Consider the following 57671-nt stretch of genomic DNA (forward strand, 5'->3'; position numbering starts at 1 on the left):
TTTATACCCAAGCCAACCAATACCGCGTGGTGCTAGAACATGACGTGCAGGCCACGCCGGGCTTGGCGGCGTTTAACGATATCCGCCTGACCGGCAGCGATGGTAAAGGGGTGCCGCTGAGCAGTATTGCCACCATTGAGGAGCGCTTCGGGCCATTATCGATTAACCATTTGAATCAATTCCCGTCAGCCACTATCTCCTTCAATCTGGCACCGGGATATTCCTTGGGTGAGGGGGTAAACGCGGTGACACAAGCTGAGCAGGCAATTCAGCTACCGGCGGATATCACCACCCGCTTCCAAGGCTCTACGCTGGCATTTCAGGCCGCACTCGGTAGCACTCTGTGGCTGATTATCGCCGCGATTGTGGCGATGTATATCGTGCTCGGCGTGTTATATGAAAGTTTTATTCATCCGGTCACTATCTTGTCAACTCTGCCCACCGCCGGTGTCGGTGCCTTGCTGGCGCTGATGCTGACCGGCAATGAGCTGGATGTGATTGCCATTATCGGCATTATTCTGCTGATCGGAATTGTAAAGAAGAATGCCATCATGATGATCGACTTTGCACTGGCCGCAGAGCGGGATCAGGGGATGACCCCGTATGATGCTATCTATCAGGCGTGCTTGTTACGTTTCCGCCCGATTCTGATGACCACATTGGCAGCGCTGTTTGGTGCATTGCCATTAATGCTCAGTACCGGGGCCGGGGCCGAGCTACGCCAACCGCTGGGTGTGTGTATGGTCGGCGGGCTGATTGTCAGTCAGGTACTAACCCTGTTTACCACTCCGGTTATCTATCTGTTGTTCGATAAACTGGCACGCAACTCCCATGGCAAAAATCGCTATCGCCATCAGGATACTGACACACCTGAATTACCCCATGGACAGGAGCAGCCGTGAAATTCTTCGCTCTGTTCATCCATCGCCCGGTGGCTACCACCCTGCTGACACTGGCTATCACCCTCAGCGGAATTATCGGTTTTAGCTTATTGCCGGTATCACCGCTGCCGCAGGTGGATTATCCGGTGATTTCGGTGAGTGCATCGATGCCAGGGGCCGATCCTGAAACCATGGCGTCCTCAATTGCCACACCGCTGGAACGCGCACTGGGCAGAATTGCGGGCGTCAATGAAATGACCTCTACCAGTTCATTGGGCAGCACGCGGATCATTCTGCAATTCTCCCTCGATCGAGATATCAACGGTGCAGCCCGTGATGTGCAGGCAGCGCTTAATGCCGCGCAAAGCTTGCTACCCACCGGCATGCCAAACCGCCCGACCTATCGTAAGATGAACCCGTCGGATGCGCCCATCATGATAATGACGCTGACCTCGGATACCTTTACCCAAGGTCAGTTGTATGATTTTGCCTCTACCAAATTGGCGCAGAAAATTGCTCAAACCGAGGGGGTCAGTGATGTCTCGGTGGGAGGCAGTTCCCTGCCTGCGGTGCGGGTTGAATTGAATCCTGGGGCGCTGTTTAACCAAGGCGTTTCGCTGGATGCGGTGCGACAAGCAATCAGCGCCGCCAACGTTCGCCGCCCACAAGGTGCTATCGATTCCAGCCAACAGCACTGGCAGGTGCAGGCCAATGATGAGATCAAAACCGCAGAGGGTTATCGCCCACTGGTGATTCATTACAACAATGGTTCAGCGGTACGGCTACAGGATGTCGCCACGGTGGTGGACTCAGTGCAAGATGTTCGTAACGCCGGGATGTCCGATGGTAAACCGGCGGTACTGTTAGTAATCAGCCGCGAGCCGGGGGCAAATATTATCGCCACCGTCGACCGGATTCGAGCAGAACTTCCGGCCCTGCGTGCCTCGATCCCCGCCTCAATTCAGTTGACTATTGCACAAGATCGCTCGCCGACCATTCGTGCTTCGTTAGATGAAGTGGAGCGCTCATTGATGATAGCCGTAGCTTTGGTGATTCTGGTGGTATTCCTGTTTCTGCGCTCCGGCCGTGCCACGCTTATTCCTGCGGTTGCCGTGCCGGTTTCGTTGATCGGAACATTTACCGCTATGTATCTGTGCGGTTTTAGCCTGAATAACTTGTCATTGATGGCATTGACCATCGCCACCGGCTTCGTAGTTGATGATGCCATTGTGGTGCTGGAGAATATTTCCCGCCATCTGGAAGCGGGGGTAAAACCAATAGCCGCCGCCCTGCGCGGGGTGCGCGAAGTGGGCTTTACCGTGTTGTCGATGAGTATTTCGCTGGTGGCCGTATTTATTCCACTGCTGCTGATGGAAGGGTTACCGGGCCGTTTATTCCGCGAATTTGCCATAACACTGTCGGTGGCTATCGGCATCTCACTGGTCATTTCCCTCACCTTGACGCCAATGATGTGCGCCCATTTGCTACGATCACACCCGGTTGGTCAGCAACCCCGGATTCGCGGGTTTGGTAAAATGCTGCTGTCTATTCAGCAAGGTTATGGTCGCTCACTCAATTGGGTACTGGGTCATACACGTTGGGTGATGGTGGTGCTGCTTTCCACTATCGCGCTCAATGTTTGGCTCTATATCAGTATCCCGAAAACCTTTTTCCCCGAGCAGGATACTGGCCGGATGATGGGTTTTATTCAAGCTGATCAAAGTATTTCGTTTCAGTCGATGCAGCAGAAGCTGAAGGATTTCATGAAGATAGTCAACGATGATCCGGCGGTCGACAATGTCACCGGCTTCACCGGTGGCTCACGCACGAATAGCGGGTCGATGTTTATCTCGCTCAAACCCTTGAGTGAGCGCAGTGAGAGCGCTCAGCAAATTATCACTCGTCTGCGTGCCAAACTAGCCAAAGAACCGGGGGCGAGCCTGTTCCTTGCACCGGTGCAGGACATTCGCGTCGGTGGCCGTCAAGCCAACGCCAGTTATCAATTTACGCTGTTAGCAGACGATTTAGCCGCACTACGTGAATGGGAACCCAAAGTCCGCGCCGCGCTGGCTAAATTGCCGGAGCTGGCAGATGTTAACTCTGACCAGCAGGATAAAGGCTCGGAGATGGCACTGACTTACGATCGCGAGACCATGGCGCGCTTGGGGATTGATGTGTCCACAGCCAATGCCCTGTTAAACAACGCCTTTGGTCAACGGCAGATCTCCACCATTTATCAACCGTTGAACCAATACAAAGTGGTGATGGAAGTTGCCCCCCAATACACTCAGGATGTCAGTTCGCTCGATAAGATGTTTGTGATTAATAGCAGCGGTCAGTCAATTCCATTGTCTTATTTCGCCAAGTGGCAACCGGCCAATGCACCACTGTCGGTTAATCATCAAGGCTTATCCGCCGCCTCGACCATCTCATTTAACTTACCGGAAGGCGGAAGTTTATCTGAAGCAACCGCCGCCGTTGAGCGGGTAATGACGGAACTTGGGGTGCCTGCCACCGTGCGCGGCACCTTTACTGGTACCGCGCAGGTATTCCAGGAAACACTGAAATCGCAGTTGTGGCTGATTATGGCCGCTATCGCTACGGTGTATATCGTGCTCGGGATGTTGTATGAGAGCTATATTCATCCACTGACCATTCTGTCCACACTGCCCTCTGCTGGGGTGGGCGCGCTACTGGCGCTAGAACTGTTCGACGCCCCCTTTAGCCTGATCGCACTTATTGGCATTATGCTATTGATTGGTATCGTGAAAAAGAACGCCATTATGATGGTGGACTTTGCCCTCGACGCGCAACGTAATGGCAATCTCAGCGCCCGCGATGCTATTTTTCAGGCCAGTTTATTGCGCTTTCGGCCGATTCTAATGACCACATTGGCCGCCTTGTTCGGGGCGCTGCCACTGGTGCTAAGCAGTGGTGATGGGGCAGAGTTACGTCAACCACTGGGGATAACCATTGTCGGTGGGCTGGTAATGAGCCAACTGCTAACGCTGTATACCACACCGGTGGTTTACCTCTATTTTGACCGATTACGCAGCCGCTTTAGTAAGCAGCCGCTAATGAAGCTGGAATAGCCTATGGCGATATACCCAGGCGGCAAGCGAGAGAGTCCCGATGAGCTGACTTATATTTTAAGGTCAAAACCCGTAAGTGATTCGGGTAAGCGAATGCAGTCAACACAGCAGCAGGTTGAAAGATGACGGGTATACGCTGGCAACTGTGGATCGTTGCCTTCGGTTTCTTTATGCAGACGCTGGATACCACCATCGTCAATACCGCCCTGCCCTCGATTGCGGCCAGTTTGGGTGAAAACCCATTGCGTATGCAATCGGTCATTGTGTCGTATGTGTTGACGGTGGCTGTGATGCTGCCCGCTAGCGGGTGGTTGGCTGATCGTGTCGGGGTTAAGTGGGTATTTTTCTCAGCAATCATTCTGTTTACCCTTGGTTCACTGATGTGCGCGCAATCTGAAACCCTGAATGAGCTTATCGCCTCTCGCGTGATTCAAGGGGTCGGTGGCGCAATGATGGTACCCGTGGGCCGCCTGACGGTGATGAAGATCGTGCCACGCGAACAATATATGTCGGCGATGGCCTTTGTCACCCTACCCGGCCAGATTGGGCCATTGGTTGGCCCGGCGCTGGGGGGATTTCTGGTGGAATACGCCAGTTGGCACTGGATCTTCTTGATCAACCTTCCAGTGGGGGTGATTGGCGCGTTAGCTACTCTGATGCTGATGCCTAACTACACCATGCGTACCCGTCGCTTTGATATCAGCGGCTTTATCATGCTGGCTATCGGCATGGCAACCCTAACACTGGCGTTAGATGGCCATAAAGGGCTGGGTTTGTCACCGCTGGCAATTGCGGGTTTAGTCTTGTCTGGGATGTTGGCTCTGGCCGGATATTGGTGGCATGCCCGAGGTAATAACGCTGCGCTATTTTCACTGCGATTGTTCAAAAACAAATCCTATGCCCTTGGCCTGACTGCAAGTATGACTGCGCGCATTGGCAGTGGCATGCTGCCCTTTATGACCCCGGTTTTCCTGCAAATCGGGCTGGGATTCACGCCGTTCCATGCAGGTTTAATGATGATCCCGATGATTATCGGCAGTATGGGCATGAAGCGAATTATCGTGCAGGTGGTTAACCGCTTCGGCTACCGGCAAGTGTTGGTCAGCGCGACATTGCTGCTGGCGGTGGTTAGTCTGAGCTTCCCACTGGTGGCACTGATGGGCTGGCTATGGCTACTGCCGGTGGTGCTATTTTTCCAGGGAATGGTTAACGCACTGCGCTTCTCCACCATGAATACCTTAACCCTGAAAGATTTACCAAACCGCCTTGCCAGTAGCGGCAATAGCTTGCTGTCGATGGTGATGCAACTCTCCATGAGTCTGGGGGTCAGCACCGCCGGGATATTATTGGGCGTGTTTGCGCATAATCAGGTGGTAACCAATACCTCGGCCACCCACAGCGCGTTCTTGTACAGCTATATGTGCATGGCCATTATCATTGCTCTGCCCGCCCTGATATTTAATCGCGTGCCACCGGATACCGGCACCAATCGTAATCTGGCCCGCCAACCCATTAAACCAGCCAACCGATAGAACAGGTGAAAACATAATGAGAATCGGCATTACCGGAAAACTGTTTATGGCGATATTTGCTACCTGCATGCTGGTGTTGATCACGATGCACTGGGGGGTTAGAGCCAGTTTCGAGCGCGGTTTCATTGACTACATCAAACAGAGCAATGAGCAGCGCATCGCCATGTTGGGAGATGCGCTTGAGGTACAATATCAACGTTACGGTAACTGGGATTTCCTGCGTAATAATGATCAGGTGATTTATCAGATCATGCGATCTTTCGAGCAAAGCAGTGATAACAGCCGCAATCTGCCGCCACGAGGCTGGCGCGCTCAGTTCTGGGTGGTCGATAATCACAATAATCTACTGGTCGGACACACCGGTCAGGTGCCGAAAGAAGCTAGCCGTCGCGCCATCAAGGTGAATAAAAACGTGGTGGGCTGGGTGATGTCGACTCCCCCCGAAAAACTGACGCGTAATGCAGATATTAACTTTGACCAGCAACAGCGCCGCACCAGTTGGATTATTGTCGGCTTATCAACCCTGCTGGCGGCAGCGGTGACCTGGGTTTTATCGCGCGGGATGTTAGCACCGGTAAAACGGTTAGTGGAAGGCACTCACCGCTTAGCTGCCGGTGATTTCAGCACTCGAGTGGCGGTCAGTAGCCGTGACGAACTGGGCCGTTTGGCACAAGACTTTAACCAACTTGCCAGTTCGTTGGAGAAAAACGAGCAAATGCGGCGCGACTTTATGGCCGATGTCTCGCATGAATTACGCACGCCACTGGCGGTACTGCGCGGCGAGTTGGAGGCGCTACAGGATGGTGTGCGGCAACCAACACCTGAATCCTTGATCTCACTGCAAGCCGAGGTAGGAATTCTGACCAAACTGGTCAACGACCTGCATCAGTTATCGCTCTCAGATCGTGGTGCACTGGCCTACCGTAAAACCCAACTGGATGCCGTGCGTCTGTTACAAATCGCTATCGCCAGCTTCCATGGCCGTTTCCAAAGTAAAAATATCACCATTACTGCCCATCTGCCTGAACAGGCAATAATGTTCGGCGACCCCGACCGATTGAATCAGCTATTTCATAATTTACTGGAAAACAGTCTGCGTTATACCAATGAAGGCGGGCAGCTTGAGATTATCGCACTGCCAGAAGAAGAAACATTAACCCTACACTGGCAGGACAGTAAACCGGGCCTTAGTGATGAACAGCTGCAACGTATTTTTGAGCGTTTTTATCGCACCGAAAGCTCACGTAACCGCGCAAGCGGCGGCTCAGGACTAGGGCTGGCGATATGCCACAATATTGTCGAGGCCCACGGTGGCAAAATCAGCGCCGAACATTCACCTTTGGGTGGCCTGCGGATTACGGTAGTATTTCCGCTATTCCATTCCATAGGGTAATTCATTGTAATGCACGAGCCGCTTCAGTCTGCCAGCCAATCTGGCTCCGTATTGATTGTTGAAGATGAACCGAAGCTCGGCCAGTTATTGGTCGATTACCTACAGGCTGCGGGTTATCAGACCCAATGGCTCACCAGGGGTGACGAGGTAGTGGCGGCAGTCCGTCAGTCGCCACCGGCCATTATTTTGCTGGATTTAATGTTACCCGGTAGCGATGGCATTACCATTTGCCGAGAAATTCGCCGTTTCTCTGATGTGCCGATTATGATGGTGACGGCAAAAACCGAAGAGATTGATCGATTACTGGGGCTGGAGATCGGTGCTGACGACTATATCTGCAAACCCTATAGCCCGAGGGAAGTGGTGGCGCGGGTCAAAACCATTCTGCGCCGCTGCCGACCGCTACCGCAGCAGCCAAGTGATACGGTGCCACTGCTGATTGATGAATCCCGCTTTCAGGCCAGTTATCTGGGCCATCAGTTGGAATTGACCCCGGCAGAATTTCGTCTGCTGAAAATACTGGCAACTCAACCAGGCCATGTGTTTAGCCGTGAGCAACTGCTGAATAATCTGTATGACGATTACCGCGTAGTGACGGATCGCACTATCGATAGCCATATCAAAAATCTCCGGCGCAAGCTGGAATCACTCGATGGCAAGAAGCCATTTATCCGTGCAGTGTACGGTATGGGGTATCGCTGGGAAGCAGAGATCTGTCGTTTACTGTAATGCCGTCTTTGCCAAAGGTGCGTTATGTTGGTGGTGCATAGCGCATTGACCTGACATCCGGTCAACGTTGACTACACTCATTAGAGGTATCACAACCAACAGGAGAACCACTATGACCATGGGTCACTATGAGCTTAATAAGGCAAAGAATGGGCAGCACTATTTCAATCTAAAAGCCAGCAATGGCGAAACTATTCTCTCCAGTGAGATGTACGCCAGTAAGGCTTCGGCTGAAAACGGCATATCATCAGTGCAGAGTAACTCGCCACTGGAAAGCCAATATGAGCTGAAGCACAACGTCAAAAATGAACCTTATTTCGTTTTGAAAGCGAAAAACCATCAGGTTATTGGCGTCAGTGAATCCTACAGTTCTGACGCTGCTGCCAAAAAAGGCATTGCCTCCGTAATAAAAAATGGCCCGACCACCATAATTAAAGATCTGACGCTGTAATTTTTATTTATCTGATAGTGCTATTTTACCTACATTCGTTGCTTAAAGGTACCCGCGCGGGGCGAGTGACCGCGCATCTCATTTCAAACGCTCCTGATCTTCGGTTACCGCTGCAAACTCTTTCGCCAGCATTTTTTTCAATACTTGCTGGTTACGTGGCAATAAACCTATTTTCAAACCAAAAGGCCGAAAAACACGCCCAAGCACAGATAACGTCTGGCCCCCTTTATCAGTTTCAATATCAGACAGAGTACGTCGGCTGATATTAACCAAAGATGAAAACTCGTCCTGAGACATGGTTAGCATCTCTTTTCTAAGTTTGCGCAGTAATTCCCCTGTAGATATCTGTTCACTAAATAGCTGGCTTAGTAACATCAGTAACAAGTTCTCACGCTCTTGCGGTGAAAGTTTCACTTTCATAAATGTGCCCAGCGTTGTAATTTTTCATCCAAATAATCAAAAGCCATTCCCGGCATATTAAGAATGCTGTCCGGTACTCCTCGCATTTTAAGACGAACCTTCAAACCTATTAGATTTTCAGCCACTTGCTGGAATGCCAAAAAGACACTGTCAGGGTCAGCAAGATCAGATAACTCAGTAATAATACCCTTCCAGTCGAAATTCCCTCCCTCTTCATAAGGCGACCCCCATTGAGTCACTCTGGGAATACCTTCAGGATCTGCTTTCATCGGGGCAAAATCATAGATAGGCGAGAGCCAGATCCCCTCAGGCCGTTTAATTAATGCAGTATTGCGGCCATGATTGTCAGAATTACCAAAAGCGACGTTTAATAAATCTCGCTTAATCATTTCAATAACGAGAGCTTCAACATTTAAAGGCCGACCTAATTCATTAACTTGATACTGAGAAGTCAGTTTTTTTACTAAAGTTCGGATTACCTCAAAATGATTTAAATAGCTACCCGAAGCAACATCCATAACTGAATAAAGTGACTCCAGACCATATTGAACTCGCTTATTCTCAATTGAATCAATATCAAAGCGAGGTAACCATAAAGAAGGATAATTATCTCCCTCTATCAGCCTCATCTTTTCAGTCTTTATCGTATCGATGCCAATGCTTGCCAGTTCCTGATAAAAGTGATACTCAGCACGTAAAATATCGCAATCAATAGTGCTACGCTTCCCTCTTGGGAATTTAATTAAATAATGAGTATCTTGGTTACTGATGCCATCCTGGAAAGTATCAATCCAGATTTCATCATTATCTGAACAACATAATAGTAGCTTCGGCGCTTCGCCACCGGCCCCTGTCGCCCCCCCTGCCGAGGCCCCTCTTTGCTGCGCATATTCCAAAAAAGATGAGTCACGCTCAACTACGTCCTGCAATGTAAAGCGGATATGGTTTAACTGGCTATCAGGATGTAACTCAGGTATTGCATCTTTTATTCGCATATTGCCAACAGGGGCGATAGTGCCCGTTTTCAGCAAAATATAATCCTGCTCGCTCGCTGACATTGATTGCAGACCAAGTTGGTTAACCCAATAGCGGCGGCTTGCGCCTGCGGGCATTATATCGTCAATAAAAGCAAACCAATGCTTAGACGAATAGGTGTGAGCTAATTCAACCGGTAAATTTATGCTACAACTGAATTCATCATCACGATACATCCACTCAATAGCATAATCGCCGTCATAGCCTAGCACTGCCGCGCCTTGCCTTCCACGAGCCGGCTCTGTAAAAGTCAGTTCAGCAGCATCATGCCAAAGGCCGTGATTGAAGATCTGTATCGTTAGTTTAGCCACAAACACCTCTTGAGCAAAAAACTGCTCATATAAAGAATAAATCAGTATTTATGTGCAAAATATTACTCAAAGAAAATCATTTAGTCAAAAAATGAGCAAAAAATCGCTCAATTAACGAATTTTTCCTTTATGCTCCAAGACATTAAAATCCGCTTAAACTGATCCAGATCATTTAAACCTTACAAAAATTGTGCGATGGCTGATTTTCCTGATTGGCAAGGTTACAATCCCCGGCTTTTAACCACCCCTTCGGGCGTGGTTCTGACTTGAACTCAGACTGAGAGCCACTTATATGTCTTCATCTATTCCTTTTACCCCGGAATTATTATCGCCTGCCGGTACCCTTAAAAACATGCGTTATGCCTTTGCTTATGGGGCAGATGCGGTTTACGCCGGCCAACCACGTTATAGCCTACGGGTGCGTAATAATGAATTTAATCACGAGAACCTGGCATTAGGTATTCAGGAAGCGCATGTCCTCGGTAAGCGCTTCTATGTGGTCGTAAATATTGCCCCCCACAACTCCAAACTGAAAACCTTTCTGCGTGATTTAAAACCGGTGATCGATATGGGGCCGGATGCACTGATTATGTCGGATCCCGGCTTGATCATGATGGTACGTGAGGCATTCCCGCAGGTGGATATTCATCTGTCAGTACAAGCTAACGCCGTCAACTGGGCTACCGTCAAATTTTGGCAACAGATGGGTTTGACCCGCGTTATTCTCTCCCGCGAGTTATCACTGGAAGAAATTGCAGAAATACGCGCACAAGTTCCTGATATGGAACTGGAGATTTTTGTCCACGGCGCACTGTGCATGGCCTATTCCGGCCGTTGCCTACTATCTGGTTATATCAATAAACGCGACCCGAACCAGGGAACCTGCACCAATGCCTGCCGCTGGGAATATAATGTTCAGGAAGGCAAAGAAGATGAAATCGGCAACATCGTGCATATTCACCAACCGATTGCGGTAAAGAATATCGAGCCAACACTGGGTATCGGTGCACCAACCGATAAAGTGTTTATGATTGAGGAAGCACAGCGCCCTGGTGAGTACATGACCGCCACCGAAGATGAGCACGGCACTTACATCATGAACTCAAAAGACCTACGCGCTATTCAACATGTGGAACGCCTGACGCAATTAGGTGTGCATTCACTGAAAATTGAGGGTCGGACTAAATCCTTCTACTATTGCGCGCGTACCGCGCAGGTTTACCGCCGTGCTATCGATGATGCCGTTGCGGGTAAACCTTTTGATCCAACCTTGTTGACCACACTGGAAGGCTTGGCTCACCGGGGTTATACCGAAGGCTTCCTGCGCCGTCATGTGCATGAAGAGCAACAAACTTACGATTACGGCTATTCAGTTTCTGAACGCCAGCAATTTGTCGGTGAGTTTACCGGAGTGCGTCGTGACGGCTTGGCTGAAGTGGTGGTCAAAAACAAATTCTCGGTTGGTGATAGTGTTGAGCTGATGACGCCAAACGGCAATATCCAGTTTATTCTCGACAGCATGCAAGATAAAAAAGGTCAGCCGGCAGATATTGCACCGGGTAATGGTCATATCATGTATTTGCCCATCCCCGCGGACATTAACGTGGAATATGGCTTACTGGTACGTAATCTAAATGGGACAAATAGCCGAAATCCCCATGAAAAAGCGTAACGTAAAGCGATAAAAAAATAATGCCATCGCCAAGATGGCATTTTTAGCAAATATTAGAAATGGATCACATCAATTATAATTACGCTGGGGTAGCATAGCTCGAGTACAATCAAGAACTAAAAAAGTTTTACAGCAAGACTAGGAACCACCTCCTTGGCTAGCCCAATCTCCCTTGGGCTGGCCTTTTCTTTTTTATGGCCCTATCCATCTGATTACTATTAATTTTTCCTAAATTTTATTATTAATGATTCTTGTTAAGCTATTAACTAATAATAAGAAAGCCTGTTTTATGAATAACATCACCATCAAATAATAATTATCTCCGTTAAATAAATATCCCAACAAAAATAAAACCTCTTTTTATTAAACTTAAAGATAATTGATATTTGCAATATTGTCGGAATAATCTCATATAGCTAAAGAAGCCAAACCCACTACCAGCAAGTGATTCGAGCTGCATTTATGCTAGCCCCTCACTAATCCTGATGAGCTTACGCAGTCAGGTGATTCGGGTGACAAATCTGTCAGGAGCAGATTTGAACGCCGCTAACCCCGCTGCAAGTTCAAGTAAGAAGGGGATAGGTAAATTAAACAGCTATGGGTTACTGTTACTCCTATCGCAGAAACGATTGGAGCACGTTATGACCTCAATGCCACGTACCCTTCTCATCTTGAACGGTAAGGAATCGGGTAATCTTGAAGTTCGCAATGCCGTCAAGAACTTGCGTGATGAAGGCATTATGCTTCATGTTCGAGTCACTTGGGAACACGGGGATGCGAAGCGTTATGTTGGCGAAGCTGCCGGTCTGGGGGTCGATACGGTAATTGCAGGCGGGGGAGATGGCACTATTAATGAAGTCGCCAGTGCGCTGATGGCCCTGCCCTCCTACAATCGCCCCAATTTAGGTATTGTGCCCTTAGGTACAGCCAACGATTTTGCCACCAGTTGTAACATTCCCCTGCACATAGAAAATGCATTTCAATTGGCAGTCAAAGGCCGGGCGGTCACCATTGATATCGCGCGAGTAAATAGCGAGCACTACTTTATCAATATGGCGACCGGTGGCTTTGGCACTCGCATTACCACTGAGACACCGGAAAAACTCAAAGCCGTACTGGGTGGGGCTTCATACTTTATTCATGGCCTGATGCGCATGGATGCGATTAAAGCAGACAGTTGTGAAATACATGGGCCGGATTTCGAATGGGCGGGTGATGCACTGGTAATAGGTATCGGCAACGGTCGGCAAGCCGGTGGTGGACAGCCTCTCTGCCCCGATGCACTGATTAATGATGGCTTGCTGCAATTGCGGTTGCTGACCGCAGAAGAATTACTTCCTGCCCTACTGACCAGCGTGTTCAGTGGTGAGAAAAATAAAAATGTAGTGGAGGCTACCTTGCCTTGGCTGGAAATCACAGCCCCCCATGACATCACTTTTAATCTGGATGGCGAACCACTGGCAGGCAAGCATTTCCGTATCGAAATAATCCCCAATGCGATTGGCTGCCGTCTGCCGCCAAATTGTGAACTGCTGGGCTAAATATCAATCTGTGGGCTATCTTCGGTTAGCCCATGATTCTTCTAGATTTTATTACCCTTATCGCTCTGCCTAACTCAACGTTGACCTGGCTTTAGCTCGAGTTAACGCATTTTCTTACGCAAAAACCTTTCATTTCAAACCTCTTTTCTTTTACATTTAATTTTCACTTTGAAAGGTTTTACTTTCAAAGTGTGATCCATATGCAATAAATAGATCTAAAAAATGATTATGGTAGTTCACATGGCGACAGACAAGATGCTGAAGTCCATTCTGGAACCTCAGTATTTTGAATACCGCTTTATCACGCGGTTCCTGAAGTTTCTTTTCAAAACAAAAGTTTATAAAAACAGCCATAACCTCGATTACAGGAGAAAAAAATGATTGAACTCATAACCCATGGAGCCGAGTGGTTTATCGGACTCTTCCAAAAAGGGGGCGAAGTTTTTGTTGGCATGGTCACCGGGATCTTACCTTTATTAATCAGTTTGTTAGTAATCATGAATGCACTGATCAAGTTTGTTGGTCAGGATAGGATTGAACGATTGGCTCAACGCTGTGCCGGTAACCCTGTTTCCCGTTACCTGTTGCTGCCGCTGATCGGTACCTTTGTATTTTGTAACCCGATGACCTTAAGTCTCGGGCGTTTTATGCCAGAAAAATATAAACCAAGTTATTACGCGGCCGCCTCTTACAGTTGCCACTCAATGAATGGTTTGTTCCCACACATTAACCCAGGTGAGTTGTTCGTGTTCTTAGGTATTGCCAGTGGTTTAACCACACTGGGCTTACCCCTCGGCCCGCTGGCTGTTAGCTACTTCCTGGTTGGGTTGTTCACCAACTTCTTCCGTGGCTGGGTTACCGATCTGACGACCTCCATCTTTGAACGCAAAATGGGCATCCGTCTGGACCGTAACGTACAACTTTAATATGTAAATTAAATACATACTGTGTGGAGCAGAGCATGAGTGAATTCATCAGGATTGAAAAAGGCGAAGGCGGCTGGGGTGGCCCATTAGTGTTGCCAATCGTACCGGGTAAGAAAATTGTCTATATCACCGCGGGTACCCGCCCGGCCATTATTGACCGTATCAGTGAACTGACTGGCTGGGAAGCGGTGGATGGGTTCAAAGAAGGTGAACCACCAGCCGAAGAGATCGCCGTGGCGATTATTGACTGTGGTGGCACCCTGCGCTGTGGCCTGTATCCGAAACGCCGTATTCCAACCGTTAATATCCATTCAACCGGTCAATCCGGGCCGATGGCGCAATACATACTGGAAGATATTTATGTTTCCGGTGTGCGTGAAAAAAATATCCATAAAGTCAGTGGAACCGATCACGCCACCGCAACGGCTGCACCAGCAGAACCGGCAACAGCAACCGCAAGCAAAGCTGGCCGTGATTACGATACCAGCAAGAAAATTACCGAACAAAGTGACGGGTTACTGGCGAAAGTCGGGATGGGGATGGGGTCTGTTGTGGCGGTATTCTTCCAGTCAGGCCGCGACACCATCGATACCGTACTGAAAACTATCCTACCGTTTATGGCCTTCGTTTCGGCGTTAATCGGCATCATTATGGCATCCGGTTTGGGCGACTTTATCGCTCACGGCTTAACACCGCTGGCCAGCAGCCCGATAGGCTTAGTGCTCTTGGCACTGATCTGCTCCTTCCCGCTGTTGTCACCGTTCTTAGGCCCAGGGGCCGTTATCGCACAAGTTATCGGCGTATTGGTTGGGGTACAAATTGGTTTGGGGAATATTCCACCGCAATTAGCCCTGCCAGCGTTATTTGCAATTAATGCCCAAGCAGCATGTGACTTTATCCCAGTAGGTCTGTCTCTGGCCGAAGCGAAACAAGATACCGTTCGTGTCGGTGTCCCTTCGGTTCTGGTTGGCCGTTTCCTTACCGGAGCGCCAACAGTATTGATTGCCTGGGCAGCATCAGCCTTTATCTATCAGTAAGCACTAAATACAAAATTATCTGTAATACATTCAACGGTTAAGGATGTACGTATGAATACTATTTATCAGACAACTATTACCAATATCGGCGACAGCGCCCGCGAGGCGCTGCTTGATGACATGCTTATCACCTTCCGCGAAGGGGCACCCAAAGATATTGAAGAGTTCTGTTTTATCCATCAGCACAGCGACACCGATGGAGAGCTACAGGCTGGCAACATTATGGAACTGGCTGATCTGCGCTATGTCATCACCGCAGTTGGCGAGGTGGCAACTCAGAACCTGCGTGAATTGGGTCATGTCACCATTCGTTTTAATGGTGATAAGCAACCTGAGTTCCCCGGTTCTATCCATGTAATAGGGCCAACACCCGATGATATTCCTATCGGTAGCTCACTGAAATTTATTCGTTAATTTATTCATTTATACCCGATGTCATTAGCATCGCAGTTAACCCTGTGACAGCTTCAAGTACTAAGGGTATTAGCCGAAGTAATTGGAATTGCAAAGGAAGTAGACGAACGAATCCCGATGAGCTGACACTCGTCAGTGATTCGGGTGAGTGAGTTCGACTAACACCGCTGCAGCTTCAAGTACTAAGGATAATTTTGGAGGTAGTTATGTCACAAGTAGCAGTAGTTATTGGCGGTGGACAAACATTGGGCGCATTCTTGTGTCATGGTCTTGCCGAAGCAGGGTATAAAGTTGCAGTTGCTGATTTAAATTCAGATAACGCACAGTTAGTCGCTGATCAGATTAATGCCGAATACGGCGCAGATAGCGCCCGTGGTTTTCAGGTTGATGCCACCAATGAAAGCAGCGTGCAGATGCTGGCAAAAGCAGTAGATCAAAGTTTCCATCAAACTAACCTGCTCGTTTACAGCGCAGGCATTGCCAAGGCCGCACCGATTACTGATTTCCCACTGGATGATTTTGACCGCTCACTACAGGTCAATCTGGTCGGTTACTTCTTATGTGCTCGTGAATTCTCTCGCCTGATGATCCGTGATGGCGTTGCCGGGCGAATTATCCAGATCAACTCCAAATCAGGTAAAGTGGGCAGTAAACACAACTCGGGTTACAGTGCTGCCAAGTTTGGTGGCGTTGGTTTGACCCAATCATTGGCTCTGGACTTGGCTGACTACGGTATCACGGTGCATTCCTTGATGTTAGGCAATCTGTTGAAATCACCGATGTTCCAATCTCTTTTACCGCAGTACGCTGCAAAGTTGGGTATTCAACCGGAAGAAGTTGAAAAATATTACACCGATAAAGTGCCACTAAAACGGGGTTGTGATTATCAGGATGTGCTTAACATGCTGTTGTTCTACGCTAGCGATAAAGCCGCCTATTGCACCGGACAATCAATTAATATTACCGGTGGTCAGGTGATGTTTTAAGTTTGATGTTGTCTGAAAAAACAGTTTGTCATCCCAGCAAGCTAAGGGGACTGTTTCTAGCGGTCTCACAGAGGCGAGGCCCAAGGATGGGCCAAGCAACGAACGCAGCTAACACTGCTGCAACGTCAAGTAAGAAGGATAAAAATATGTCTCCAACATCAGCACTGATCACTATTGTTATCATCGCCTGGGTGCTGCAAATCATGCTTGGCTGGTGGCAAATCAATCGGTTTAACCGTGCTTTTGATCGCCTGTGTCAGCACAGTAAATCAGTTGGTGTTGGCCGATCTGGTGGGCGCTTTAAGCCCCGCGTGGTAATGGCGCTGGCTTTCGATGAGAATATGCGGGTCAGTGACAGCATGATCATGCGTGGCATTAGCGTTTTCGCCCGCCCACGCCCATTACCTCAGCTTCATGGCTTACATCAGCAGGATTTAATCCCGGATGTGATCTTCCCTACGGATAAAGCATGTCAAACTGCACTATTATTAGCGATTAAACCGAAATCATGATATTTTCACAATGAAAGCTATTCTTTTTCATGTGAAAGTTATGCCTGAAAAAGAGGCAATGGAAATACTTGAGCGGGGATCGTTATGAAGCCAAAGCAGCGACAGGTTGCAATACTGGAATATCTCCAACAACACGGAAAGACGGCCGTCGATCAACTCGCCGCACATTTTTCAACCACCGGTACCACAATTCGTAAGGATTTAACCAGTCTTGAAAATGAAGGGGCGGTTATCCGTACCTACGGTGGGGTTGTATTAAATCGTGATGATATAGAACAACCCATTGACCGTAAAACTCACATTAATACCGATAAGAAAAAGCAAATTGCTCAAGCTGCCAGCAAACTGATTAAAGACGGTGATAGCCTGGTTTTTGATGCCGGTAGTACCGTGTTGCAAATGGTTCCCCACCTGACAAAGTTCAACAATATCACGGTGATGACCAACAGCCTGCATATCGTCAATGAACTGGTTGAGCTGGATAACGATCAAACTATCTTGATGCCGGGTGGCACTTACCGTAAAGGTTCAGCCTCTTTTCATGGTAGTCTGGCAGAATCTGCATTTGATAATTTTAGTTTCGATCAACTGTTTATCGGTGCAGATGGTGTCGATCTGAAAGCAGGTGTCACCACGTTTAACGAAGTTTATCATGTTAGTACGGCGATGTGCCGTGCCGCTAGCCGCATTATTTTGCTGGTCGATTCCTCCAAATTTGGCCGTAAAAGCCCAAATGTAGTGTGCCCGTTAAGTGCCGTTGATATCCTGATTACAGATAAAGGTATTAGCCCAGAATATTTGCAAGCGCTACAGGACATGGGCATTAACATCATTCTGGTTGATAAAAATGACTAATCCATTGATTACCTATGCCCGTGAAACACTGGAAATTGAACTGACAGAAGCGCATAAGCTGCTGTCACGTTTAGATGATAATTTTATCCGCGCCTGTGAGTTATTATTAGCCTGCACCGGTAAGGCTGTAGTTTCAGGGATTGGCAAATCTGGCCATATTGGTAAAAAGATTGCCGCATCACTGGCCAGCACTGGCACCCCCTCCTTCTTTGTACATCCGGCGGAAGCATTGCACGGCGATTTGGGCATGATTGGCCCTCAGGATGTGGTGATTTTTATCTCCTACTCAGGGCGCGCCAAAGAACTGGACCTGATTCTGCCCTTGTTGGCGGATAGCCAGATCCCCGTGATTGCCATCACTGGCGGCAAAGAGTCCCCGCTGGCGCTGGGTGCTGCCTGTGTATTGGATATCAGTGTCGAACACGAAGCTTGCCCGATGGGATTGGCTCCTACCTCCAGCGCGGTTAATACCCTGATGATGGGGGACGCTCTGGCAATGGCATTAATGCGCCATCGCGGTTTCGGTGCAGAAGATTTTGCCCGCTCACATCCTGGCGGCAGCTTGGGCGCAAGGCTACTTAATCGAGTCCATCACTTAATGAGAACCGGTGATCGCCTGCCGATGGTGAATGAATCCGACAGCGTAATGGAAGCCATGTTAGAACTGAGCCGTACAGGACTAGGGCTGGTGGCTGTATGTGATCCGGAGCAACGGGTTGTGGGGGTATTCACTGACGGTGATTTACGCCGCTGGCTGGTAAAAGGTGGCACCTTACAGCAACCCTTAGAAAATGCCATCACACGGCCAGGCTACCGATTACCTGAGCAATGGCGCGCAGGAGAAGCGCTGGAGGCACTGCATCAGCACCATCTCAGTGCCGCACCGGTGGTGAATCTGGATGGAAAACTGGTCGGAGCCATTAATCTGCACGACCTGCATCAAGCTGGCGTTGGTTGATATCCCCGTCATCGTTCAAGTTGTAGCTGTGTTGGTTGCATTCACGATTCAGGCCTCGCTGCTGCGAGGCCGCTGCAACCAGCATTCAAATCCGCCAGTGACATCTTCATCAATATAATCAATTAATCTAGATAAATTTACTTATTAGCGGCCTGCCTGCAATCAGTGCCAATTAGGATCTTGCTGTAACTGCTTTTTGAGCATGGCCTGGATACTGTCATTGGGACGACCGAGCCATTGATAGGTCGCGAACTCACTCGGTTTATCAAGTGCTTGTGGCTTGTCTGCCACGGAAATACGCATTCCCCATGCCTGCCATACTTGTTTTTTATCCTGACTAAACGCCACCCACATAAAGTTATTACTGCAATCATGAGGTTTACAAATTCGCCCCACCTTATATTGCTGCCCTTGCCAATTTATCACCTCATAAGGTGCTGACGTCCCCACCCCTTTGCGTGCCCAGGCGGGGAGATTCTTTTGGCTTTTCACCATTTTTTGCCAGCTATTTTTATAAACCGGCTGTTGCAGCAGATCCGCCGTGGTCGGGCGGCTTTTGACAGGAGAAGTCTGGGCAACTGACGTGGCTGTGACAGTTGTGGTGGCTGGCTGCGCGAAAGCCCAGGAGCTGACACTGAGCATCACCGCAGCCACAAGACAATGGCGGGTTTTGTTACCTTTCATTATCGAAATCCTTATTATCTGATTAATCTACTCGCCGGACAGTGAGCCAGGCTCTGTGCAACGGCTTAGCGGGCGTGGTATTAGCTTGCCTGTCTATGACCATCAACCGGCGAAAAAGTTGATCCATAGCACGAATTTTCATCCTAATTCCAGTTATATCACAATCTGTATGACAGCTTGAGTTAAGCTATGAACCAGATAGCTATCAGCCGAGCCCTCCCGATAAAAGGCCATGCCATGTTAACCGTTGAGTTACCCGAAGAACCCGAGAAGCTGTATTACTCTGCCGGGGATGCCCACCCGCTGGCTAAGCTTGAAACGGATAAAATTATCCAGATGGTTATCGATCTGGATGTTGCCAATTCCGACAGCGAGCATTATGTCACTGGCTGGATGGGGCTAAATAGCGTGGTGGTGGTACGTAATTACCAAAATAAGCGCGGTACAGCCAATGGTTTTGTGGTGAATAAAGGCGATCGCTATCGTCTGAGCATTCAATCCATTGAATTTCGCATCCCGAAGGCCGTGTTGTGGATGAGCTTTCGCCGTAAACCCCGCACCATGGAGTTAATCACCTACGAAACATTGGGCGAACAACCCAGCGGTATGCAGCAGTACCGTAATATCCTCGATGAAGAGTTGCTACAGCAACTCGATGCCGATTGGCGCGAATTGAATGATTATCTTGGTGCAGCCTGCTGGCAACTTGAAAATGACACCCCGCTGTGGCAACAAACCCGACAACAGATAACGCCCGAGACTATCCGTCAGTTAGTCGATGCGCCTATTTTTCGCACCAAACATCTACAGGCTGATGGGGATTACGCCGGGTTCTGGGCCGGAGAGTACTTTTTTGCCGTTCGCCAACCTAGCGCAGGCAACCCATTACCTGCGGTACAAATCTCCTGGCGTGAAGATGAAAAAGATATCGGCAGTTATCAATTTGATCTGATTAACGATGAAACAGGCGAGCCAAAACTCTCACTGTGTATCCGCCCACGCAAAGGCGCGGACAGCTATCTGCTTAACCGTTTTGATGCCCATCACTTGCAACGTGCTATCGCGATGTTTGCGATGACTCAGCGCTATTTATTGGCATAAAAATCTCTGCCATTTCAATAAATAAGGCATGCACTTCGTCATTGGAGCTACAGGTAGGCGGCAAGTGAACACATCCCGATGAGCTGACTCAAGTCAGTGATTCGGGGGGGTGAGCGCAGCTAACACCCCGGCGACTTCAAGGACGAAGGGGATTACCACCACCGGTGAAAATGATGCACCGGCCCGACCCCCTGTCCGACTTCAAGGGTATCGGCTTGTTCTAATGCACCTTGCAGATAGTGTTTGGCGGCATTCACTGTATCTGCCCAATCGTGGAGCCGTGGCCGTAAGGCCGCCAATGCGGCCGATAAGGTGCAGCCGGTGCCGTGGGTATGGCGAGTATTTACTCTGCGGGTAACAAAACGCTGTTCGCCTTGTGCCGTAAACAGCCAATCGGGGCTATCTTTACCGCTCAAATGCCCTCCTTTCATCAATACTCCCTGACACCCCAGAGCCAACAGTGCTCGCCCCTGTTCACACATTTGTTGCTCATCGCGCGCAGGCTGGCAATTGAGTAGCGCGGCTGCTTCTGGCAGATTCGGGGTAATCAAAGCCACTCGCGGTAACAGCAGTTGACGTACTGCGTCTACGGCCTCTGGTGCCAATAATGGATCACCGCTTTTGGCGACCATAACGGTATCTAGCACCACAAATGGGATGGGGTAACGTTGCAGTTGTGTGGCAACAATCTCGACAATGTCAGCATTAGCCAACATACCGATTTTCGCGCTATCGATGCGCACATCACTGAGAACAGAATCGAGTTGAGCTGCAACAAACGCCGGTTCGATGGGATAAACTGACTGCACACCACAGGTATTTTGTGCCACCAAGGCGGTGATCACACTGGTGCCGTAAGCTTGCAAAGCAGAGAAAGTTTTCAAATCAGCCTGAATACCGGCCCCACCGCTAGGGTCAGTTCCGGCAATCGTGAGTGCATTAATTCGCTTCATGAATATCTCTCCACACTCATATCAATGGGAGATCGAATGGCAGCAACAGCGAGAATAGCTAAAGAGAAAACGGCAGGTTGAACGAACATATTCCTCCTAACCGGCGGTCAAGAAGGCGGAACCCTAAGGTGCCGAGACTTCCCTACGCTGGCATAATCCAGATCAGGTAATACGGGTAATATCTCAGCCATGCCACTGTTTGTGGCAGGCACCCCGAGTCAGAATTGTTATTATCATGGGCAGGTGGTAGAAGATCAATCATGTATTGGCTCAACCAATGATCAATTTCGCGAAAGCACCCTGTTTTGGAGGTATAACCATAGGATGAGTATCAAGATTCGTCAGTATCAGGAAAGTGACCGGCCATTCCTGCGCACCTTGTATCTGGCATCACGTAAAGCAGCCTTTACCTGGCTGGACGTTGAACACTTTAGGCTGGAAGATTTTGATCGCTCAACCATTGGTGAAACTGTGCTGGTCGCCGTTGATGGCGATCAACACTTAGGTTTTGCCTCAATTTTTATGGAAGAGAGTTTCCTGCATCATCTGTTTATTGCCCCTGAACTACAACAGTCCGGTACGGGAAAAGCCTTATTGCAGGCAGCACAACAGCTATTTACCAGCCACGGCTCACTCAAATGTCTGGCAAAAAACCAGCAGGCGCTGGCGTTTTATCAAAAACAGGGGTGGGTAGCTATTGCCACCGGCATCAGTAATGATGGCGAATATAGATTAATGCATTGGCATAATGAGAAGGTTAAATAAGAACAATATTGATAATATTAGTTAAAAAATAAAATTTAATATCTAACTTACTATCAAACATCGCTGCATCGTTATATGGGTTATTTTCCCCTCACAGATAAATCAGAAATAAGCACAAGGGAACTGGGTTTCCTTGTGCTTATTTTCTATTCCCCGCGCAGCGCCTTCACATCATCGGCTTTTATATTCAGTGCCGGTTGTCCGAATTGCTGTAGCAGATAATGACTCAAACTAACAACCTGCTCATCGGTTAAGGTGTTAGCAAATCCGGGCATAAAGACTTCACCGTCATTGGTTTTGCGTGACACACCGTGGAGAATCACATTAATCAGGTTATTGGGCTCGGATGCCCCGACCACCGAGTTTTTCATCAATGAAGGGTAATAACCGTCTTTCACGCCCTCACCGGTGAAACTGTGGCAACTGGCACAGTTCCCCAAATACAGGCGCGCGCCGTCACTGTTGTTATCTGCCGTGAAAGGCATACCGCGTAAGGAATTAACACTACTCGCCGCTTGCCCCCAATCCGAACGACTCTTGGTTTCGTCATCTGGATTTAATGGCTCCAGGGTACGCAGATACACCGCCATGGCATTGAGATCACTCTCGCTCAGGTGGCGAGTACTGTTCTCAATAACTTCAGCCATCGGCCCGGCAGCTTGTGCTTTACCGTCAACATGGCCGGTGCGCAGATATTGCACCACCTGCTGCTGACTCCAGCCGCCAATACCGGCATGTGGATCAGAGGTAATATTAAACGCCGTCCAACCATTAATCTCTGCCCCCCCATAGGCTTTGCTCTCTTTCATCCCCATGGTGATATTACGCGGGGTATGGCACTCAGCGCAGTGCCCCAATGCTTCAACAAAGTAAGCACCCTGATTCCATTGTGCATCTTTAGTGTTGTCCGGCTGAAAGCGCTCCCCCTCGAAATTGACCAAATTCCAGAACCACAATCCCCAACGCTGGTTGAATGGGAAAGGCATGTCATTTTCGCGGTTAGCTTGATGCACTGCTGGCAGACTAAACAGATAGGCTTTAATGGCTTTGACGTCAGCATCCGTCAACAAGGTATATGAGGTGTAAGGGAATGCTGGGTAGAGATTCTCACCATTTTTCCCTTTCCCTTCATGTAATGCGCGCAAGAACTCTTCATCCGTCCAATTGCCAATTCCGGTCTCTTTATCGGGCGTGATGTTGGGCGAATATAGCGTGCCCATCGGCGTCTTGAAGGCAAGTCCACCGGCAAAAGGCTTACCGTCTTTGGTGGTATGGCAGGCCACACAGTCAGCGGCCTTAGTCAGGTACTCACCACGTGCAATTAGGTCAGCATCAGCACTGGCATACCCAGTTACGGCTAAACCTAATGCGATAAGCAGGAGATTCACTGAACAGCCCAAGGTTTGTTTTCTCATCTTACACCTCGGCCTTTAATGTTTCAGCGATACGCAGCGAGAGTGCGGCAATCGTCAAAGTACAATTAACTGAACCGACAGTTGGCATCACACTACTACTGGCGATAAACAGGTTTTTATGGTCATGGGTGCGACAATCGCTGTCCACTACCGAGTCTTTCGGGTCACTGCCCATAATGGTGGTACCCGTAATATGATTGTTATTGGCGAAGTTATTGTTGAATTTAACCTCGGTTCCCCCCATCAACTTTGCCGCCTCGGCATAGACCTGCTGAGTGTGTACCGCACTTTTTCGCACATAATCATCCATTGCATAGTAAAACTCGGGTTTCGCAATGCCGATGGCGTCTTTCTCGCTAGCGCTGGGGATAATGCGATTTTCGACATGAGGCAAAATCTCGTGGAAGCTGTCGAATTGTACAAAACGCGCGGCCCTGTCACGGATTTTGGCCTCAAGCTGTGGCCCGAGTTGCAAATCCCCCTGTTTGAGTAATTCAATCGTGACTTGATCGGTACGTGACAAATTGGATAAATGAATTTTTTTCGCTGCAAAATCAGCACGAAATGCACCATCACGGAAGCCGATCATCGACGTCATTTCCTGCGGCCCACGCCCTGGCCACAAGGGTTCACTGGCCATAAAAGTCACCCCGGTTCCGGGGTGATCCATTAGATTGCGCCCCACCATATCGGAACTATTACCCACTCCCCGTGGATTTTTCTCATCGGTGGACATCAGCATCAGTTTCGGAATTTCAATCCCATTAGCGGCCAGTACGAAGTATTTACCCTCAGCCCGATGCTCATTGCCTTGTTCATCTTTAAACAGTGCCGCAGTAATCTGTTGTTTATCATTAACTTCTAACTTATAAACCACAGCTTTGGGGCGCACGACTGCCCCCGCCTGCTCGGCTTTTTCGACATGAGTGATACCGTTATACATGGCGCCAATCGGGCAAATAGGCATGCAGTTGTTATTACCACAACAGGTTGGCCGGCCATCATAAGGTCGACTGTTACGGGCGACCGGTTCAGTGACCACATTGAAACTTCCGCCGTTAAAGCTGCCACCGTTAAAAACATGGCTATTTAACACCGTCTTGATGCGCTGTTCATTCCACGATAATGGCAATGGTGCCATCGGATAGGGTTCACTGCGGGGTGATCCTAGATCTTCATCACTTGGCCCCCAAACACCTAATTCCTGTTCAGCGCGCAGATACCACTTTTCCAACACGGCATACTCAATTGGCCAATCTCGCCCGACGCCATACACGGTTTTCAGTTTGAAATCGTTAGGCAAAAAGCGCCACGCAGAAGCCGCCCAGTGCCAGGTTGTGCCACCCACTGCGCGGATATATTGCACATCATACGGATGTTCACCCTTTTGAATCAGATAGTTATTATTTGGGTTAGATTCAGGATGAGGCGCATACGCGGTGGAAGGATATGGCGCCATGTTGTCTGATTTATCCGGCTGATTACGGAAGTTTTCTACAATTTCCCAGCGAGAGAGGCGCGGACCTGCCTCTAAAACCAGTACTGACTTGCCAGCCATGGCCAGTTGATGGGCAACCAGCCCTCCTGCAACACCCGAGCCAATAACGACGATATCCGCCTTTAGTGTGTCAGCCATAAATGTATTCTCCAAAATTATAAGGCGACATCAGGCTTTACAGCCCAGTATCCGGGTTTATTCGGGCAATAAGAGCGAATAACCAACACATCGGATACCGCATCGAACATCAACGCATTCTCATAGCTGATTACCGCCGCATCGGTTCCCTCACCGATCACGCCGATATACCAGCCTTGCAATATTTGCCGGGCGATTTGTTGTTGCAGGGGTAGCCATTGCTGAGGTTCACCCGAAGGCAACGGTTGTAACAAGGAGAGTTTTTGGTCAAAACCGCCTATTTTCCCGAGCAGAACCTGATAGATTCGTTGACCAATCTGCGCATTAAGCTGGCGCTTACCGGTCAATGCGCGTGATACCAACATGAATCTTTCTAAATTCTGCGGCGAGGTTTGGGTCGATGCCGCGAAAGCATCTAGTGAAAGGGGACTCATCAGGCTACTGACTAGCCCGACGCCGATATATCCCAGCAGACGGCGGCGTGAAATACCCCGCACCTGAGGTATCGGAGAGAGATTTACCGACATGTTTTTTCTCCACAAAACAGCACGCACGCAGTATTCATCCGTTGTATTTAGGAACATGCTGCTAATCGGCATGTGCTAACAGATGCGGGCTACTGCGAGCTAAACTACCCTGCGTTTTACACAGCGGCAGTGGCAATCTTGACTAATAATGAATGGACTTCTCGTCTTATTGACGATGTAAGTTATGAGATGCGGATGTTAAATATTTAGTTGAGTTGTAAAGATTCGTCAAGATTATACCTCATCAGTGAAGGGGTAAAGCAAAACGTGATTCATATCACATTTTGTAACTATAGAGCCGGATCATGCCTTCACCTCAATCATTACTTCAATACGATTAAGGACATATGCCACTTGATGCCAAACTTGCTGATATTCGGTTGAGTTATAGGTACGTAAAAACTCCACCAGCAGTGTTTTGGTTTGTTGCCATATTGCATCATCGACCGGATGCTCTTTATTTGTCTCAAAGAAGGTTTCCAGTGTTTCAACTTTTTGCAGGTAAGCATCCAACGCAGCAGTCCATTCACTTGTATGCAACTTGTGAGAAATTTGCGCCAGCAGCCAGGGCATATAGTCGCGACTGAGGCTAACATCCCAACTATCAGCATCTGTTACAGACCATGTGGCACTTAGATCACCACAATGTGTGCCTTGATCATCGGTAAATCCGTGCAATGCACAAATAGCCTTTTCTACATCAAGCACATAGCCTAAGGCCGGATTATTAATGAATACAGCATCATGAGGGGTTCGCTCATTAAAATTCACTACAGCACCTATATATTCACCTAATTTTGGCCCCGTCAGCACACCTTTGAAGTTAATATATGATGTTTTTTCATTCATATAAAAATGCAAAAGTTTATTTTTATATCCATTAACCAGATAATGATATTCCCAGTCAGCCATAAAGTACCATTTTTTGCTGTATATATTATAAGCTACTCCATTATCACAACGGTACTCTAAACTATTATCACTGTAGTTACTGCGATGGTAGGTAAAGCTAATCGCCGAAGGTTGGTCAGTGCCATCATTCAATAATGAAAGGCACGAGGACTCTATTAACGCTTTACCCTCACTTAATTTATTATAAGCCATCAGTAATTGAGTTTCTGCATTATAATAAATATGATTCCTACCTTTTTTACTCCCCAAATAAATATAGGTATCATCTGGTTGGTCCAAACGATGGGTTATTACCTCACGTTGGTCATTTACACCCCTTGATTCAAGCGTTTCCTTATATTGTAAAAAGGGTCTTACTGCCTTTTCCTGCCACGTTTCAATAGTAGACGCATCAAACCATAGAGTGTATTTATTCACGGTCCCCTGCTGAGAATGTTGTTCCCTGCCATGTAGAATATTAATCGGGCTAGTATGTAAGCTCACATAGAAACCGATTTGATCTAATGATAACGCGGTACCCGTCCCTTGATTGACTAATCTTATTTCATTTTCTACCACCTGAGGGAACCAATACTGGCCAGAATTATTAAAATCACAATAGGTAAATGCCACATCAGCATCAAGCTGGGAACTACGCCGAACCACCGGTGACAAACAGTAAAGGTTGCGATCAAACCCTTGCCCGATAAAGGCCGTCATTATCTGCCCTGCATGACTATAAAAGAAGTAAGAACTTTGTCCATCAGCACCAATAGGCTGACTTTGCTTGGTTAAAAAGATGCTATGACCATTGTTAACATAATAATCATAGCTGAAATATTTTTCAGCTAAAATGTCTGAATGGTAATTGAATGTCACCCTCTTATTCTCAGGATATAAACTCTTTGGTAATACACGATAAGAACTGATATCTGCTGTTAATCCATACTGAGCCAACTCAGCCGCATTGGTGTTTTTATAAAGCGAAGCAGACTTCCCCAAAAATGAATAATCACTAAAAACCTCAACCCGTAAATTTAGCGGAATTTTTATTGATGCAATATTATTATTCCATTGGCTAAATAGCCATTCATCCTCGGTATAATAAGGCACGCAAAATTTTGTGCCGTCCTCCTTTTCAGAGTAATTATCTTTTGAATAAAAACAGACATTATCTTCATTATTATGCTCTGCTATTGTGGATGTTGATATAAAGATCCAAGGAACAATCAAAATACTAATTTTAGCATTCATATTTCACCTGTTAATTATAAAGAAACCAAATATAATCTTTCACATCAAATGGGAAGGTAAGCGTTACAATTTTTATATTCACATATAGTAATCTTACCTAAAAGCGATACTCACAAAAGCATCGTTCATTTTTTATTTATCCGTGAAGGTAAAATATAAATTTTTATTTCATCGCAGCCAAAATAAAAAGCCCCCGAAAGTTCGGAGGCTTAATTAATGTCAGAACACTATCTTATCGACGAGTGATAGTATTTATTCCCACTCAATGGTAGCTGGTGGCTTGCCACTGATATCGTAAACTACACGGGAAATACCATTCACTTCATTGATAATGCGGTTTGAAACGCGGCCCAAGAAGTCGTATGGAAGATGCGCCCAATGTGCGGTCATAAAATCGATGGTTTCTACTGCGCGCAGTGAAACCACCCAATCGTATTTACGCCCATCGCCCATCACACCAACAGAACGCACTGGCAGGAATACGGTAAAGGCTTGGCTCACTTTATTGTACAGATCAGCTTTATGCAGCTCTTCGATAAAGATGGCATCAGCGCGGCGCAGCAAGTCACAATACTCTTTTTTTACTTCGCCCAGAACACGTACACCCAAACCTGGACCTGGGAATGGATGGCGATATAGCATGTCGTACGGCAGACCTAATTCCAGACCAATTTTGCGTACTTCATCTTTAAACAGCTCTTTCAGTGGCTCAACCAGCCCCAGTTTCATCTCTTTCGGCAAACCGCCCACATTGTGGTGAGATTTAATTACGTGTGCTTTACCAGTAGCAGACGCTGCTGATTCAATCACATCAGGGTAGATGGTGCCTTGTGCCAACCACTTCACTTGATCTTGCTTACACGCTTCTTCATCAAACAGTTCGACAAACACGCGACCAATGATTTTACGCTTCGCTTCAGGTTCATCGACACCAGCCAGCGCTGCAAGGAAACGATTTTCGGCGGCAACATGAACAATATTCAGGCCGAATTTATCACCGAACATTTCCAGCACTTGGTCGGCTTCATTCAACCGTAGCAGCCCGTTATCGACAAACACACAAGTCAGGCGGTCACCAATAGCGCGATGCAGCAGCATTGCCGTCACAGAGGAGTCAACACCACCGGACAGGCCAAGAATCACATGGTCTTCACCAATTTGCTCACGCAGACGAACAATGGCGTCTTCGATAATGGTGGCCGGGGTCCATAAGGCTTCGCAGCCGCAGATATCCAACACAAAGCGCTCTAACAGGCGTTGGCCTTGTTTGGTATGTGTGACTTCTGGATGGAACTGCACGCCATAAAAACGCTTCTCTTCGTTGGCCATAATGGCAAACGGGCAGGTATCGGTGCTGGCAACCGTCACAAAATCAGCAGGGATGGCAGTGACTTTGTCACCATGGCTCATCCATACATCCAATATTGCTTCGTTGGCTGGATTGATAGCATCTTTGATATCGCGGATCAGTGCGCTGTCAGTTTTGATTTCCACCTGCGCATAACCGAACTCGCGCTGATTTGAACCTTCAACTTTGCCCCCCAGTTGCATCGCCATAGTCTGCATGCCGTAGCACACACCTAATACCGGGACACCCGCAGTGAACACGTAATCAGGCGCGCGTGGGCTGTCGTGCTCAGTAGTGCTTTCAGGACCGCCAGAAAGAATGATGCCGCTTGGATTAAATTCGCGGATCTGAGCTTCGGTTACGTCCCACGCCCATAGTTCACAATAGACACCGATTTCACGAACGCGTCGCGCCACCAGTTGGGTGTATTGCGAGCCGAAATCAAGAATAAGGATGCGATGCTTATGGATATTTTTTGTCATGTGCGGCGTATTCCACAGAGAAATAATAAAATTAAATAGTTACCATAATTATTTATGAATCATTCCAGTCGGCGAAGCCAAAAAGTTAGTTACCGCCCGCAGCACAGCATACGCAGTTGACACTAAGTCAATGAGCAATGCGAGCCGCGAACGATGACCAAATTCGCCGGTTTAAGCCCCTGGAATTAGCCCATGCGATAGTTAGGGGATTCTTTAGTGATAGTCACATCATGCACATGGCTTTCTTGAATCCCTGCACCACTGATGCGCACAAACTCAGCTTTGGTACGCAATTCATTGATAGTGGCACAACCGGTAAGCCCCATGCAGGAGCGCAAGCCCCCCATTTGCTGATGTACAATCTCTTTCAACAAACCTTTGTATGCGACACGACCTTCAATACCTTCCGGTACCAGTTTATCGGCAGCATTGTCAGTTTGGAAGTAACGGTCAGAAGAGCCTTTGGACATCGCGCCCAGTGAGCCCATACCACGGTAAGATTTGAATGAACGGCCCTGATAGAGTTCGATTTCGCCCGGAGACTCTTCAGTCCCTGCCAGCATAGACCCCACCATGACACAGGAAGCACCCGCGGCAATGGCTTTAGAAATATCGCCAGAGAAACGGATACCGCCATCGGCAATCACCGGAATACCGGTACCTTCCAGTGCTTCGACTGCATCAGCAATCGCCGTGATCTGTGGCACACCTACACCAGTCACAATACGGGTGGTGCAGATTGAACCTGGACCAATCCCTACTTTTACGGCACTTACACCGGCATCAGCCAAGGCTTTTGCACCCGCGCCCGTCGCAACGTTACCGCCAACGATTTGCAGGTTAGGATATTTGGCACGGGTTTCACGGATTCGTTGCAGAACACCTTCAGAGTGACCATGGGATGAGTCAATCAGTAAAACATCAACACCCGCGGTGACCAGCGCGTCGATACGCTCTTCATTGCCAGCACCGGCACCCACAGCAGCCCCAACACGCAGACGGCCATGCTCGTCCTTACAGGCGTTAGGCTTGCGCTCTGCCTTCTGGAAGTCTTTTACAGTAATCATGCCGCGCAGATGGAAGCTATCATCAACAACCAATGCTTTCTCGACACGTTTTTCATGCATTTTTTGCAAGACAATTTCACGAGCTTCGCCTTCCTTAACGGTAACCAGACGCTCTTTCGGTGTCATCACCGCCGTCACGGGTTGGTCTAAGTCAGTCACAAAACGCACATCACGGCCAGTGATAATGCCAACCAGCTCATAATCTTCGGTTACCACCGGGTAACCTGCAAAACCGTTACGGGCAGTCAATTCTTTCACTTGGCGCAGGGTGGTGGTTGGGGTAACAGTCTGCGGCTCGGTAACAACGCCACTTTCGTGTTTTTTCACGCGGCTGACTTCTTCAGCCTGGCGCTCAATGGACATATTTTTGTGAATGAAACCTAAACCGCCCTCTTGTGCCAGCGCAATGGCCAGACGAGCTTCGGTAACGGTATCCATGGCTGCGGACAGCATAGGGATATTTAGGCGGATAGTTGCGGTCAGTTGAGTGCCAAGTTCGGCCGTATTAGGCAAAACTGTGGAGTGGGCTGGAACCAGGAGAACGTCGTCAAATGTCAGAGCTTCTTTCTTGATACGTAGCATGGGCAATATCTCACCAAGGTGGATGTGAAAAGATAAAATATTGCCGTGGCATTATACAGAGCGTAATCGGTTGCCTCCAGCACTTTCTCATAATTTTTCTTGCCAACCGGTCTGAGGTAGGTAATATCGATCAATTAAGTGCTTGTTTTAAAATTTGATCCAGGTCACATGTCACAATCTTCCGCATCAACAATTTTTACTGTTAGCCGTCTTAATCAGACGGTGCGACAACTGCTGGAAATGGAAATGGGCCAGATTTGGCTCACGGCCGAGATATCCAATTTCTCCCAACCGTCATCCGGTCACTGGTATTTCACCCTAAAAGACGCCCAAGCGCAGGTGCGTTGCGCGATGTTTCGCAACACTAACCGCCGTACTACGTTTCGCCCACAAAATGGTCAACAAGTGTTGGTTAGGGCATCGATTACCCTGTACGAGCCGCGTGGCGATTATCAGTTAATTGCGGAAAGCATGCAGCCTGCCGGTGACGGATTGCTGCAACAACAGTTTGATCAACTCAAGCAACAACTGGCGGCAGAAGGGCTATTTGATCAGCATCATAAACAACCGTTGCCAAGTCCTGCCAGGCAAGTTGGCGTCATCACCTCTGCCAGTGGTGCGGCGCTGCATGATGTTCTACAGGTTTTGCAACGCCGTGACCCATCATTGCCAGTAATTATTTACCCAACAGCAGTGCAAGGCGTTGATGCTCCATTGCAGATAGTCCGTGCCATTCAGTTAGCTAACCTACGTGCCGAGTGCGATATATTAATCGTCGGGCGCGGCGGCGGGTCGCTGGAAGACCTGTGGAGTTTTAACGACGAACGGGTCGCCCGCGCTATTTTCAATAGCCACATCCCAATAGTCAGTGCAGTCGGCCATGAAACCGACATCACTATTGCTGATTTTGTTGCTGACTTGCGGGCGCCAACACCGTCTGCTGCCGCAGAATTAGTGAGTCGTAACCAGATTGAGCTGGTCAGGCAAATTCAAGGGCAGCAGCAGCGGATGGAAATGGCGATGGATTATTATCTGGCGCAGCGCGGCCAGCAATTCACCCGCCTTGAACACCGTTTACAGCAACAACACCCACATTTGCGACTGGCACGTCAGCAGACCCTGTTATTAAAGCTGCAACGCCGTCTGGAAGAGAGCGCGCAAAACCAAATCCGCTGGTTAAGCCGGCGCACCGAAAGGCTCCAGCAGCGCCTCGCGCAAGTGCAACCGCAAGGGCAAATTCACCGTTACAGCCAACAAGTACAGCAGCAGGAATACCGTTTGCGCCAGGCATTAGAGCGCCAGCTTAATGGTTACCGGCAGCGTTTTGGTATCGCTTGCTCGCAGTTAGAGGCCGTCAGCCCATTAGCAACCTTGGCCCGTGGCTACAGTGTCACGCAGACTCCGGCTGGGGTAGTGCTGAAAACCACTAAGCAGGTGCAGGCTGGTGATAAGCTGACCACCCGATTGCAGGACGGTTGGGTAGAAAGTGAAATCACCCAAATCAATGTGGCGAAGAAGGCTCGTCAACGGAAAGCGGCAAAAGAGTAACGCCGCCTGGCTCAATTGCTGCCAGTCAAATCGTCGGCAAGTAACTAAAGTGAACGCGGCTTTTCGAAATGAGTCCGTGACCGTGCTGGCAGAAATAATCAATCGCGCCACACGCCTTCAGTACCTGCAACGGTTTGACGCAATCAGGGCACTCCGCCTGTTGCTGATAGTTGCCATGGCAATTAGAGCAATGAAAGTGGCCACTTACTTCGGTCATCAGTTTTTGGCAAACTGGGCATAATGCATCCATCGACTTCTCCTTAAAAACTACATCACCCCGAGCGATCGTAGGAAGTAAATCCCCAGCGCGGTGGTAAAGAATGAACCGACCGTGGTGATGGCAATGATATTCGCCGCCAGGGTGGCATTGCCTCCCATGGCGCGGGTCATAACATAACTGCCAGCCGCCGTTGGGGTGGCAGAGAACAGAAATATAATCCCTAATGTCGCCCCACGAAAGCCCATCAACAAGCCACCAACGGTCATCAATATTGGCACCACAAATAATTTAGCTGTTGAAGATAACGCTGCCACATTGGAAGAACGGAACATCGCGTGCCAGTCGAGGCTCGCTCCGGTGCACAACAGAGCCAATGGTAATGCCAAAGCAGAGATATAACTCCCCGTCTGGACAATCACCTGAGGAAGAGGTAATTGCGTTTGTGCGTAGAGTAAACCGCACAGTAGCCCAATTATCAGCGGATTAGTCACAATACTGCGTAACAGTGCCAATTTACTGATTTTGCCGCCCTGCCCAGCTTGCAGACTGCGAGTCAGGGTGATCACCGACAGCATATTAAATAAAATCACTGTCACCGTCAGATACATCGAGCCGAGTGCCACCCCTTCGGCACCATATGCCGTCATGGCAAAAGCCAACCCCACGATAGCGGTATTGGCTCTGAACCCTCCCTGCACGAATACACCACGCTCTTTTGGGTCTTTTACCAACCACTTGGCGGCGACTTCCAACAGCAAGAAGGTCACCAACGTACCAATAGCGCCATAAACAACCAAGGGTAGGTTATCCAATAAGCTGACATGATTGGTCGCGACACTAAAAAACAGCAGACAAGGGAGGGCGAGATTGAAGACCAGCTTAGTGGCACCATCGCAGAAGCGATCATCCATCAAGCCAAAGCGCCGTAACAGCACACCGAGTAACATCATCAGCAAGTTAGGCATCGTAACACTAAATGCAAAACTCCAGGTTTCCCAAGACATGACTGACTTTCAACTCCCTTTGTTTACGGTTAAGCGGCCAAAGCTGCGTTTTACTGACGGCGGTCGTTAAATGTGCAAAAAGCGCGGAATGCCCGCGCTTTGCTGTTACTACTTACCTTTTTTCAGGTGCGACATCAAACGTTTACGTTTACGCATCTGATTTGGTGTTAATGGATTGCGCTTACCCGCGAATGGGTTCTCGCCCTCTTTAAACTGGATGCGAATTGGCGTACCCATTACTTTTAGTGAACGACGGAAGTAATTCATTAGGTAGCGTTTATACGAATCCGACAGGTCAGTAACCTGGTTGCCGTGGATTACGACAATCGGCGGGTTGTAACCCCCAGCATGGGCATACTTCAATTTGACGCGACGGCCACGCACCAAAGGAGGCTGATGGTCTTCTTCGGCCATCTGCATAATGCGGGTCAGTAAGGAAGTGCCCACACGTTTGGTTGAGCAGTCATAGGCTTCTTGAATAGATTCAAACAGATTACCCACGCCACTGCCATGTAAGGCTGAGATAAAGTGAATCCGCGCAAAATCGACAAAACCAAGACGCAGATCCAGCATATCTTTAACCTGCGCACGCGCTTCTTCTGTCATGCCATCCCATTTGTTCACCGCAATAACAAGTGAGCGCCCACTATTGAGAATAAAGCCCAACAGCGACAGGTCCTGATCCGAAATACCATCACGAGCATCAATAACCAACAGTACAACATTGGAATCTTCGATTGCCTGCAAGGTTTTAATTACTGAGAATTTTTCCACCGTTTCGGTGATTTTGCCGCGTTTACGCACACCCGCAGTATCAATCAGGATATATTCACGCTCATCGCGGGTCATAGGAATATAAATGCTGTCACGCGTGGTGCCCGGCATATCATAAACCACCACCCGATCTTCACCGAGAATGCGGTTGGTTAGTGTGGACTTACCTACATTAGGACGCCCGACAATTGCCAGTTTGATTGGCAGAGTCCGTGGGTCAAAATCATCTTCTGCGTCATCTTCAGGAACAGCGTCGTCCTCAGCTTCCTGTGCGGCCCAATAAGCCGCATTCGCTTCTTCATCGGTCAATTCAACTTCAGACTCTACGGCATCCATATAAGGTGCCATAACATCTTCAATCAACTGAGTCACACCACGACCATGGGACGCCGCGATAGCATGAACTTCACCTAAGCCCAATGAATAGAAATCTGCTGTAGCAGTATCTGGATCAATACCATCAGTTTTGTTGGCAACCAGGAAAGTCGCTTTTTCACGACTGCGCAGATGCTGGGCAATCCCCTGATCCGCAGGCATCAAGCCTGCGCGGGCATCAACCATAAACAGGACAATATCGGCCTCTTCAATCGCCAATAACGATTGACCTGCCATCTTGGTTTCTACGCCATCTTCTGTGCCATCAATACCTCCGGTATCGATAACAATAAACTCATGCCCCTCGACCTCGGCACGACCATATTTACGGTCACGCGTTAGCCCGGGAAAGTCCGCAACTAACGCATCACGGGTGTGCGTTAAACGGTTAAATAGAGTGGATTTACCCACATTCGGGCGCCCGACCAGCGCGATGACAGGTATCATTGTTGAAGCCTCATTACTTAATTTTCAAATCATTACAGCGCTGTACCAAACCTGCAACAGCGCAGTTTTTAGAAGACAAACGGCCCCTGAATCTCAGGAGCCGCTTAAAACCCTGCGTTTTGAACGTTGCTGCGATATTAGCGGCATTCACTAACCCGAATAACTGACGGTATCAGTTCATTAGGGTTCATTCGTTTGCTGCCTTGCTGCAACACCAATAACTTTGGGTATTGACCTATTATTGGCCTGTTAAACAGGCACTAAATCAGGATTAACGGGTGAACGCGTATACCGTGCCGCCTCTCGCCTGAACCAGCAACTTATCGCTGGCAACCACTGGCGCACTCAGGAAGCCGGAGCTGTCTACGCTCTGCTGAGCTACAAAACGGCCATCATCGGTATTCACCCAGTGCAGATAACCTTCGGCATCACCTACAACCAGATACCCATTATACATCACAGGAGCTGTCAAGTTACGATGTAATAAATCGCTTTGACTCCAAAGGGTTATACCGCCATCTGTTTTCAGCGCAACAATTCGGTCATTTTGATCGACCAGATAAATGCGACCCGCGTCGACAATGATGTCATTCACTGATCCCATTTCACGCTTCCACAGGATCTGGCCGGAACGCAGATCTAATGCAGTTAAGTTACCATTGTATGCCAAAGCATAAACCACACCATCAACAACCACAGGCGTGGTATCAACGTCGTTCAGGCGGTCAATTTCAGTGGTACCTGTCACTTGGGAAATACGCTGTTGCCAGATCAACTGGCCCTGTTCCATCATTACCGCACTGACGCGGCCATTGTCACCACCGACAATCGCTGCACCGAATGCGACTGCTGGTGCAGATTCACCGCGCAGAGACAGCGCTGGTGTATCGAGGTTTAATGTCCACTTAATCGCACCGTCTGATTCATTCAGTGCTTGCAGCATGCCATTTGATGTATGGATCAGTACCACCCCATCGCTGACAACCGGACGAGATAATGCTTCACCCGCCACCACGGTCTGCCATGCAACCTGACCATCATCGGAATTAAGCGCATAAACTACCGCTTTCTCGCTGCCGACATACACATGGGCACCTGATGCAGTGACGCCACCAGATAACATTGCAGAACGGTTGCTGGAAAGGAAGTTGGTTTTTTCAGACAAATCGGTTTGCCAGATTTGCTTACCGCTGTCGGCGTCCATGGCTTTCACCAAGCCTTTACGGTCGGCGGCAAAGACAGTCGTCCCCTGCCAGGCTGGGCGCAAATGGGAGTAATAATCACCGACACCACCACCTACTGAGGTACTCCACACTTTAGTTGGTGTGAATTGATTCTCAATTTTTGGCAGTGGTGACATGGTAACCACATCTTCTTCACTGTTAAACAGTGAACAACCGCTCAATAGGGCAACAGATACCAGTCCTACTAAGAGTGTTTTACGCAATTGCATGGGAATACCCCTTAGCTGGACAAATTATTCAATTTCATGCGCAGCAAAGCTTGCAGCGCCTGAGAAGCATTTGATTCGACGCCTTTGCTGTAAGCAGCTCGCGCACCTGCGGTATCACCTTTACTCAATAGCGCATCGCCACGGACATCCTGAGCCATCGCAGTCCAACCATCACCCTGCACCGCATCCAGCGTTTTCAATGCGTCGTCTGGTTTCTTCAATTGCAATTGCAGACGTGCAAGACGCAAATTAATCAGTGACAACAGATTTTCATCTTTGGTCTGACCCAGCGCCTGAGTGAGTTGTTGCGCCGCTTTATCAAACTCATTTAGCTCAACAAAGTGATGAGCCAGCTCTAACCCGGCCAGTACGCCGTAGTTATTGCTATTGCCCTGAACAAATTTTTCAGCAAGAGCAACACCATCAGCACTGTTAGCTGACAAAGCATCACTGGCTTGCTGATAGGCAGAGGAGGCTTCCGTCAAGACAGTGTTCTGATGACTCTGCCAGTAACGCCAACCCACTAATGCACCAATCCCGAGCACCACACCCACGGCCAGCGCTTTACCATTCTCACTAAAGAAACGGCGCACTGCATCAACCTGGTCATTTTCAGTGGTATAGACTTCCACGGTGTCTCTCTCCTTAACCCAACATCAAAGCCAGACGCGCAGCAACATCCGCTTGCGCCAGCGTTTCTTGTTCACCATTTCGCAAATCTTTTACGACCACTTGCTGTGCTGCTACTTCGCTTTCGCCAAGCATTAATGCAACACGGGCACCCCACTTATCAGCGCGGGTAAATTGCTTTTTGACATTACCACCGCCGTAATTGGTCATTAATTTCAGCGTTGGCATGGCATCACGCAGGTTCTCAGCAAGTAGCATTGCAGCACCTTGCGTATCCTGACCAGACGAAATGACATAAACATCTACTGTCGCTGGTACCTGGAAGTCAGCATTTACGGCCTGCACTAACAGAACCAAACGCTCAAGGCCCATGGCAAAACCAACCGCAGGCGTTGCACGCCCACCGAGTTGTTCAACCAAACCGTCGTAACGCCCACCGGCACACACAGTGCCCTGGGCGCCCAAGCTATTGGTGACCCACTCAAATACCGTACGGTTATAATAATCTAAACCACGAACTAAACGCTCATTGACGGTATATGGGATGCTGGCCTGGTCTAAAAGTTCACACAGACCTGCAAAATGTTGTTTTGACTCTTCATCCAGATATTCAGATAGCTTAGGCGCATCATTTAGCAGCAATTGAACATCGGGATTTTTGGAGTCCAGCACTCTCAGCGGATTACTGTACATCCGGCGCTTACAATCTTCGTCCAGTACCTCAACGTGTTGCTCGAGGAAAGTCACCAGCGCTTCACGGTAATCAGCACGCGCATCCAATGATCCAATGGAGTTCAGTTCAAGTTGCACATGCTCTGAGATACCTAAAGCACGCCACCACCGGGCAGTCAGCAAAATTAATTCGGCATCAATATCCGGCCCTTGCAGACCGAAAACTTCCGCACCCAACTGATGGAATTGACGATAGCGGCCTTTCTGTGGGCGCTCATAGCGGAACATCGGACCGATGTACCACAGACGCTGTTCCTGATTGTACAGCAGACCATGTTCAATACCTGCACGTACACACCCTGCGGTTCCCTCAGGACGCAGTGTCAGACTTTCGCCATTGCGATCATCAAAGGTATACATCTCTTTTTCAACCACGTCGGTGACTTCACCGATCGCGCGCTTGAATAACGGGGTCTGCTCTACAATCGGCATGCGAATTTCGCTATAACCGTAGCCTGCAAGTACTTGCTTCAAGATACTTTCAATGCGCTGCCATACTGCCGTATCGGCTGGCAGGTAGTCGTTCATACCACGGATGGCTTGAATGTTCTTTGCCACGTCTGTTCTCTGTAGTTTTATACCCTATTTACTTGAAGCAGCAGCGCCGTTCGCAGCCACTCTAATTACTTTGGGCATGGTGCAAAAAATAAAGCCGATTATAGAGGCTTGCCACCCATATATTCAATGATGACAACTTGTTACCCCTACAGGCGCAATGTAAAGCGGGCTAAAACCCGCTTTTGTGCTGACCGACAACCCATGACCAACGATGTTTATTCATCATCCAATTGATTGATAACAATCCGATTATTAGCATCAAGCATTGATGCTTTAGCCCGAATTTTGGCTTCCAACTGGTCAATCATATTTTTGTTATCAAAGCGTTCTTTTTGACGAACACCATCTTCGTAGAAACCGCTTTTGTTATGAGCACCGGTCACACCGATAGTCGACACTAAAGCCTCACCCGGGCCATTGACCACACAACCGATGATAGAGACATCCATAGGTGTAATCAGATCTTCTAACCGCTGTTCTAAAGCATTCACAGTACCGATAACGTCAAACTCTTGGCGCGAGCATGTTGGGCAAGCGATAAAGTTAATCCCACGGGCACGGATACGCAAAGATTTAAGAATATCGAAACCGACTTTGACTTCTTCAACCGGATCAGCCGCCAGCGAGATACGCAACGTATCGCCAATACCTTCAGACAGCAACAAACCTAATCCAATGGCAGATTTAACTGAACCACTGCGCGCACCACCCGCTTCGGTAATACCCAAATGCAAAGGTTGGTCGATTTTTTTGGCTAACAAACGATAGGAGTTTACCGCCAGGAAAACATCTGAGGCTTTAACACTGACTTTAAACTGATCAAAATTGAGGCGGTCAAGAATGTCGACATGCCGCATCGCGGATTCAAGCAGGGCTTCCGGCGTAGGTTCACCGTATTTCTCCTGAATATCTTTCTCCAGCGATCCACCATTGATACCGATACGGATAGGGATGTTGTAGTTGCGAGCGCTAGCAACCACGTCTCGGATACGGGCTTCGTTGCCAATATTACCGGGGTTAATACGCAAGCAATCAACACCGTACTCAGCCACTTTCAGGGCGATACGGTAGTCAAAATGAATATCGGCAACCAGCGGCACAATGACGTCTTTATGCTGCTTGATTAATTTAAACGCCTCAGCCGCTTCCATGGTGGGTACTGAGACTCGCACGATATCCACACCAACACGTTGCAATGCTACGATTTGGGCAACAGTCGCAGCAACATCCGTGGTTTTAGTATTGGTCATCGATTGCACTGCAATCGGCGCACCATCACCAATTGGCACTTTACCGACGTAAATCCGGGTAGATTTACGTCGGATAATTGGGGGTTCGTTATGCATTACACACTCTCCTTTACAGTCGTGTAGTTTATACAACAAAGCAGTTTTTCAAAACTACAGTGGCGGTTTAGCTGAACCACAACATAGTTTGTCAAAACCACAATATTACTCTACACCGACAGTCAGGCGGGCTACGCGATTAGCCTTAATAAACTTACTCAAATCAACCGGATTACCCTGATATGTGATTGTCAGCGCACCAGGTGCACCGATAGTCAGTTTATAAGGGGATTTCCCCGATAGGTTGAGGGTCGCGCCTCCTTTTTGGATACCGCTAAACAATGTTTTTCCACTCGCATCAACAACCTGTAACCAGCAATCAGCTTTGAAGTTCATTACCAATGAACCCACAGATGATGCCGCACCATTTACCCCAGCGTCTGCTGTAGGTAGTGGTGATTGCGCGGTAGAAGCATCAGGCACAACTGCCTGACTCGGGGAAACGACCACAGACTCCGCCGGAGTCGCTCCCTGATTAGTTGCTGTCTCGACACGGTTATTTACCGTATCCACAGGTGCTGTACTGTTTGTTACCGGTGCAGTACCACTTGCCGTTGGTGTAGAGGCAGGCTGACTATTCGCAATCGGAGCCTGGGTATCGGTCGGCGCGTTAGGATCGCTATTCTCATCAGACAGCGGCACAGATTGCCCGCCATTTTGCAACAGCTGGGCAGAGGATTGATCAGCCATAGTGGCTATCTCTGCTTGCTGCGCCTGATGATTTTGCCACCACCATGCTCCTGTCAACCCCAGCACAACCAACACAATAAGCCAGGTGAAACTCATCAACCAGCCATCACGTTTTTTATGCTTTTTCCCCAATGAAAAACTTTGCATTGGGGCCACTTTTGTTGCCCTGATTGGTGCTTGTTTTTCCAACATGGGTAACAGTTCATCTTCAGGGAGGTGAACCAATTTGGCGTAAGAACGAATGTAACCACGGTGGAATGTTGAGGCGAGATTAGCTTGCGCTTTATCCTCCTCAAGATCACGGATTGTGGATACCTTCAGACACAGACGTTCTGCAACCGTCTGCTGAGTTAGCCCTAGAGCTTCGCGGGCTTGACGCAGGCGCACACCTGTCGTCTCTGGAACTGTTTGATCTTGGGAGGCTTCAGTATTCATTAGCTAGAAAATGCTGGTACTGTTTGGATTGTGGAAAACTTCGCGCAAGCTGCTTGCCATAGCGTTGAACACTATCTTGACGGCCTGCTAGCGCGGCGAAACGAATTTGTAACCATAAACTTTCAGCACTGGCCGGAAGTGTATGTTGGTAAACATCCAGTAATAGTTGCGCCTGAGCGCGATTCCCTTCTCCAAAATGCCTTTGAGCTTCTGCAAGCAGCGGCTCACCTTTATCAGGATCATACTTCAATGCCCGACTCAACAGTATCCGAGCCTGGTCATTTTGATTGGCCCGTAAAAAGCAATATCCAGCGTTTTCCAGACTATCTGCCACCTGACCGTAATCGGGCAGCAGCGCTGCTGCGCTAAACTGTTGTTGGGCCGGTACATACTGCCCTAAACCACACAGAAACGCACCGTAATTATTCAGTACCGTGCCATTTCCAGGTGCCAGTTTCATCGCTTGCTGATAACGCTGCTCTGCGGCACTGTTTTCACCGATACGTTGTTCGTAAAACGCCATACCCAATTGAGCGCGATAATCCTGTGGATCAGCCTCTACAGCCTTCTCAAGATTCTGCCGCGCGGCATTAAGATCACCCTGCGCCAAATACTCTAAACCCAGTTGTAAACGCGTCTGCCCGGCGGCGGGTTGGCTAACCTTTTCCGGCGATGAACCGGAACAACCAGCCAATACGGTCACAATCAGGCAAACTCTCCACAGTCTTGTCAGCTTCATGCTTTCTCAATTGTCCTTATATGTGAAGATACCCGTCATACCTCAAGCGTCATGCACGTTCGCAATACTCACGACTTGAATTATTTAGGGTATAGCTTTTTCAGTATTGAGCATCTAACAAATTATAAGTTAAATAACAATTAGTTATATAGAACAAATCAATACTTTCAATCAGACTGTCTTAATAGCGATAGGTTCACCGGCCATTTTCTTTTTCAAGGTACGCTTGGTGCGGTCAATCACCTCACCCGCTAACTGCCCACATGCAGCATCTATATCGTCACCACGCGTTTTACGAACAATGGTGGTAAAACCATATTCCATCAATACCTTAGAAAAACGATCCACCCGGCTGTTTGAACTACGGCCATAAGGTGCGCCAGGGAACGGGTTCCATGGGATCAAGTTAATCTTACATGGTGTGTCTTTCAGACATTCCGCCAGTTGATGAGCTTGTTCCACGCTGTCATTGATGTGATCCAGCATAACGTATTCGACGGTAACCCGCCCGCCATTGGCTTTGGATTTATCCAAATAACGCCGTACCGCAGCCAGGAAGGTTTCAATATTGTATTTACGATTGATTGGCACGATTTCATCGCGGATATCATCGGTCGGCGCGTGCAATGAGATAGCCAACGCCACATCAATCATATCACCCAGCTTGTCCAACGCCGGAACCACGCCGGAAGTAGACAAGGTCACACGGCGTTTAGATAAGCCGAAACCAAAGTCATCCATCATGATATCCATGGCCGGCACCACGTTATTCAGATTGAGCAAAGGTTCACCCATCCCCATCATCACCACATTGGTGATTGGGCGGATACCGGTGGCTTTTACTGCGCCGATAATTTTGGCCGCACGCCATACCTGACCGATGATTTCCGATACCCGCAGGTTACGGTTAAAGCCCTGTTGTGCCGTGGAGCAGAATTTACACTCCAGTGCGCAGCCTACCTGAGATGACACACACAGCGTTGCGCGGTCGCCTTCTGGGATATAGACGGTTTCAACTTGCTGATCACCCACTTTGATGGCCCATTTAATGGTGCCATCCGTTGATCGCTGCTCTTCAGTCACTTCCGGTGCACGGATTTCTGCTACCCGCTGCAATTTGGCGCGTAGCACTTTATTAATGTCGGTCATTTGCTCGAAATCATCAAAGCAATAGTGATATATCCACTTCATGACCTGATCTGCACGGAAAGGCTTCTCGCCCATTTCAGCAAAGAATTGGCGCATTTGCTGGCGATTTAAGTCGAGCAAATTAATTTTGCCAGTGACGGGCGCGGCAATGGCGGGCGCGTTGTCTGGCGTAGGGACAGCATCAATTGGTGCTGATGAAGTTAATAATTGTTCAGACATGAGTTGTCGTGGCCTCGTTGTTACACTTTACGGCGCTGCGTGTTAAACCGGATAGGCTTTCGAAACGGCGATAAATAAATAATAGAGCGCCCCGGGAGAGATGTCTCCACCGGGGCGCGGCATTGTACGAATTTTAGAGCATGGATTCCATGATTGGAAAGGCGTCCGGGCAACTTTATTGTTTCAGTTGATTAAATCCTGGCCATTTCTACACAGAATCAACTCATTAGCGACGAGAAATAATCTCATCCGCAGCGAAGAAATAGGCAATTTCACGCTGAGCTGATTCAACCGCATCAGAACCGTGTACTGCGTTAGCGGTAAAACTGTCGGCAAAGTCAGCACGCAGAGTGCCTGCTAGTGCGTTAGCTGGATTAGTTGCCCCCATGATATCACGGTGGCGCTGAACGGCATTCTCACCTTCCAGAACTTGTACCATAATTGGGCCAGAGGTCATAAATTCAACCAAACCATCGAAGAACGGGCGGCCTTTATGTTCTGCGTAAAAACCTTCTGCTTGTTCTTTGGTCAGGCGCAGCATTTTTGCAGCAATGATTTCGAAACCAGCACTTTCAAAACGCGCATAAATAGCACCAATGTCGTTATTGATAACAGCATTGGGTTTGATGATGGAGAAAGTACGTTCTAAAGCCATGATAACCTCTATTGAATTTCTAATATTGACCGGACGTGGAACCCGCCCCGCTAACTACCCTAAATAAGGATATAAACTTGGCTGGCGAACGGTTCCTTTACTACAAAATTATGCCGACCCCTGTACAGTGGCCGCCGATTATAAGTGCGCGATTAACGCTTGCATACGGGAATCACAACATTTCATTAAAAAATATTTATCTTAATTACTCATTTTTGCGTACAACTCACACTTTGTATAAAAAACCGTTTGCCATACTCGCAGTGCTTTGCAGGTAAAACGTTATTAATATCAAAGTTCATTGATAAATTGAAAGCCCACCTTCTTTTTCACAATGGCTGAAGGTTGGCTGATCACATCCGATACCAGTGCGCGTTTCCCTTTTTTGGCTAAATAGTCGGCTAATGCTCTGATAGCCGCTGTACCTGCGCCTCTGATAACGCCTTCAGCCGTTGGATATAGCACATAAGCTGGATGAGTCAGCGAGCCGGCGACACCAACATCAAACTCATTAATATCAACGGCCAGCGTGATGCTAATAACCTCTCCTGATAGACGAACGATCACATAGATATAATCATCACGAGGTGTTATTAGCCAACTCAGCACCACGTCACTCACCAAATTCGAGGCAGAAATAACCACATCCATCCCCTCATACGGATTGAGATTGCCAATATTTTCAATATTCGTTGCGCTTTTTAAGGTCTGCGCGGCCTCACTGTAGCGCCGTTGCCATTCTTCGATATCTGCGAGGACATGTTGCCTGGCAGCCAGCGTGCCTTCGGTTGCGCCGCTAATGATTTCAATATCAAAGTGCATTTCAGGCTGTTCTAGCCATTGATTGTGTTGCCGTCTTCTGGGGATGGTTTCGACAAACTCGAAATTTTGCAGTGCCAACTCATAGCGCCCTTGAGGTAGTAGCTGTGCTACTTGTGGTGTTTCGACATTAAAATCCAGATTATTGTGATGTAAATAAACAGCATAGCTAAGTTGTGAAAAATCAAATGCTGTCTTTAACAGGGCGATATTATCAATATTCTCCGCGATATAGGTTCGGACACTTTCAATAAACCGCGCATCGGTCGCTGTATCTAATGCCGCATAGCCGGTATCACCTGAGCTGATAATCCGCGCAATAACCCGACCAAAATTTTCAGCGTTCCAACTATCAAGACTGTCACCAAAGAGCAGTGTAAAATCAGTCAAAATATTCAATGTCCAATCAATGCAGGGGGGAATAAGCTGGCGGCGAAAGCGTAAATGAGGGAGCACTTCATCTTTCATTGAAACTTTACAGGCCCGTGCACTGGCCGGTACTGTCAATGATTTACCGTTCATATCAGAATTAATTTGAGTCAATATACCGACCGGCTCAGTTGACAACTCCGTCAAAAAAACATCAGCAGACAACGCTTCATTCGTCATTAATTTAGGGAAGGGCTTCGAAGAACCGGATACTTGTAATATCTTATTGTTATCGCCATTGAAAAAATCATAAGCATTAGTGACAAACCGGTCTACCTGATTACACCGCCCTTGGATAACATAATTATAAATATTAAGCAGGGGAACTAACCAACAAGCGGTTTTTCCAACCAGACTTCGCCCTGCCCTACTTTTATTTTTTTCAGCCGTCAACACTATTTTATTTATAATTAATGGTTGAGTTTCATTTGCGTTATTAATAAAAAACTTAACACTCGTTTTATCCGCATCAAACAAATAGGTGATCAGTGGATAGTAATAGACTACCTGTTCACCAATAGACTCCATAAATTGAACTTCGAAATAGCCACCATTAAATGTCGATAACATTGACAATGTATCGCTTTCATTGCTCAATTTGAATATAGAACTATTATTTCTGCTTTCATGAATAAAAAAAACCTCACGATCTCTTATTTTAAATATACCACCGCCGATTATTTCTATAGAATAATCACCTTGATCATTCAAATCAAAACTGACCAAAGCTTGTTTTGGACCTATTCGTTCATCACCCCAATATCGACCAAAGGTGTATTGTATCGGGATAATAACTCTATCTTTTACAGCACAATATTGATCGCAAATAAAATATTCTTGCTGAGAAACATGAATACTGCTAATTCCATTATCCATGCCTATTTTTTTTAAGTCAAAAGTTAAGTAATCATCAGTCAGAGTAAAATAATCACCACTATAGTTATCATTTTTATAAACTGTTACTTGGGTATTTTGTGGTAGTTTTATCGAACTAATTTGATCATTAAGTGGGTTTAAAATATGTGATTGCTTCCTACGGCGATCAGTATTATTAAACAGATCAACGTACTCGTTACCAGAGAGGCAAATTGATTCACCTAAAAAGTTATCTTGCTCATAAAAACAGGCAGCGCTTCGAACTCTAAAGGAGCTAATCTCATTATTTAAATCAGCCCAACTGCGAGAGGAAAATAAATCAACATCATCTCTAAATGTCAATAATTTTCCTGAGAAATCATTATTTTCATAAACCGTGACAATCATACCTGAGGGAACAAAAATAGATGATATTTTGTCATTCCATTCATCCTTAAGATCACTTACTTCTTGCCCCTGCCCCGCGCAAATTGATTTCCCGTATAGTTATTATTAGCAAAGAAACACACTTTTCCCTGTTGAGCAGAAACGTTTTCAGTTAATATTAGCGTGAAAAATATCATTAAGTAATTATGGTTCATCTAATAATCCCCAGCAATAAGTAGCAGTGCTAAAAACCATGATGTAATTACTTTATCTGGCTAATAAAAGCATTGATATCATTTTATTTATCACAGGGATGTTATTTTAATGATAAATACAAAAATTAATTAGCCATTGTTATTAATTAATTTTATCAGTATGACTATTCCATACGGAACATTATATTACCCACCTGGCCACTTTCATCCAATACATTAAGCTGATAGCCGCCCGGCACAGATAAGCTTTGTACCCATGACTGATTATTCTCGGTTACCGCCACCTGCTCCCCATTGAGGAACCACCAATGTTGACCTCTCCCGCCTTGCGCCACCAGGCGCAGATCAAGGCTATTATGACCAGGTAAGCGCTTAACTACAGCACCATCACGTATACCTAAAATCAGCAATGGTGCAGCACTGCCTTCCCCTTGCGGTGGACATTGCTGGCTTGCTGCGGGTAACCGTTGATTACGCCGTTCAGCCAGTGGCAACCATGGTTCCACTGGCAGTGGCCACAAGGCCACTTGCGTTGGCTTGGCTCCTAAGCAATCCGCGGCAACCCGCTCGCCTTGCTGATTTAGCCAGATACTGAGTTGACTACCCTGCATATTTTCCTGGCCGGGTGCGGTCAGTGTGGGCGGTACCGTGCCATCGAGCACCCAGCTTTGACGCCGCTGTCGACAGTTGCTATCACCAACCGCTAGCGGTTGCCCACCCGGCCAACAAATCTCTTCCCGACTGACTGACGATGGCCTTGGATCTGACGGTAACCTGCGAATGCTTTGCTGTAACCCTGCCATCAACAGGTTATTGACCTGATTAAGTATCGGTATCGCAGTAGCATAACCAAACTGCCCGGCAACCGGAGTGCCATCTGGACGCCCCACCCACACGCCTATTGTATAACGTGCATTGATGCCAATAGCCCAAGCATCACGATAGCCGTAGCTGGTACCGGTTTTCCATGCCAGTGGCACGGTAGCTGGCAAAATGTCATCCGGTAATGGTCTGGCTTCACCGGCCATAATGCGCCGGGTAATCCATGCCGCTCCCGGTGAGAATAGTCGCCGTTCTTGTATTTGTTGCTGCGGTTCAAAACGCAATGTTGCTGCCATTCCGCCACGGGCGAAAGCGCTATACGCGGCAACCAATTGATCCAACCGTGAACCGGTTCCGCCTAAAATGACCGCCAGACTGGGTTCACTGTGAGAGGGGAAACGTAAGTTCAGACCACCATTGCGTAAATTGGCGGTAAAACGTTTTGGGCCGTAGGCTTCCAGTAATTGAACCGCCGGTAAATTCAGCGAACGCACCAGAGCTTCACTAGCACTGACCGGCCCATGGAATCCGGTATCAAAATTGCCAGGCCGGTAATCACCAAAGCGACGTGGCACGTCCTGAAGCAGAGATTCAGCATGGATCAGGCCGTCATCCAGTGCCATGGCATACAGGAAAGGTTTGAGTGTCGACCCCGGTGAGCGCCATGCACTGACCATATCCACATGACCAAAGCGGCTGTTGTCCTGAAAATCCACCGACCCAAGATAAGCACGCACCTTCATCGTGGTATGGTCAACCACCAGCAAGCCTAGCGAGGTTTTCTCAGGTAATTGATGACGCCAACTCGCCGCCATATCTTCCAATTGGCGCTGTAATCCGGTATCAAGTGTGGTGTGGATCACTTCGCGCTGATTACCACTGGTTAAACGGCGAGCCAGTAAAGGAGCCAATTGTGGCATCTGACGCGGTGCCAGCCAGACCTCTTCTTGTTTAATATCAGCCACATCCTTTGCTGTCCAAACCTGATAATCCGCCAGTCGGGTTAACACTTTGTCTCGAGCAGCCTTTGCCCGTAGAGGATAGCGATCGGGACGTAGCCGACTAGGGGCTTGCGGTAATGCTGCCAGCAATGCGGCTTCTGCCGCGGTTAATTGAGAGGGCGGCTTAGCTAAATAGGTCCAACTGGCAGCGCCAATCCCTTGTAGGGTGCCACCAAATGGAGCGCGATTAAGGTAGATTTCGAGAATTTGAACTTTGGAAAAATGCCATTCCAACTGAAAAGTACGCCAGACTTGACGCAATTTGCCAGCTAACGTGCGCGGATGTGGGTCGATCAAGCGGGCAACCTGCATAGATAGCGTGCTGCCACCTGAAAGTATCTTACCAGCGCGCAGATCCTGCCAGGCGGCACGCGCTAGCGCCAATGGGTTTACCCCGGGATGAGAGTAAAACCAGCGGTCTTCAAAAGTGAGCAGTGCTTGTAGATAATACGGCGAAACCTGACTCAACGTCACCGGATAACGCCATACGCCGTCAGCATCGGCAAAACGCCATAACGGTGTACCATCTTCACCAACCACTACCCGCGCGACCTGGACCTCGGCCAGAGGCAATGGCCAAAGTCTATCTGCCAGCCAAAGAGTGGCCGGAAACAACACCAGGATAAGCACCAACGCCCAGCCCATACGCCGATAGCGGGAATAGATATTTTTGCGCATGAATCGTATTACTTCCCCTGACAACTGTTTCGTCGCTCAGGGGAAGTGAGTATTCACTTAACGATTTCAAGCTGCGCTGGAGTACTCCCTAGCGCACGCCAATCGGGTACATACATCGATTCTACTTGTGGCGCAGGTACCTGGTAGAGGCCTGGCGTGACCGCCCGCGCTAGATAGAGCAACGTGGTGTGACGGTAACCATCGACATTGACGGCAGCGACATAACGGTCATCACGAAACTCCTGATGTTTGATATCCGATTGCTGCATATCCTGTAATAGCTCAGTCACGCTGCTGGCACTCTCTCCCAAACTGGCGCTGCTATCGCCCAGATTCTGGTTTTCCAGTTCCAGACCAGCAGGCAGCAAATCAACCACCAGCGCATCCGGTACCCGCCTATCGGCCCAAACATCCAGATGCACCAAGACTAACTCACCACTTTTCAGTTGTGATAACTGCAACGGATTGCCATCTAGCCCAATGTAACTCCGGGTGATATGCAAATTATTACTGAATGGTGCCGGGGTTTGCTGCGGATATCCCACCACTGCAACGCGGCTATACAATGGTGTATCACCCCGATTTTGCAGTTGCATCCCCGCAGCCAGTTGTGATGCCGACCAGTTTTGGTTTAACGCGGTACTTTGGGTCAGCGTCACGCTATCCGCAATTGGCTCAGCTTGTGGCGCGATAGCAACCTGCCACGGCGTTTCAGCGCCATTCATCAAGGTGCGCCCCGCAAGGAATATAGCATTGCTCTCCTGCGTTGATAGGTAGTTGCGGCTGGTCAAGGCATCAGACAGGGCCAACAGACGACTATCACGTGCTTGCGGCAGTAGATTGTTGTCGGTTAACAGTGCCAGAATAAGGGCATCATCGCGTATCGGGCTACCGTAATCCTCCAGCCAGTAATCCTTATCACTGCGTATGGTATTTAGCCCCTGAGTGATGGCTTCTTTGGCACGAGGCATGTCGCCCATCAATTTCAATGCCACACCCAACTGCACCAGTGGTAAGCCAGAACGCGCTTCACTGTTACGGCTATATAACTGCCGTAATGCGCCGAGCGAAGCCTGCTGCTGCTGCGCCAATACCAGCCCCGCATAGGCTTGCACCGCAAAGCGGGTATGCTTGGTTTGCTCGCTGTAGCGAATTTCAACCTGATTAGGATCCTGTAAATAACGCTGTAATCGGGTATTCGCCGCCGTCAGTGCCGCCGCAGGCACGCTGTAGCCTTGTTGGCTGGCACGGTAGAGGAAGTCAGTGGCATAGGCGGTTAGCCAGAACTCTTCCGGGCTGTCGTTGCTCCACAAACCAAAGCCGCCGTTGTAGCGCTGCATACTGAGCAAATGCTCAATCCCGACATCAATCGTCTGTCGCCGTTTTTCATCGCTATCGGCCTTAATACCCAGCGCAGTCAACTGTGCATGGTTGCTGTACAGTGAGGGATACAGTCCACTGACTGTCTGCTCCAGACAGCCATAAGGATAGGCGTATAACTCGCTGATATAACGTGCCAAGTTGAGAGGTGGGCGGCTAGTTATCAGCAGTTGACCTTGCAATGTTTCAGCACTCAATCCCGCCGTAGCCTGCTCAGGCAGGCTCCAGCTTTCACCACTGCGCAGCACATTAGCGAAATGGCGCGTTTGGGCCGGATAGGCTGGCCGCACGCCAATTTTCCAATGATGCTGGTAATCTGGCAGTTCTTCATTTGGCAGTACCATGCCACTGATCGTCAGACCAAGATCACCCTGCCCAAACCCGTTCAGCGCCCGAACCGGGATCAGTACCGTTTTACGCTCACCGTTCGCCAGCGTAACGGACTGAGTTTGCGCGCCATTTAGCGCCAGTAAATCACTGGCGGCCAATTTCAGCGCTAAGGTTTGTGCCTGACCAGATAAATTACTTAAGTCCAGAGCCAGTTGGGTACTGTCGCCACCGGCCAGAAAACGTGGCGCTGCCAGTTGAGCAATCAATGGTGCTGCCACCACCACTTTCGACTCTGCTTTGCCAAAATCTTCATCACTCCAGGCTTGGGCCATTAAACGTAACTCACCGTTAAAATCTGGAATCGCCAGCTCAACGGTACCCTCACCCTGCGCGTTTAATGTCACCGGTTGGGCTTGCTGCGCTACAATAGTCACTTCGGTAATGGGTTTCTTGCCCCCACGGGACAGCGCATCTTCCTCATCACCATCACCACCAAAACGTAAGCTGGCTAAACGCCCTTGCCCTTCTATCAATTGCCCATAGACATCATAGCGATCGGCGCTGTAGCGCTTACGGCCAAAAAAGGCATCGTAAGGATCTGGCGTGGCGTAATCCGTAATATTCAAGATCCCGCTGTCAACGGCTGACAGTAAAACTTGCACTTTCTCCGGCAACGGCGCGCCACTGCGGCTGGCCTTCACTTTTACCGTTAAAGTTTGATTGGGCCGGATACGCTCGGGGGCATCCAATTGCAATGCCAACTTGCGGGTTTCATCCACCAACGGCAGATGCAATAAACCAATCGCTCGTTTTGGCGTCGCCTGTTGTGATTTATCACCGGGGCGAATCACTGTGGCACTGAGATACAGGTCATGCCGATTCCACTCTTTGTTAATCGGCACTTCGACCTCTGCACCCCCCGCAGGAATAGTCACTTCCTGCCACCACAGCGGGCCGTCGCTGGATTCCACCAGCAGATAGCCATTACCCGCCGCTGGCGCTTCAATATGTAACTTCACTTTTTCGCCTGGGCGGTAAGCGGGTTTATCCAATGTTAATTTGACCTGATCAGGACGCACCGCACCACTGCCAGCGGTATTATCCTGCCAACTGTAACCGGCCCAGAAACGAGAACTGCTGATCAATTCATTATCTGGGTTACTCACCTCAATGCGGTATGCGCCCCACTCCACCGGGAAACTGACTTTAGCGCTCCCGTTGGCGGCGATATTCACGCTTTGCTCTGCCAGAGTCAGATCTTTTTTATCAAATAACGACTGCCAGCCATCACTTTCTGACCACTGCCAGTAGTAATCACGCCGCTCACGTACCAACTTCACTTTGATGCCATTGGCGGCCAGCTTTTCGCCGTTGGCATTTGCATAGATAATTTCAAAATCAGCCTGCGTATCCTGATCCACCATCGCCTGTGATTTATAGCTGTCACTGCGGTAATCATAAACCTGCTGTTTATTGAACAGCGGGCGAATCCCCACCAACGCCTCAGCAGGCCACACCGCTTGCTCAGCACGGCGTGTGACTGGCCGCCCACCCGACTCCAACAAGCTGGCCTGTAATATCAATTTCAGCGGCGATTGGGCATGCTGCCAACTGTTATCCACCGCAATATCTGTCTGCCCCTCGTTATCTAAGGTGGTATCAAACTCATCTAAGGTGCGGGAGAGGTTCTCTTCGATAATCGAACCAAATTCAAAACCGGGCAGTGTGGCAACAGCTTCACGCAGTGGGCGCAGGAATAATTGGCCTTGCAGACGGTTGCCCGAGGCCGGGGCACCGTATAAGTAACGGCCAGTGACGGCAAAGTTAGCCTCACTGTCAGTGGCGATCGGTTCTTTACTGGTGGCAATATCGAGCGCCATACGCTCTGGCAGAAAATCCTCTACCTTGAATTTGTACAATCGTGGCTGGTTATCACCCACATTCAAGCGTAGTGACCACTCGCCAGTTGGGCCACCTTCAGGTATGGCATATTGGTATTGATACAGGCCATCCTGTGGTTGCCAGGTAAAGCTGCGCACCACTTGATTATCCGGTTTGAGGATATCGACTTTAACTGGTTGGGTTGTTAGGGGTTTACCGTCAGCATCGCGCAGTAACCCATTAACAATTAAGGTTTCACCTGGCCGATACAGGTCACGGGGGCCAAAGACAAAGAACTGCTTCTGGAAACCCTCTGGACCGGCAATATCAAACTCGGCCAGATCTAAAGCGGGCGCATTAAGGTCGATCAGACTGGTCTGCCCATTTTGCGCGGCGAGTAGCAGTTTGGCATTAGCGTTTTTTCCCAACTGCGCATGGCCCTTGCCGTCGGTTTCGGCCTGAGCCAACACCTGGCCTTTATCATCTAACAGTTGCAGTGACACGCCTTTCAACGCCGCACCACCGGCTAATGCCTGAGTGAACACATCCATCTGGTTATGGTAGCTATGTAGCGAAACACCGATATCACTCAGGGTAAATAGGGTTGCAGCATTGGTATAGCTGTAGTGACCGGCTTGCTGCATGACAGCCAGATAGACGCCAGATTCTTGTAACGGCTTGATATCGGCTAAGGGCAGCAACAGCTTTTCACGGGTATTAACCGCAGGATTGAGATCAAAACGGCCGGTATAGACTAAATCAGCCATTTTCAGCAGTTCGTCCGATTCCCAGTTAGAGAGCGCACTGCGGTTCTGCCAGTTAGCGAGGAAGTTAGCCAGGCTGCTTTGCTTAATGCGAAAGAAGTTAACATCGACGTTATCAACATTGAGCGCCATCACCGGCAAGCCCTGCGCCAGTTTGCCCGGCAGCAAAGAGCCTTTGCTGGCAAAGCCGACACTCGGTTTAATATCACGCGTGGTGATTTGTTGCTGTTGTTGTGCACCCAGTTGCGCGCCACCTACCCCTTGCAGCGTGCTGTCGACAGTCAACAGCAATTTACGCTCCGGTTTGAGATGGCGTAAACGCAGCTCCATTAGATTATCGGATAGCTCCCAGGCACCGTCGATGTTGCCACTGACAGTATCAACCAAATGCACCTGCGCGGCGAAGTCCTGATTTGGATTCAGTGGTTGCGAGAAGGTCAGTACCATGGCACTGGCCCCGTCAAGTTGCAGCTCAGAGGCATCCAGCAAGGTGAGCGGCTGACCAGCATGGCGTTTTGCCAGCTCCGCCAGTACCACCGTATCTGTGGGTTTACTCGCCGGTGTTTTTGCCGCCGAGGTACTGGCTTGAGCCGCAGGCGGTGTGACCACGCCCTTATTATTGCTGTCATCACAAGCGGCTAATAACAACGCCGCAGCGAGCAATATAGCCGCCCGCCCCCCCTTAATTCCTGACATTAACCGACGCAAACCATTGTGATTCATATTTTGCTCCCTGGCTGATAGCAAGATTATAGCATTGGTATGAAAGGGAATATAGGGAGGGAAGAGTCAAGTGATTATCTTCATAAAAAAATGCGCATTGGCTCGCATTTATATCGCCCTTTCTAAACAACGCACACCAAAAACCTATTTAATATTTTTTTAATAAAAATTAAATTATTCAATCCGCCAATGAAAGACAAGGCAGAACATAAAATAAAAACCAATAAAATCAACATAAAAACAAGGAAATCCTCACAAAAAAATAAAATTAAAAATCAAATTAATATAAACCACCCGAATTAATATTTTAATAAATAGGAATGGGTAGCTTACTTCTTTATATTTCATCCAACATTTTGTCGTTATTACCCCTCTTGAGTATTTCGTCTTTTAAATTCATCTGTAAATAGGAATGTATAAAACCATGGGTCATCGCAACACATTAAACACACGTTTATTGCCGTTATCTATTTTGGTCTCATCATTGATATCTGGTGGGGCAATTGCTGCGTCAACATCTACGTTTATACCCGGTGCAACTCTCGGTATGGGCAATGCTGGCAGCTTTTCCATACCCGCTAACACCCCGGTGGTTAACACCAAAGCCCCTGAAGATATCTTGCTGGAAAGCATCTTTCCTGAAAGCCCAAAAATTACACCAAAGATGATTGCCGAGGCTGAGTCGCAAATTACAACAATGCGACAGGATCACCAGCAGCAGATTAAGGATATTGAAACCAGCATTGCTAAATTAGCACCGGCACAAAAAGAACAAGCGAACAAAGAACTAGACTCATTTAAAGGTGTATTTGAAAAAAATATCACGCAGTTAGAGGCCGTTGTTGCTTATGCAAAAGACGATACCGAAGACAACAAAAACAAACTCAATGCAGCAGCAGCAGATGCTTTTACAGCCTCGCTCAATAGCAAAGCACCGGGCCAGTTCACCGCTGAAGAAGCCAAATCACTGTTTACTGCGTCATTAACCAACGATAACTCAGCTATTTCGCCAGAACTTGAGCAAAAAGCCACGGCAGTTACACAGCGGCAACAAGCAAGCCAAAATACTCTGACTAAGGTACACAATTACCTGACTCAAGGTGTGATTAGCCAGGAACAAAAGGAAAAACTGGCGGCTTATTTTGCCGATAAACAAGCTAAGTTCAACGAGCTGGCTGTTGCTAAACAGGCAGAAGAAGAAGCCAAAAAAGCAAACATCAAGGCAAAAGCTGATGCTGCAGTCCTGAATGTTAAATCCGTTCTTCTTAAGACAAGTGTTGAAAACGCTGAGAAAGAAAAAATTCAAGCTGAAGATAACTTAAAACAACTTGATACTGAAAAAACCACGGCAATTAAAGCTGTCAATGCAGCCTGGGATGATAAGACACCAGATCTCGTCAACGAGCTACAAAAACTGATTGATGATACAAGCACGCCTGTGGACAAAAAAACTGAGGCTGAAGCCGCGCAAAAGGCCATCAAAAATGCAGCGGCAGCACAGCAGGTAGCTGATGACGCAACCAAGAAACATCAGTCTGCCGACGCTGATTTTAATAACATTGAGCTTAAGGTTACTGCTGCCAATAAGATTAAAACTGACGCTGCGGATAAGCTCGCCACCAGCGCCACAGAAATGAACAATGCGGCAGCAGCATTAGCTAATTTAGAGACAGTAACGACTACGACTATTGATATACCTGCATTTGAGCAAAAAATTGCCAGCACTGAGCAGCAAACCGTCGCTACCGGAACCTTTGCAGTCGATACCCAAGTATCAGGCGGCACACAAAATGTGGAAAAAGACGGCGAAATCATTAACAGCGTGATTAGCGAAGATGGCACCGTAACGTTGGCGCTTGGCGCGTTGGCAAATAGTACTGTTATCACCAAAGGCATTATGGAAAATAACGGTGGTACGGATAAAAATACCAATATTGGTGCAGAAGGTCAGTTGAGCCTTAAAGGGATAAGTGAGACTGAACGAGCCAAATCAGAAGGGGCTATTGTTGCCAAAGGCGGCCAGGTTACAGCGGGAGATTATTCTTTTGTCAGTGATATGGTCAGTGAAGGTGACATTACTGCCAAAGATAAAGCTGTTATTTCTAAAGCCATCATCAACGGTGGGAACTTAACCCTGCAAAGCCAAGCTATCGCAGCAGATACCACGCTGAATGGCGGTGTTTTCACCGTTGAAGCTGGTGCGGGAGCGATACGTACGACTATCAATGATGGCGAATTCACGGTTAATGACAAGGCGAGTGCTTATAAAACCACACTTGAGAACGGTACCTTCACTTTGGCGAGCGGTGCCACAGCAGAGTATACGACGATTAATGGCGGCAAGTTCATTGTTAACGATGGTGCCACGGCCGAGCATACCGAACTGAATAACAGTCATTTCGAGCTTGCTGGTAGCGCAAGCGCCCATTATACCACGGTTAATAACGGTGCAGAATTCACCGTTATTGGCGATGCGAAAGCTGACAACACCACGGTAAACGGCGGTATCTTGAAGCTTAAGTCGCGCATGCAAGCCAATAAGATACTGGTTGAAGACGGTTATGCGCTGATCTACAGTTCGCTGAAAGACGCGGAGTTAAATGGCGGTACCACCATTTTCACCCAAACTGCCGCAGTCGAAGGGACTATTGATGCCAACCAAGGCAGCTTCCTGAGCGTCCATGACGGTGCAGCAACCCAGAATGCAGACCTGAATTTAGCCGGTAACATGGTGCTGGTGGCCGAAGATGCACCTTATGTCAGGCTACACCCAACTTCCCGTGCGGCCTTTAGCGCCATGAATGGCAAACCCGCTAAATTCGCCTTTAAAGATGTCACGCTAGCGGGCGGCTCTATCGATATGAGCCAAACAAAAGCGCAACTGACCATGAACTCATTGGCAGGTAACGGTAGCTTTAACTTAGGTTCAGCCCTGCACAGCCATACCACGGCACCACTGAATG

General features: G+C 48.4%; 42 protein-coding genes, 1 pseudogene and 1 riboswitch (2 of these 44 cut by a window edge). Of the genes and pseudogenes, 19 read left to right on the forward strand and 24 right to left on the reverse strand.

From position 1 onward, the window contains the following. The 6 genes from Q2T72_RS15950 to Q2T72_RS15975 form a co-directional block, all read left to right on the forward strand. Window positions 1-902, forward strand: partial view of an MdtB/MuxB family multidrug efflux RND transporter permease subunit gene (locus Q2T72_RS15950; protein ID WP_083163259.1) — the final stretch only. Its footprint begins 2257 nt before the window's first position; the window shows 902 of its 3159 coding nt (coding positions 2258-3159); its start codon lies beyond the left edge, outside the window; its stop codon occupies window positions 900-902. Then, window positions 899-3973: a multidrug efflux RND transporter permease subunit MdtC gene (gene mdtC / locus Q2T72_RS15955; protein WP_372569455.1), complete on the forward strand. Its 3075-nt coding sequence runs from the start codon at window positions 899-901 to the stop codon at window positions 3971-3973. The genes Q2T72_RS15950 and mdtC overlap by 4 nt, the downstream gene beginning before the upstream one ends. Before the next feature lie 122 nt (window positions 3974-4095). Continuing rightward, on the forward strand, window positions 4096-5505 hold the full coding sequence (locus Q2T72_RS15960) for an MFS transporter (RefSeq protein WP_083163255.1): 1410 nt from the start codon (window positions 4096-4098) through the stop codon (window positions 5503-5505). 16 nt (window positions 5506-5521) lie between these two features. Continuing rightward, on the forward strand, window positions 5522-6898 hold the full coding sequence (baeS, locus tag Q2T72_RS15965; RefSeq protein WP_372569456.1) for a two-component system sensor histidine kinase BaeS: 1377 nt from the start codon (window positions 5522-5524) through the stop codon (window positions 6896-6898). A gap of 9 nt (window positions 6899-6907) precedes the next feature. Beyond that, entirely contained in the window at window positions 6908-7627 is a 720-nt protein-coding gene (baeR, locus tag Q2T72_RS15970) for a two-component system response regulator BaeR (RefSeq protein ID WP_083163251.1), read from the forward strand. 112 nt (window positions 7628-7739) lie between these two features. Further along, the gene (locus Q2T72_RS15975) at window positions 7740-8078 is read left to right on the forward strand and encodes a YegP family protein (RefSeq protein ID WP_083163248.1); all 339 of its coding nucleotides are present in this window, start codon (window positions 7740-7742) and stop codon (window positions 8076-8078) included. 78 nt (window positions 8079-8156) lie between these two features. Here Q2T72_RS15975 and Q2T72_RS15980 read toward each other — a convergent pair whose 3' ends face one another. Together Q2T72_RS15980 and Q2T72_RS15985 are read right to left on the reverse strand one after the other, a co-directional pair. Then, window positions 8157-8498 carry a helix-turn-helix transcriptional regulator gene (locus tag Q2T72_RS15980; protein ID WP_050084756.1) on the reverse strand — a complete coding sequence of 114 codons (342 nt, stop codon included), beginning with the start codon at window positions 8496-8498 and terminating at the stop codon, window positions 8157-8159. Continuing rightward, window positions 8495-9844, reverse strand: coding sequence for a type II toxin-antitoxin system HipA family toxin (locus tag Q2T72_RS15985; protein ID WP_372569457.1), 1350 nt, complete (start codon window positions 9842-9844; stop codon window positions 8495-8497). The genes Q2T72_RS15980 and Q2T72_RS15985 overlap by 4 nt, the downstream gene beginning before the upstream one ends. A 292-nt stretch (window positions 9845-10136) precedes the next feature. Between Q2T72_RS15985 and yegQ the strand changes: the two genes are divergently transcribed. The 9 genes from yegQ to gutQ all read left to right on the forward strand — a co-directional run bounded on the left by yegQ (window position 10137) and on the right by gutQ (window position 18745). Next, window positions 10137-11516 carry a tRNA 5-hydroxyuridine modification protein YegQ gene (gene yegQ / locus Q2T72_RS15990; protein ID WP_372569458.1) on the forward strand — a complete coding sequence of 460 codons (1380 nt, stop codon included), beginning with the start codon at window positions 10137-10139 and terminating at the stop codon, window positions 11514-11516. Between the two features lie 650 nt (window positions 11517-12166). After that, the gene (gene yegS, locus Q2T72_RS15995; protein ID WP_083164140.1) at window positions 12167-13057 is read left to right on the forward strand and encodes a lipid kinase YegS; all 891 of its coding nucleotides are present in this window, start codon (window positions 12167-12169) and stop codon (window positions 13055-13057) included. Window positions 13058-13434: 377 nt separating this feature from the next. Further along, window positions 13435-13983, forward strand: coding sequence for a PTS glucitol/sorbitol transporter subunit IIC (locus Q2T72_RS16000; RefSeq protein ID WP_004877312.1), 549 nt, complete (start codon window positions 13435-13437; stop codon window positions 13981-13983). Window positions 13984-14018: 35 nt separating this feature from the next. Beyond that, window positions 14019-15020: a PTS glucitol/sorbitol transporter subunit IIB gene (locus Q2T72_RS16005; RefSeq protein ID WP_083163240.1), complete on the forward strand. Its 1002-nt coding sequence runs from the start codon at window positions 14019-14021 to the stop codon at window positions 15018-15020. 51 nt (window positions 15021-15071) lie between these two features. After that, window positions 15072-15434, forward strand: coding sequence for a PTS glucitol/sorbitol transporter subunit IIA (gene srlB / locus Q2T72_RS16010; RefSeq protein WP_083163238.1), 363 nt, complete (start codon window positions 15072-15074; stop codon window positions 15432-15434). Window positions 15435-15640: 206 nt separating this feature from the next. Next, window positions 15641-16420 (forward strand): sorbitol-6-phosphate dehydrogenase, encoded by a 780-nt coding sequence (srlD, locus tag Q2T72_RS16015; RefSeq protein ID WP_083163236.1) that lies wholly within the window; start codon window positions 15641-15643, stop codon window positions 16418-16420. Between the two features lie 146 nt (window positions 16421-16566). After that, window positions 16567-16932, forward strand: a complete 366-nt coding sequence (gene gutM / locus Q2T72_RS16020) for a transcriptional regulator GutM (RefSeq protein ID WP_083163234.1) — start codon at window positions 16567-16569, stop codon at window positions 16930-16932. A gap of 84 nt (window positions 16933-17016) precedes the next feature. Next, window positions 17017-17787, forward strand: a complete 771-nt coding sequence (locus tag Q2T72_RS16025; RefSeq protein WP_083163232.1) for a DNA-binding transcriptional repressor — start codon at window positions 17017-17019, stop codon at window positions 17785-17787. After that, the gene (gutQ, locus tag Q2T72_RS16030) at window positions 17780-18745 is read left to right on the forward strand and encodes an arabinose-5-phosphate isomerase GutQ (RefSeq protein WP_083163230.1); all 966 of its coding nucleotides are present in this window, start codon (window positions 17780-17782) and stop codon (window positions 18743-18745) included. Before Q2T72_RS16025 ends, gutQ begins: the two co-directional genes overlap by 8 nt. A 162-nt stretch (window positions 18746-18907) precedes the next feature. On the opposite strand, the gene Q2T72_RS16035 is transcribed toward gutQ, so the two are convergent. After that, entirely contained in the window at window positions 18908-19429 is a 522-nt protein-coding gene (locus Q2T72_RS16035; protein ID WP_083163228.1) for an inhibitor of vertebrate lysozyme family protein, read from the reverse strand. A gap of 237 nt (window positions 19430-19666) precedes the next feature. Between Q2T72_RS16035 and Q2T72_RS16040 the strand changes: the two genes are divergently transcribed. Then, the gene (locus Q2T72_RS16040) at window positions 19667-20530 is read left to right on the forward strand and encodes a hypothetical protein (protein ID WP_193784874.1); all 864 of its coding nucleotides are present in this window, start codon (window positions 19667-19669) and stop codon (window positions 20528-20530) included. A 152-nt stretch (window positions 20531-20682) separates the two neighbouring features. On the opposite strand, the gene thiD is transcribed toward Q2T72_RS16040, so the two are convergent. Beyond that, complete coding sequence (gene thiD / locus Q2T72_RS16045) at window positions 20683-21483, reverse strand: bifunctional hydroxymethylpyrimidine kinase/phosphomethylpyrimidine kinase (RefSeq protein WP_372569459.1); 801 nt, start codon at window positions 21481-21483, stop codon at window positions 20683-20685. Window positions 21484-21605: 122 nt separating this feature from the next. After that, window positions 21606-21709: riboswitch (TPP riboswitch) on the reverse strand. A 98-nt stretch (window positions 21710-21807) separates the two neighbouring features. On the opposite strand from thiD, the gene Q2T72_RS16050 reads away from it, so the two are divergent. Then, complete coding sequence (locus Q2T72_RS16050) at window positions 21808-22248, forward strand: N-acetyltransferase family protein (protein WP_372569460.1); 441 nt, start codon at window positions 21808-21810, stop codon at window positions 22246-22248. 146 nt (window positions 22249-22394) lie between these two features. Here the strand turns inward: Q2T72_RS16050 and Q2T72_RS16055 are convergent, their stop codons facing one another. The 6 genes from Q2T72_RS16055 to guaB all read right to left on the reverse strand — a co-directional run bounded on the left by Q2T72_RS16055 (window position 22395) and on the right by guaB (window position 31450). Beyond that, window positions 22395-23663, reverse strand: a complete 1269-nt coding sequence (locus Q2T72_RS16055; RefSeq protein ID WP_372569461.1) for a c-type cytochrome — start codon at window positions 23661-23663, stop codon at window positions 22395-22397. Between the two features lies 1 nt (window position 23664). Then, window positions 23665-25299: a GMC family oxidoreductase gene (locus Q2T72_RS16060; RefSeq protein WP_083163222.1), complete on the reverse strand. Its 1635-nt coding sequence runs from the start codon at window positions 25297-25299 to the stop codon at window positions 23665-23667. Between the two features lie 17 nt (window positions 25300-25316). Further along, on the reverse strand, window positions 25317-25826 hold the full coding sequence (locus tag Q2T72_RS16065) for a sugar dehydrogenase complex small subunit (RefSeq protein ID WP_193784798.1): 510 nt from the start codon (window positions 25824-25826) through the stop codon (window positions 25317-25319). Window positions 25827-26129: 303 nt separating this feature from the next. Next, window positions 26130-27971, reverse strand: coding sequence for a hypothetical protein (locus tag Q2T72_RS16070; RefSeq protein WP_372569462.1), 1842 nt, complete (start codon window positions 27969-27971; stop codon window positions 26130-26132). Between the two features lie 252 nt (window positions 27972-28223). Further along, window positions 28224-29801: a glutamine-hydrolyzing GMP synthase gene (gene guaA / locus Q2T72_RS16075; protein ID WP_083163218.1), complete on the reverse strand. Its 1578-nt coding sequence runs from the start codon at window positions 29799-29801 to the stop codon at window positions 28224-28226. A 185-nt stretch (window positions 29802-29986) separates the two neighbouring features. After that, window positions 29987-31450, reverse strand: a complete 1464-nt coding sequence (guaB, locus tag Q2T72_RS16080; RefSeq protein WP_083163216.1) for an IMP dehydrogenase — start codon at window positions 31448-31450, stop codon at window positions 29987-29989. A 168-nt stretch (window positions 31451-31618) separates the two neighbouring features. Between guaB and xseA the strand changes: the two genes are divergently transcribed. Continuing rightward, window positions 31619-32998 (forward strand): exodeoxyribonuclease VII large subunit, encoded by a 1380-nt coding sequence (gene xseA, locus Q2T72_RS16085; RefSeq protein WP_372569463.1) that lies wholly within the window; start codon window positions 31619-31621, stop codon window positions 32996-32998. A 25-nt stretch (window positions 32999-33023) separates the two neighbouring features. On the opposite strand, the gene Q2T72_RS16090 is transcribed toward xseA, so the two are convergent. The 14 genes and pseudogenes from Q2T72_RS16090 to Q2T72_RS16155 all read right to left on the reverse strand — a co-directional run bounded on the left by Q2T72_RS16090 (window position 33024) and on the right by Q2T72_RS16155 (window position 54708). Beyond that, the gene (locus Q2T72_RS16090) at window positions 33024-33248 is read right to left on the reverse strand and encodes a zinc ribbon domain-containing protein (protein ID WP_083163211.1); all 225 of its coding nucleotides are present in this window, start codon (window positions 33246-33248) and stop codon (window positions 33024-33026) included. Window positions 33249-33265: 17 nt separating this feature from the next. Beyond that, window positions 33266-34222, reverse strand: coding sequence for an AEC family transporter (locus Q2T72_RS16095; RefSeq protein ID WP_083163209.1), 957 nt, complete (start codon window positions 34220-34222; stop codon window positions 33266-33268). Window positions 34223-34330: 108 nt separating this feature from the next. Then, complete coding sequence (gene der, locus Q2T72_RS16100) at window positions 34331-35818, reverse strand: ribosome biogenesis GTPase Der (protein ID WP_083163207.1); 1488 nt, start codon at window positions 35816-35818, stop codon at window positions 34331-34333. Between the two features lie 271 nt (window positions 35819-36089). Continuing rightward, entirely contained in the window at window positions 36090-37271 is a 1182-nt protein-coding gene (bamB, locus tag Q2T72_RS16105) for an outer membrane protein assembly factor BamB (protein ID WP_083163205.1), read from the reverse strand. Between the two features lie 11 nt (window positions 37272-37282). Continuing rightward, window positions 37283-37903 carry a YfgM family protein gene (locus Q2T72_RS16110; RefSeq protein WP_083163203.1) on the reverse strand — a complete coding sequence of 207 codons (621 nt, stop codon included), beginning with the start codon at window positions 37901-37903 and terminating at the stop codon, window positions 37283-37285. Between the two features lie 13 nt (window positions 37904-37916). Beyond that, entirely contained in the window at window positions 37917-39191 is a 1275-nt protein-coding gene (gene hisS / locus Q2T72_RS16115) for a histidine--tRNA ligase (protein WP_372569464.1), read from the reverse strand. Window positions 39192-39406: 215 nt separating this feature from the next. Next, on the reverse strand, window positions 39407-40537 hold the full coding sequence (gene ispG / locus Q2T72_RS16120; protein WP_372569465.1) for a flavodoxin-dependent (E)-4-hydroxy-3-methylbut-2-enyl-diphosphate synthase: 1131 nt from the start codon (window positions 40535-40537) through the stop codon (window positions 39407-39409). Between the two features lie 105 nt (window positions 40538-40642). After that, on the reverse strand, window positions 40643-41662 hold the full coding sequence (rodZ, locus tag Q2T72_RS16125) for a cytoskeleton protein RodZ (protein WP_083163197.1): 1020 nt from the start codon (window positions 41660-41662) through the stop codon (window positions 40643-40645). Beyond that, window positions 41652-42401: a type IV pilus biogenesis/stability protein PilW gene (pilW, locus tag Q2T72_RS16130; RefSeq protein WP_083163195.1), complete on the reverse strand. Its 750-nt coding sequence runs from the start codon at window positions 42399-42401 to the stop codon at window positions 41652-41654. The genes rodZ and pilW overlap by 11 nt, the downstream gene beginning before the upstream one ends. Before the next feature lie 171 nt (window positions 42402-42572). Next, window positions 42573-43769, reverse strand: a complete 1197-nt coding sequence (locus Q2T72_RS16135) for a bifunctional tRNA (adenosine(37)-C2)-methyltransferase TrmG/ribosomal RNA large subunit methyltransferase RlmN (RefSeq protein ID WP_083163193.1) — start codon at window positions 43767-43769, stop codon at window positions 42573-42575. Between the two features lie 226 nt (window positions 43770-43995). Further along, window positions 43996-44424 carry a nucleoside-diphosphate kinase gene (gene ndk / locus Q2T72_RS16140; protein WP_083163189.1) on the reverse strand — a complete coding sequence of 143 codons (429 nt, stop codon included), beginning with the start codon at window positions 44422-44424 and terminating at the stop codon, window positions 43996-43998. 291 nt (window positions 44425-44715) lie between these two features. Further along, window positions 44716-47129: pseudogene (locus Q2T72_RS16145) on the reverse strand (peptidase inhibitor family I36 protein). A 164-nt stretch (window positions 47130-47293) separates the two neighbouring features. Next, complete coding sequence (gene pbpC / locus Q2T72_RS16150; protein ID WP_372569466.1) at window positions 47294-49630, reverse strand: peptidoglycan glycosyltransferase PbpC; 2337 nt, start codon at window positions 49628-49630, stop codon at window positions 47294-47296. Between the two features lie 53 nt (window positions 49631-49683). Continuing rightward, window positions 49684-54708, reverse strand: coding sequence for an alpha-2-macroglobulin (locus Q2T72_RS16155; RefSeq protein ID WP_372569467.1), 5025 nt, complete (start codon window positions 54706-54708; stop codon window positions 49684-49686). A 424-nt stretch (window positions 54709-55132) separates the two neighbouring features. Here Q2T72_RS16155 and Q2T72_RS16160 point away from each other — a divergent pair, with 424 nt between their 5' ends. Continuing rightward, window positions 55133-57671 carry the 5' portion of an autotransporter outer membrane beta-barrel domain-containing protein gene (locus Q2T72_RS16160; protein WP_372569468.1) on the forward strand. It continues 1106 nt past the right edge of the window, so only the first 2539 of its 3645 coding nucleotides appear in the window; it begins with the start codon at window positions 55133-55135; its stop codon lies off the right edge, out of view.

Source organism: Yersinia sp. 2466 StPb PI, assembly GCF_041538325.1.
Classification (GTDB): Bacteria; Pseudomonadota; Gammaproteobacteria; order Enterobacterales; family Enterobacteriaceae; genus Yersinia; species Yersinia enterocolitica_E.

What these genes read in the sequence shown, in the direction of transcription:
- yegQ (WP_372569458.1), top strand. Translation starts at nt 10,137, where the DNA reads ATGTCTTCATCTATTCCTTTTACCCCGGAATTATTATCGCCTGCCGGT.
- Q2T72_RS16005 (WP_083163240.1), top strand. Translation starts at nt 14,019, where the DNA reads ATGAGTGAATTCATCAGGATTGAAAAAGGCGAAGGCGGCTGGGGTGGC.
- Q2T72_RS16155 (WP_372569467.1), bottom strand. Translation starts at nt 54,708, where the DNA reads ATGAATCACAATGGTTTGCGTCGGTTAATGTCAGGAATTAAGGGGGGG.
- Q2T72_RS15960 (WP_083163255.1), top strand. Translation starts at nt 4,096, where the DNA reads ATGACGGGTATACGCTGGCAACTGTGGATCGTTGCCTTCGGTTTCTTT.
- srlB (WP_083163238.1), top strand. Translation starts at nt 15,072, where the DNA reads ATGAATACTATTTATCAGACAACTATTACCAATATCGGCGACAGCGCC.
- thiD (WP_372569459.1), bottom strand. Translation starts at nt 21,483, where the DNA reads ATGAAGCGAATTAATGCACTCACGATTGCCGGAACTGACCCTAGCGGT.
- pilW (WP_083163195.1), bottom strand. Translation starts at nt 42,401, where the DNA reads ATGAAGCTGACAAGACTGTGGAGAGTTTGCCTGATTGTGACCGTATTG.
- Q2T72_RS15975 (WP_083163248.1), top strand. Translation starts at nt 7,740, where the DNA reads ATGACCATGGGTCACTATGAGCTTAATAAGGCAAAGAATGGGCAGCAC.
- Q2T72_RS16055 (WP_372569461.1), bottom strand. Translation starts at nt 23,663, where the DNA reads ATGAGAAAACAAACCTTGGGCTGTTCAGTGAATCTCCTGCTTATCGCA.
- xseA (WP_372569463.1), top strand. Translation starts at nt 31,619, where the DNA reads ATGTCACAATCTTCCGCATCAACAATTTTTACTGTTAGCCGTCTTAAT.
- guaA (WP_083163218.1), bottom strand. Translation starts at nt 29,801, where the DNA reads ATGACAAAAAATATCCATAAGCATCGCATCCTTATTCTTGATTTCGGC.
- Q2T72_RS16000 (WP_004877312.1), top strand. Translation starts at nt 13,435, where the DNA reads ATGATTGAACTCATAACCCATGGAGCCGAGTGGTTTATCGGACTCTTC.
- ndk (WP_083163189.1), bottom strand. Translation starts at nt 44,424, where the DNA reads ATGGCTTTAGAACGTACTTTCTCCATCATCAAACCCAATGCTGTTATC.
- srlD (WP_083163236.1), top strand. Translation starts at nt 15,641, where the DNA reads ATGTCACAAGTAGCAGTAGTTATTGGCGGTGGACAAACATTGGGCGCA.
- Q2T72_RS16035 (WP_083163228.1), bottom strand. Translation starts at nt 19,429, where the DNA reads ATGAAAGGTAACAAAACCCGCCATTGTCTTGTGGCTGCGGTGATGCTC.
- ispG (WP_372569465.1), bottom strand. Translation starts at nt 40,537, where the DNA reads ATGCATAACGAACCCCCAATTATCCGACGTAAATCTACCCGGATTTAC.
- Q2T72_RS16070 (WP_372569462.1), bottom strand. Translation starts at nt 27,971, where the DNA reads ATGAATGCTAAAATTAGTATTTTGATTGTTCCTTGGATCTTTATATCA.
- gutQ (WP_083163230.1), top strand. Translation starts at nt 17,780, where the DNA reads ATGACTAATCCATTGATTACCTATGCCCGTGAAACACTGGAAATTGAA.
- Q2T72_RS16090 (WP_083163211.1), bottom strand. Translation starts at nt 33,248, where the DNA reads ATGGATGCATTATGCCCAGTTTGCCAAAAACTGATGACCGAAGTAAGT.
- Q2T72_RS16060 (WP_083163222.1), bottom strand. Translation starts at nt 25,299, where the DNA reads ATGGCTGACACACTAAAGGCGGATATCGTCGTTATTGGCTCGGGTGTT.
- guaB (WP_083163216.1), bottom strand. Translation starts at nt 31,450, where the DNA reads ATGCTACGTATCAAGAAAGAAGCTCTGACATTTGACGACGTTCTCCTG.
- baeR (WP_083163251.1), top strand. Translation starts at nt 6,908, where the DNA reads ATGCACGAGCCGCTTCAGTCTGCCAGCCAATCTGGCTCCGTATTGATT.
- Q2T72_RS16135 (WP_083163193.1), bottom strand. Translation starts at nt 43,769, where the DNA reads ATGTCTGAACAATTATTAACTTCATCAGCACCAATTGATGCTGTCCCT.
- baeS (WP_372569456.1), top strand. Translation starts at nt 5,522, where the DNA reads ATGAGAATCGGCATTACCGGAAAACTGTTTATGGCGATATTTGCTACC.
- der (WP_083163207.1), bottom strand. Translation starts at nt 35,818, where the DNA reads ATGATACCTGTCATCGCGCTGGTCGGGCGCCCGAATGTGGGTAAATCC.
- Q2T72_RS15980 (WP_050084756.1), bottom strand. Translation starts at nt 8,498, where the DNA reads ATGAAAGTGAAACTTTCACCGCAAGAGCGTGAGAACTTGTTACTGATG.
- yegS (WP_083164140.1), top strand. Translation starts at nt 12,167, where the DNA reads ATGCCACGTACCCTTCTCATCTTGAACGGTAAGGAATCGGGTAATCTT.
- Q2T72_RS16095 (WP_083163209.1), bottom strand. Translation starts at nt 34,222, where the DNA reads ATGTCTTGGGAAACCTGGAGTTTTGCATTTAGTGTTACGATGCCTAAC.
- Q2T72_RS16025 (WP_083163232.1), top strand. Translation starts at nt 17,017, where the DNA reads ATGAAGCCAAAGCAGCGACAGGTTGCAATACTGGAATATCTCCAACAA.
- pbpC (WP_372569466.1), bottom strand. Translation starts at nt 49,630, where the DNA reads ATGCGCAAAAATATCTATTCCCGCTATCGGCGTATGGGCTGGGCGTTG.
- Q2T72_RS16050 (WP_372569460.1), top strand. Translation starts at nt 21,808, where the DNA reads ATGAGTATCAAGATTCGTCAGTATCAGGAAAGTGACCGGCCATTCCTG.
- gutM (WP_083163234.1), top strand. Translation starts at nt 16,567, where the DNA reads ATGTCTCCAACATCAGCACTGATCACTATTGTTATCATCGCCTGGGTG.
- rodZ (WP_083163197.1), bottom strand. Translation starts at nt 41,662, where the DNA reads ATGAATACTGAAGCCTCCCAAGATCAAACAGTTCCAGAGACGACAGGT.
- Q2T72_RS16065 (WP_193784798.1), bottom strand. Translation starts at nt 25,826, where the DNA reads ATGTCGGTAAATCTCTCTCCGATACCTCAGGTGCGGGGTATTTCACGC.
- Q2T72_RS16040 (WP_193784874.1), top strand. Translation starts at nt 19,667, where the DNA reads ATGTTAACCGTTGAGTTACCCGAAGAACCCGAGAAGCTGTATTACTCT.
- bamB (WP_083163205.1), bottom strand. Translation starts at nt 37,271, where the DNA reads ATGCAATTGCGTAAAACACTCTTAGTAGGACTGGTATCTGTTGCCCTA.